50 protein-coding genes, 1 tRNA gene and 1 riboswitch (1 of these 52 only partly in view) are annotated in these 56,157 nt (G+C 66.2%); of the genes, 30 read left to right on the top strand and 21 right to left on the bottom strand.

Features of this window, described 5'->3' with window-relative positions; translation table 11 throughout:
• Positions 1–691, bottom strand: the 5' portion of a protein-coding gene (gene pncB, locus ABIE57_RS04825; RefSeq protein WP_354537878.1) for a nicotinate phosphoribosyltransferase. Its footprint begins 602 nt before the window's first position; 691 of the gene's 1,293 nt are visible here — the first part of the coding sequence; it begins with the start codon at positions 689–691; its stop codon lies off the left edge, out of view.
• 36 nt (positions 692–727) lie between these two features.
• Positions 728–1,618 (bottom strand): LysR family transcriptional regulator, encoded by an 891-nt coding sequence (locus ABIE57_RS04820; RefSeq protein WP_354537877.1) that lies wholly within the window; start codon positions 1,616–1,618, stop codon positions 728–730.
• Positions 1,619–1,712: 94 nt separating this feature from the next.
• Between ABIE57_RS04820 and cuyA the strand changes: the two genes are divergently transcribed.
• The 3 genes from cuyA (at position 1,713) to ABIE57_RS04805 (ending at position 5,704) form a co-directional block, all read left to right on the top strand.
• On the top strand, positions 1,713–2,729 hold the full coding sequence (gene cuyA / locus ABIE57_RS04815; RefSeq protein ID WP_354537876.1) for a D-cysteate sulfo-lyase: 1,017 nt from the start codon (positions 1,713–1,715) through the stop codon (positions 2,727–2,729).
• Between the two features lie 112 nt (positions 2,730–2,841).
• Positions 2,842–5,241: a phenylalanine--tRNA ligase subunit beta gene (gene pheT, locus ABIE57_RS04810; protein ID WP_354537875.1), complete on the top strand. Its 2,400-nt coding sequence runs from the start codon at positions 2,842–2,844 to the stop codon at positions 5,239–5,241.
• Between the two features lie 16 nt (positions 5,242–5,257).
• On the top strand, positions 5,258–5,704 hold the full coding sequence (locus tag ABIE57_RS04805; protein ID WP_354537874.1) for a YtoQ family protein: 447 nt from the start codon (positions 5,258–5,260) through the stop codon (positions 5,702–5,704).
• Here ABIE57_RS04805 and ABIE57_RS04800 read toward each other — a convergent pair.
• The 13 genes from ABIE57_RS04800 to ABIE57_RS04740 form a co-directional block, all read right to left on the bottom strand.
• On the bottom strand, positions 5,693–6,115 hold the full coding sequence (locus ABIE57_RS04800) for a universal stress protein (RefSeq protein WP_354537873.1): 423 nt from the start codon (positions 6,113–6,115) through the stop codon (positions 5,693–5,695). The two genes, ABIE57_RS04805 and ABIE57_RS04800, sit on opposite strands and share 12 nt — an antisense overlap.
• Positions 6,116–6,209: 94 nt before the next feature.
• Positions 6,210–7,724, bottom strand: coding sequence for an Asp-tRNA(Asn)/Glu-tRNA(Gln) amidotransferase subunit GatB (gatB, locus tag ABIE57_RS04795; protein ID WP_354537872.1), 1,515 nt, complete (start codon positions 7,722–7,724; stop codon positions 6,210–6,212).
• Between the two features lie 33 nt (positions 7,725–7,757).
• On the bottom strand, positions 7,758–8,468 hold the full coding sequence (gene tenA / locus ABIE57_RS04790) for a thiaminase II (RefSeq protein WP_354537871.1): 711 nt from the start codon (positions 8,466–8,468) through the stop codon (positions 7,758–7,760).
• Positions 8,465–9,397 carry an ABC transporter substrate-binding protein gene (locus ABIE57_RS04785; protein WP_354537870.1) on the bottom strand — a complete coding sequence of 311 codons (933 nt, stop codon included), beginning with the start codon at positions 9,395–9,397 and terminating at the stop codon, positions 8,465–8,467. Before ABIE57_RS04785 ends, tenA begins: the two co-directional genes overlap by 4 nt.
• A complete protein-coding gene (locus tag ABIE57_RS04780; protein ID WP_354537869.1) occupies positions 9,394–10,365 on the bottom strand; it encodes a ThiF family adenylyltransferase in 972 nt (323 codons plus the stop codon). The genes ABIE57_RS04785 and ABIE57_RS04780 overlap by 4 nt, the downstream gene beginning before the upstream one ends.
• Positions 10,362–10,958, bottom strand: coding sequence for a thiamine phosphate synthase (locus tag ABIE57_RS04775; RefSeq protein ID WP_354537868.1), 597 nt, complete (start codon positions 10,956–10,958; stop codon positions 10,362–10,364). The genes ABIE57_RS04780 and ABIE57_RS04775 overlap by 4 nt, the downstream gene beginning before the upstream one ends.
• On the bottom strand, positions 10,955–11,725 hold the full coding sequence (locus tag ABIE57_RS04770) for a thiazole synthase (RefSeq protein ID WP_354537867.1): 771 nt from the start codon (positions 11,723–11,725) through the stop codon (positions 10,955–10,957). Before ABIE57_RS04770 ends, ABIE57_RS04775 begins: the two co-directional genes overlap by 4 nt.
• Position 11,726: 1 nt before the next feature.
• The gene (gene thiS / locus ABIE57_RS04765) at positions 11,727–11,924 is read right to left on the bottom strand and encodes a sulfur carrier protein ThiS (protein ID WP_354537866.1); all 198 of its coding nucleotides are present in this window, start codon (positions 11,922–11,924) and stop codon (positions 11,727–11,729) included.
• On the bottom strand, positions 11,908–12,894 hold the full coding sequence (locus tag ABIE57_RS04760; protein ID WP_354537865.1) for an FAD-dependent oxidoreductase: 987 nt from the start codon (positions 12,892–12,894) through the stop codon (positions 11,908–11,910). The genes thiS and ABIE57_RS04760 overlap by 17 nt, the downstream gene beginning before the upstream one ends.
• Positions 12,891–13,685 (bottom strand): bifunctional hydroxymethylpyrimidine kinase/phosphomethylpyrimidine kinase, encoded by a 795-nt coding sequence (gene thiD / locus ABIE57_RS04755; protein ID WP_354537864.1) that lies wholly within the window; start codon positions 13,683–13,685, stop codon positions 12,891–12,893. The genes ABIE57_RS04760 and thiD overlap by 4 nt, the downstream gene beginning before the upstream one ends.
• Positions 13,686–13,725: 40 nt before the next feature.
• A riboswitch (TPP riboswitch) is annotated at positions 13,726–13,827 on the bottom strand.
• 35 nt (positions 13,828–13,862) lie between these two features.
• Entirely contained in the window at positions 13,863–16,271 is a 2,409-nt protein-coding gene (locus ABIE57_RS04750; RefSeq protein ID WP_354537863.1) for a GcvT family protein, read from the bottom strand.
• A 175-nt stretch (positions 16,272–16,446) separates the two neighbouring features.
• Positions 16,447–16,782 carry a hypothetical protein gene (locus tag ABIE57_RS04745; RefSeq protein WP_354537862.1) on the bottom strand — a complete coding sequence of 112 codons (336 nt, stop codon included), beginning with the start codon at positions 16,780–16,782 and terminating at the stop codon, positions 16,447–16,449.
• Between the two features lie 784 nt (positions 16,783–17,566).
• Positions 17,567–17,641, bottom strand: a tRNA-Glu gene (locus ABIE57_RS04740).
• Between the two features lie 215 nt (positions 17,642–17,856).
• Between ABIE57_RS04740 and murJ the strand changes: the two genes are divergently transcribed.
• Positions 17,857–19,395 (top strand): murein biosynthesis integral membrane protein MurJ, encoded by a 1,539-nt coding sequence (gene murJ, locus ABIE57_RS04735; RefSeq protein ID WP_354537861.1) that lies wholly within the window; start codon positions 17,857–17,859, stop codon positions 19,393–19,395.
• 3 nt (positions 19,396–19,398) lie between these two features.
• On the opposite strand, the gene ABIE57_RS04730 is transcribed toward murJ, so the two are convergent.
• On the bottom strand, positions 19,399–22,257 hold the full coding sequence (locus ABIE57_RS04730; protein WP_354537860.1) for a calcium-binding protein: 2,859 nt from the start codon (positions 22,255–22,257) through the stop codon (positions 19,399–19,401).
• A gap of 212 nt (positions 22,258–22,469) precedes the next feature.
• On the opposite strand from ABIE57_RS04730, the gene ABIE57_RS04725 reads away from it, so the two are divergent.
• Positions 22,470–23,648 (top strand): aminotransferase class I/II-fold pyridoxal phosphate-dependent enzyme, encoded by a 1,179-nt coding sequence (locus tag ABIE57_RS04725; RefSeq protein WP_354537859.1) that lies wholly within the window; start codon positions 22,470–22,472, stop codon positions 23,646–23,648.
• 18 nt (positions 23,649–23,666) lie between these two features.
• Positions 23,667–26,537: a DNA translocase FtsK gene (locus ABIE57_RS04720; RefSeq protein WP_354537858.1), complete on the top strand. Its 2,871-nt coding sequence runs from the start codon at positions 23,667–23,669 to the stop codon at positions 26,535–26,537.
• A gap of 9 nt (positions 26,538–26,546) precedes the next feature.
• Here the strand turns inward: ABIE57_RS04720 and ABIE57_RS04715 are convergent, their stop codons facing one another.
• The gene (locus ABIE57_RS04715; protein WP_354537857.1) at positions 26,547–27,134 is read right to left on the bottom strand and encodes a TetR/AcrR family transcriptional regulator; all 588 of its coding nucleotides are present in this window, start codon (positions 27,132–27,134) and stop codon (positions 26,547–26,549) included.
• 103 nt (positions 27,135–27,237) lie between these two features.
• On the opposite strand from ABIE57_RS04715, the gene ABIE57_RS04710 reads away from it, so the two are divergent.
• The 7 genes from ABIE57_RS04710 to ABIE57_RS04680 all read left to right on the top strand — a co-directional run bounded on the left by ABIE57_RS04710 (position 27,238) and on the right by ABIE57_RS04680 (position 34,395).
• Positions 27,238–27,519 (top strand): hypothetical protein, encoded by a 282-nt coding sequence (locus ABIE57_RS04710; protein ID WP_354537856.1) that lies wholly within the window; start codon positions 27,238–27,240, stop codon positions 27,517–27,519.
• 97 nt (positions 27,520–27,616) lie between these two features.
• Positions 27,617–28,903 carry a homoserine dehydrogenase gene (locus ABIE57_RS04705; protein ID WP_354537855.1) on the top strand — a complete coding sequence of 429 codons (1,287 nt, stop codon included), beginning with the start codon at positions 27,617–27,619 and terminating at the stop codon, positions 28,901–28,903.
• Positions 28,904–28,970: 67 nt separating this feature from the next.
• Positions 28,971–29,936, top strand: coding sequence for a class II fructose-bisphosphatase (gene glpX, locus ABIE57_RS04700; protein WP_354537854.1), 966 nt, complete (start codon positions 28,971–28,973; stop codon positions 29,934–29,936).
• Positions 29,937–30,026: 90 nt separating this feature from the next.
• Positions 30,027–31,781, top strand: coding sequence for a single-stranded-DNA-specific exonuclease RecJ (gene recJ / locus ABIE57_RS04695; protein WP_354537853.1), 1,755 nt, complete (start codon positions 30,027–30,029; stop codon positions 31,779–31,781).
• Between the two features lie 87 nt (positions 31,782–31,868).
• Positions 31,869–32,249, top strand: a complete 381-nt coding sequence (locus ABIE57_RS04690) for a TlpA disulfide reductase family protein (RefSeq protein WP_354537852.1) — start codon at positions 31,869–31,871, stop codon at positions 32,247–32,249.
• 70 nt (positions 32,250–32,319) lie between these two features.
• Positions 32,320–33,348 carry a LacI family DNA-binding transcriptional regulator gene (locus ABIE57_RS04685; RefSeq protein ID WP_354537851.1) on the top strand — a complete coding sequence of 343 codons (1,029 nt, stop codon included), beginning with the start codon at positions 32,320–32,322 and terminating at the stop codon, positions 33,346–33,348.
• Between the two features lie 96 nt (positions 33,349–33,444).
• On the top strand, positions 33,445–34,395 hold the full coding sequence (locus ABIE57_RS04680) for an NAD(P)-dependent oxidoreductase (RefSeq protein WP_354537850.1): 951 nt from the start codon (positions 33,445–33,447) through the stop codon (positions 34,393–34,395).
• An 82-nt stretch (positions 34,396–34,477) separates the two neighbouring features.
• On the opposite strand, the gene ABIE57_RS04675 is transcribed toward ABIE57_RS04680, so the two are convergent.
• Positions 34,478–36,076 (bottom strand): phosphoenolpyruvate carboxykinase, encoded by a 1,599-nt coding sequence (locus ABIE57_RS04675; protein ID WP_354537849.1) that lies wholly within the window; start codon positions 36,074–36,076, stop codon positions 34,478–34,480.
• Between the two features lie 368 nt (positions 36,077–36,444).
• Between ABIE57_RS04675 and ABIE57_RS04670 the strand changes: the two genes are divergently transcribed.
• The 7 genes from ABIE57_RS04670 to ABIE57_RS04640 are packed head-to-tail and all read left to right on the top strand — an operon-like array spanning position 36,445 to position 41,822.
• On the top strand, positions 36,445–37,146 hold the full coding sequence (locus tag ABIE57_RS04670; RefSeq protein ID WP_354537848.1) for a response regulator transcription factor: 702 nt from the start codon (positions 36,445–36,447) through the stop codon (positions 37,144–37,146).
• Positions 37,146–38,858 carry an ATP-binding protein gene (locus ABIE57_RS04665; RefSeq protein ID WP_354537847.1) on the top strand — a complete coding sequence of 571 codons (1,713 nt, stop codon included), beginning with the start codon at positions 37,146–37,148 and terminating at the stop codon, positions 38,856–38,858. Before ABIE57_RS04670 ends, ABIE57_RS04665 begins: the two co-directional genes overlap by 1 nt.
• 3 nt (positions 38,859–38,861) lie before the next feature.
• Positions 38,862–39,296: an HPr kinase/phosphorylase gene (locus ABIE57_RS04660; RefSeq protein ID WP_354537846.1), complete on the top strand. Its 435-nt coding sequence runs from the start codon at positions 38,862–38,864 to the stop codon at positions 39,294–39,296.
• Between the two features lie 17 nt (positions 39,297–39,313).
• Positions 39,314–40,216: an RNase adapter RapZ gene (gene rapZ / locus ABIE57_RS04655; protein ID WP_354537845.1), complete on the top strand. Its 903-nt coding sequence runs from the start codon at positions 39,314–39,316 to the stop codon at positions 40,214–40,216.
• Positions 40,213–40,605, top strand: coding sequence for a PTS sugar transporter subunit IIA (locus ABIE57_RS04650; RefSeq protein ID WP_354537844.1), 393 nt, complete (start codon positions 40,213–40,215; stop codon positions 40,603–40,605). The genes rapZ and ABIE57_RS04650 overlap by 4 nt, the downstream gene beginning before the upstream one ends.
• Before the next feature lie 11 nt (positions 40,606–40,616).
• A complete protein-coding gene (locus tag ABIE57_RS04645; RefSeq protein WP_354537843.1) occupies positions 40,617–40,895 on the top strand; it encodes an HPr family phosphocarrier protein in 279 nt (92 codons plus the stop codon).
• A 39-nt stretch (positions 40,896–40,934) separates the two neighbouring features.
• Positions 40,935–41,822 (top strand): lysophospholipid acyltransferase family protein, encoded by an 888-nt coding sequence (locus ABIE57_RS04640; RefSeq protein ID WP_354537842.1) that lies wholly within the window; start codon positions 40,935–40,937, stop codon positions 41,820–41,822.
• Positions 41,823–41,970: 148 nt separating this feature from the next.
• On the opposite strand, the gene ABIE57_RS04635 is transcribed toward ABIE57_RS04640, so the two are convergent.
• Entirely contained in the window at positions 41,971–44,277 is a 2,307-nt protein-coding gene (locus ABIE57_RS04635) for a DNA topoisomerase IV subunit A (RefSeq protein ID WP_354537841.1), read from the bottom strand.
• Between the two features lie 194 nt (positions 44,278–44,471).
• Here ABIE57_RS04635 and ABIE57_RS04630 point away from each other — a divergent pair, with 194 nt between their 5' ends.
• From ABIE57_RS04630 to ABIE57_RS04605, 6 genes are all read left to right on the top strand, one after another.
• Complete coding sequence (locus ABIE57_RS04630; RefSeq protein WP_354537840.1) at positions 44,472–45,017, top strand: SH3 domain-containing protein; 546 nt, start codon at positions 44,472–44,474, stop codon at positions 45,015–45,017.
• Between the two features lie 39 nt (positions 45,018–45,056).
• Positions 45,057–45,887 carry an SDR family NAD(P)-dependent oxidoreductase gene (locus tag ABIE57_RS04625; protein WP_354537839.1) on the top strand — a complete coding sequence of 277 codons (831 nt, stop codon included), beginning with the start codon at positions 45,057–45,059 and terminating at the stop codon, positions 45,885–45,887.
• 86 nt (positions 45,888–45,973) lie between these two features.
• Positions 45,974–46,180, top strand: coding sequence for a twin transmembrane helix small protein (locus ABIE57_RS04620; RefSeq protein ID WP_354537838.1), 207 nt, complete (start codon positions 45,974–45,976; stop codon positions 46,178–46,180).
• 4 nt (positions 46,181–46,184) lie between these two features.
• Complete coding sequence (locus ABIE57_RS04615; protein ID WP_354537837.1) at positions 46,185–46,757, top strand: cob(I)yrinic acid a,c-diamide adenosyltransferase; 573 nt, start codon at positions 46,185–46,187, stop codon at positions 46,755–46,757.
• Between the two features lie 168 nt (positions 46,758–46,925).
• Positions 46,926–47,684 (top strand): electron transfer flavoprotein subunit beta/FixA family protein, encoded by a 759-nt coding sequence (locus tag ABIE57_RS04610; RefSeq protein ID WP_354537836.1) that lies wholly within the window; start codon positions 46,926–46,928, stop codon positions 47,682–47,684.
• A complete protein-coding gene (locus ABIE57_RS04605; RefSeq protein WP_354537835.1) occupies positions 47,684–48,610 on the top strand; it encodes an electron transfer flavoprotein subunit alpha/FixB family protein in 927 nt (308 codons plus the stop codon). The genes ABIE57_RS04610 and ABIE57_RS04605 overlap by 1 nt, the downstream gene beginning before the upstream one ends.
• 13 nt (positions 48,611–48,623) lie before the next feature.
• Here the strand turns inward: ABIE57_RS04605 and ABIE57_RS04600 are convergent, their stop codons facing one another.
• A complete protein-coding gene (locus tag ABIE57_RS04600; protein WP_354537834.1) occupies positions 48,624–49,487 on the bottom strand; it encodes a DUF6473 family protein in 864 nt (287 codons plus the stop codon).
• 161 nt (positions 49,488–49,648) lie between these two features.
• Here ABIE57_RS04600 and ABIE57_RS04595 point away from each other — a divergent pair, with 161 nt between their 5' ends.
• Positions 49,649–50,524 carry a 3-hydroxybutyryl-CoA dehydrogenase gene (locus tag ABIE57_RS04595; RefSeq protein ID WP_354537833.1) on the top strand — a complete coding sequence of 292 codons (876 nt, stop codon included), beginning with the start codon at positions 49,649–49,651 and terminating at the stop codon, positions 50,522–50,524.
• A gap of 140 nt (positions 50,525–50,664) precedes the next feature.
• On the opposite strand, the gene ABIE57_RS04590 is transcribed toward ABIE57_RS04595, so the two are convergent.
• Positions 50,665–52,029, bottom strand: coding sequence for a cytochrome P450 (locus tag ABIE57_RS04590; RefSeq protein ID WP_354537832.1), 1,365 nt, complete (start codon positions 52,027–52,029; stop codon positions 50,665–50,667).
• A gap of 115 nt (positions 52,030–52,144) precedes the next feature.
• Here ABIE57_RS04590 and ABIE57_RS04585 point away from each other — a divergent pair, with 115 nt between their 5' ends.
• From ABIE57_RS04585 to ABIE57_RS04575, 3 genes are all read left to right on the top strand, one after another.
• Positions 52,145–52,774: a hypothetical protein gene (locus tag ABIE57_RS04585; protein ID WP_354537831.1), complete on the top strand. Its 630-nt coding sequence runs from the start codon at positions 52,145–52,147 to the stop codon at positions 52,772–52,774.
• A 102-nt stretch (positions 52,775–52,876) separates the two neighbouring features.
• On the top strand, positions 52,877–54,052 hold the full coding sequence (tuf, locus tag ABIE57_RS04580; RefSeq protein WP_354537830.1) for an elongation factor Tu: 1,176 nt from the start codon (positions 52,877–52,879) through the stop codon (positions 54,050–54,052).
• A 70-nt stretch (positions 54,053–54,122) separates the two neighbouring features.
• A complete protein-coding gene (locus tag ABIE57_RS04575; protein WP_354537829.1) occupies positions 54,123–55,970 on the top strand; it encodes an ABC transporter ATP-binding protein in 1,848 nt (615 codons plus the stop codon).
• Positions 55,971–56,157 lie beyond the last annotated feature (187 nt).

Below are 56,157 nucleotides of genomic sequence, written 5' to 3'. Positions count from 1 at the left end.
CGCGGTTCTTGGCGATAAGACAATTGGAGGTGCCCACAAAGCGCTCGCCCAGACCCTCGCGCATGGCTTGCACGCACCAGTCCTGCCAGAGAAAGGAATGCCGCCGCCTTGTGCCGAAATCGGCAATGCGCAGGCCCTCGAGAGGGCGCAGCCGCTCGACCTTTTCCCAAAGCTTGGTCATGGCGCGCGCATAGAGCACCTGAAGCTCGAATTTCTTCATGCCCCCCAGCACGGCGCGCGCGCGCAATTCCATCAGCACGGCGAGCGCGGGGATCTCCCAGAGCATCACCTCGGGCCAGGAGCCCTCGAAGGTCAGCTCGTATTGCCCGTCGCGCCGCTCGAGATGATAGGGCGGCAGGCGCAAGCCCTCGAACCAGTCCATGAATTCGGGCGTGAACATCTGCCGCTTGCCGTAGAAGGTGTTGCCGCGCATCCAGGTGCTCTCGCCGCGCGACAGCGACAGCGTGCGGATATGGTCAAGCTGCTCGCGCAACTCGCCCTCGTCCACGAGATCGGCCAGCCGCACCGCCGTGCTCCGGTTGATCAGTGAAAACGTCACCTGCGTGTCGGGCCGGTTGCGCAACACCGACTGGCACATCAGCAGTTTGTAGAAATCCGTGTCGATCAGCGACCGCACGATCGGATCCATCTTCCAGCGGTGATTGTAGACGCGGGTGGCGATATCGACCATGGCGCGGCCTCCGGGCAGGGCAATGGCGCGGTTAAATCAAAGCGGCGCGGCGCGCGCAAGGCCACCCAGGCCGGCAAGGCGCTGCCAGTCCTCTTCCCAGCCCGCGCCCTGACCGGCCAGACGCAGCATCCAGAGCGCCATGTCGAGCGCGGGAAGGCGGGGGGCAAGGCTGATCAGACGGCCCGCGTCCAGATCGGGCTGCGCCATTGCCTCGGGCAGCCAGGCAAGGCCGATGCCCCGCCGCGCATATTCATGCGCGGCCAGTGTGAGCGCGGTCTCGGCACAGCGCCGCAACCGCAGCCCCGGGGCAATCCGGGGCAGGAGTGCGCGATCCATCACCTGGCCCAGGAAGACGTCGCCGGGATAGCCGACATAGGGCATGTCATCTGCGGTCATGAGCGCGGGCGCGGCCACCGGCAAGAGCCGCTCGAGGCCAAGTGGGGCGCGCTCGAACGCAGCCCCCATGGCCAGCGGCGCGACCTCGGGCACGTCATAGACCACCGCCAGATCGGCCTCGCGCGCGAGCAGGCGCAGGAGGCATTCCTCGCGGTTTTCCGAGCGCACCCGCACCGGGCGGCTCTGGCCCTGTGTCAGCACCGCGACGATGGCGGGCGAATGGGTGGTGGTGATCGCGTGCTGACAGGCCAGCGTCAGGCCGCGCGCACCGCCGCTTTGCACCAGCCCCTCGCGCAATTGCCGCAACTGCGCGGCAAGGCTGCGCATGGCGGGCAGGTGCTGTGTCACCTCGGGCAAGAGCGTGAGCGGCTTGCGCCGCCGCTCGAAGAGCGGCTGCCCGAGTGCTGCCTCGATCGCCCGCAGCCGCCGGGTAAAGGCCGATTGGCTGACATGACGCAGGGTGGCGGCACGCGCCAACGATCCGGCATCGGCCACGGCAAGGATATCGTCGAGCCATTCAAGGCGCATCATGCAGACCTTGCATTATTTTCAGCCAGATTAGCATTGGACAGGGCGTTTGTCGCGCCTTAGCGTGCTGAAATCGCATATTTTCGGAGTGACCCCCATGCATCTCGCCCGCTTCCCCCGCACTTTTCTTGCCCATCTGCCGACCCCGCTGGAACGGCTCGACCGGCTGACCAAGGAGCTTGGTGGCCCCGAAATCTGGATCAAGCGCGATGATTGCACCGGGCTCAGCACCGGCGGCAACAAGACCCGCAAGCTCGAATTCCTGATGGCCGAGGCCGAGGCAGAGGGCGCCGACATGGTGATGACCCAAGGCGCCACGCAGTCGAACCATGCCCGCCAGACTGCGGCCTTCGCCGCCAAGCTGGGGATGGACTGCCATATCCTGCTCGAGGACCGGACCGGCTCGAACAACGCGAATTACAACAATAACGGCAACGTGCTGCTCGATCATCTGCACGGGGCCACGACCGAAAAGCGCCCCGGCGGCGGTGACATGAACGCCGAGATGGAGCAGGTGGCCGAGCGTTTCCGCGCCGAGGGCCGCAAGGTTTACACCATCCCCGGTGGCGGCTCGAACCCCACGGGCGCGCTCGGTTATGTCAATTGCGCCTTCGAGATGCTGGGCCAGTTCAACGACCGGGGCCTCAAGGTGGATCACATCGTCCACGCCACCGGAAGTGCCGGCACGCAGGCGGGCCTCATCACGGGCCTGAAGGCGATGAATGCGCAGATCCCGCTTCTGGGCATCGGCGTGCGCGCGCCGAAGGTCAAGCAGGAGGAAAACGTCTACAACCTCGCCTGTGCGACCGCCGAAAAGCTGGGCTGTGCGGGCGTGGTGGCGCGCGAGGATGTGGTCGCCAATACCGATTACGTGGGCGAGGGTTACGGCATCCCCACCCAAAGCGGCCTGGAGGCGATCAGGATGTTCGCCGAGTTGGAGGCGATCCTGCTCGATCCGGTCTATTCGGCCAAGGGGGCGGCGGGGTTCATCGACCTGATCCGCAAGGGCCATTTCAAGAAGGGCGAGCGGGTGGTGTTCCTGCATACCGGCGGGGCCGTGGCGCTTTTTGGCTATGATGCCGCGTTCGATTTCTCGGGCCGCTGGAAGGGCTGACAAACCGGGCGATATGACTGCGATGAAAGCCCCGCCGCGAAGCGGGGTTTTCCCTTGCGCCCATATCCGCTAAAGCGCAGGGAAACGCGGGCTTGCAGGCGGAAAACACCCCATGAAATTCACCCTCTCCTGGCTGAAAGACCATCTCGACACGAAGGCCACGGTCGATGAGATCGCCGAGGCGCTGACCGATCTGGGCCTCGAGGTCGAAGGCGTTGCCGATCCGGCGGCGCGGCTTGCGGCGTTTACCATCGGCAAGGTGCTCAGCGCCGAGCAACACCCCGATGCCGACCGGCTACGCGTCTGCCGGGTGGCCACCGATGAGGGCGAGGTGCAGATCGTCTGCGGCGCGCCCAATGCGCGGGAGGGCATCACCGTGGTGATCGCAAAGCCGGGCGTTTATGTGCCCGGCATCGACACCACCATCGGCGTTGGCAAGATACGCGGCATCGAGAGCGCGGGCATGATGTGCTCGGAGCGCGAGATGGAACTCAGCGAAGAGCATGACGGCATCATCGAACTGCCCTCGGGCGAGGTGGGCGAACGGTTTACCGACTGGCTGGCGGTGCATCATCCCTCCAGGGTGGATCCGGTGATCGAGATCGCGATCACGCCGAACCGGCCCGACGCGCTTGGCGTGCGCGGCATTGCGCGTGACCTTGCCGCGCGTGGCCTGGGGACGCTGCGCCCCGAAAGCCCCGCGCACATGGAGGGGCAATTCACCTGCCCGATCACCGTGAGCATCGACGAGGATGCGGCGACCGGCGGTTGTGAGGTCTTTGCCGGACGGCTCATCCGGGGCGTGCAGAACGGCCCCTCGCCCGAGTGGCTGCAAACGCGCCTGCGCGCCATCGGGCTGCGGCCCATATCGGCGCTGGTCGATATCACCAATTTCTTCACCTATGACCGCAACCGCCCGCTGCATGTCTTTGACGCCGACAAGGTGACTGGGAACCTGCGGGTGCATCGCACGGCGGGCGGCGAGGTGCTGACCGGTCTGGATGAGAAAGACTACACCTTCGGCCCCGGCCAGGTGGTGATTTCCGATGACAATGGCATCGAGAGCATCGGCGGCATCATGGGGGGGCTGGCCACCGGCTGCACCCATGAGACCGTCAACGTGTTTCTGGAGGCCGCCGTCTGGGACCGGGTGCAGATTGCCACGACGGGGCGCGCGCTGCGGATCAATTCGGATGCGCGCTATCGCAACGAGCGCGGGATCGACCCGGCCTTCAACATGGAGGCGCTCGACCTGGCGACGCAAATGATCCTCGATCTCTGCGGTGGCGAGCCGTCCAACCGCGTCGTGGCAGGCCGCGTGCCGGACGTGGCGCGCGCCTACCGGCTCGATCCGGCGCGGGTGCAGTCGCTGGTGGGTATGGACATTCCCGAAAGCGAGCAGCGCCAGACGCTGACCGCGCTCGGTTTCCGGCTCGAAGGCAACATGGCGCATGTGCCAAGCTGGCGACCCGATATTCTGGGCGAGGCCGATCTGGTTGAAGAGGTGGCGCGCATTGCCTCGCTCACGAGGCTCATGGGCCGCCCGATGGCGCGCGCCTTGCCGGGTGTGCCCAAGCCCATTCTCAGCCCCGCGCAAAAGCGCGAGCAGATCGCGCGCCGCACCATGGCGAGCCTTGGCTACAACGAATGCGTCACCTACAGCTTCATCGACCACGCGGCCGCCACGCTTTTCGGCGGCGGCGATGACGCCACCATGCTGGCCAACCCGATCAGCAGCGACCTGAGCCACATGCGCCCCGATCTTCTGCCGGGCCTGTTGCGCGCGGCTGCGCGCAACCAGGCGCGCGGGATCATGGATCTGGCGCTCTTCGAGGTGGGCCACGCCTTTCACGGCGGCGAGCCGGGTGAGCAACACATGCAGGTTGCGGGCCTGCTCATCGGGCGGACCGGCCCGCGAGAGGCCCATGGCAGCACGCGCGCGGTCGATCTCTTCGACGCCAAGGCCGATGCCGAGGCGGTGCTGGGTGCCATCGGTGCGCCCTCGAAGGTGCAGATCCTGCGCGACGGGCCGGGCTGGTTCCATCCGGGGCGGCACGGGCGGATCTGTCTGGGGCCGAAAAAGGTGTTGGGTATTTTCGGCGAGGTGCATCCGCGCGTCCTTGCCGCGCTCGACGTGAAAGGGCCTGCCGTGGCCTTCACGCTTTATCCAGAGGAAGTGCCCTTGCCGCGCAAGGCAGGCGCCACGCGCGGCGCGCTCGACATCAGCGACCTGCAAGCGGTCGAGCGCGATTTCGCCGTTGTCGTCGATGCGGGCACAGAGGCGCTCAGCCTTGTCAACGCCGCGGCCGGGGCCGACAAGACGCTCATCGAAGAGGTGCGCGTCTTTGACCAGTTCATCGGCGGCAACCTTGGTGCGGGCAAGAAATCGCTGGCTGTGACGGTGCGGCTCCAGCCGCGCGACAAGACACTCACCGAAGCCGATATCGAGGCGGTGTCCGCGAAGATCATCGAGAAAGTCACCAAGGCCACCGGCGGCACGCTGCGCGGCTAGGGATCAGGAGGCATCCATGCTCAACGTTTATCTTTCGGGCGAGATTCACACCGACTGGCGCGAGCGGATCACCGAGGGGGCGGCGGGGCTCGACGTGACCTTCTTTGGTCCCGTGACCGATCACGCGGCCAGCGATGATTGCGGGGTGGCGATCCTGGGCGCGGAGCCGGACAAGTATTGGCACGACCACAAGGGCGCGATGCTCAACGCGATCCGCACCCGCAAGGGGATTTCCGACGCCGATATCGTGGTGGTCCGCTTTGGTGACAAATACAAGCAGTGGAATGCCGCCTTTGATGCGGGCTATGCCGCAGCACTTGGCAAGTCGCTGATCATCCTGCAACCGCCCGAGCATGACCACGCCCTCAAGGAAGTGGATGCAGCCGCGCTTGCCGTGGCGCGCACGCCCGAAGAGGTGGTGGCGATCCTGCGCTACGTTCTCGAGGGCAGGCTACCCGCCTGACCCCCGCACCACGTAGACCGAACATTCCGCGTGGGTGACGACGTGGCTCGCCGTGGTGCCAAGCAGGTAATCCTGCACCTTGGGGTTGGCGGCCTCCATCACGATCAGGTCCACCTTGCGCTCGTGTGCGAGCTTGACGATCTGGCGATGCACCGCGCCCTTGCGGACGATCTGTTCGACCTCGACCCCCTCGGCGGGGTTGGCGGCAACGAACTTGCTCAATTCCCCGGACCAATAAGCCGCGGAATCGCGGATGTTGAGATTGCGCTCCATCTCTGGCGCGACAGTGGCGACGATGAGTTTCGCGCCGCGCCTCTGCGCCATCTCGACGGCCTCGGTATAGGCGAGATGCTCGATTTTCACATGGCGCAGGTTGACGGGGCAGAGGATAAGGCGGGTCTGGCGGGGCATGGCGGCTCCGTTACGAAAGAGGACAGCCCCTTTTTAACCGCTGCCCCCCGCCGTGACAGCCCCCATGCGCCGCCTGCGCGACAGAAGCGACCGCTCAGAGACCGAGCCTCGCCGCCACGATATCGTTGACGGCCTTGGGATTGGCGCGGCCGCCGGTGGCCTTCATCACTTGCCCCACGAACCAGCCCGCAAGCTTGGGATTGGCTTGCGCCTTTTCCACTTGCGCGGGGTTGGCGGCGATGATCTCGTCCACTGCCCGCTCGATGGCGCCGGTGTCGGTGACCTGTTTCATGCCGCGCTCTTCGACGATCTGCTCGGGATCGCCCCCTTCCGTATAGACGATCTCGAAGAGGTCCTTGGCGATCTTGCCGGAAATGGCGTCGGACTTGATGAGCCGCACGATGGCCCCGAGTTGCGCCGGGCTGACCGGGCTTTCTTCGATGCTGTGATCCTCTTTCTTCAACCGCCCGAAAAGCTCGTTGATGACCCAGTTCGCGGCCAGCTTGCCATCGCCCGCATCCGCCGCCACCGCCTCGAAATAATCGGCATTCGCGACCTCTGCGGTCAGCACCGAGGCGTCATATTCCGAGAGGCCGAATTCCAGCACGAAGCGCGCCTTCTTGGCGTCGGGCAGTTCCGGCAGGCCGGCCTTGATGCTGTCCACCCATGCCTGCTCGATCTCGAGCGGCAAAAGGTCGGGATCGGGGAAATAGCGGTAATCATGCGCCTCCTCCTTGGAGCGCATGGAGCGGGTTTCGCCCTTGTCGGGATCGTAAAGGCGGGTTTCCTGCACCACCGCGCCGCCCCCCTCGACAATGGCAATCTGGCGGCGGGCCTCATAGTCGATGGCTGCCTGGATAAAGCGCATGGAGTTCATGTTCTTGATCTCGCAGCGGGTGCCGAGATGCGCGAAATCCTGCGTCTCCATGTATTTCTCATACTGCCCCGGACGGCAGATCGAGACGTTCACATCGGCGCGCAGGTTGCCGTTCTGCATGTTACCGTCGCAGGTGCCAAGATAGCGCAGGATCTGGCGCAGCTTGGCGATATAGGCGGCGGCCTCTTCAGGGCCGCGAATGTCGGGGCGGCTGACGATTTCCATCAGGCAGACGCCGGTGCGGTTCAGGTCCACGAAGGACATCGCCGGGTCCATGTCATGAATGCTCTTGCCGGCGTCCTGCTCCATGTGGATGCGTTCGATGCGCACAAGGCGGGCCACGCCGGGGGCCATGTCCACAAGGATTTCCCCCTCGCCCACCAGCGGGTGATAAAGCTGGCTGATCTGGTAGCCCTGCGGCAGGTCGGGATAGAAATAGTTCTTGCGGTCGAACGCCGACCAGAGATTGATCTGTGCGTTGAGGCCAAGACCGGTGCGCACCGCCTGCTCGACGCAGAAATCGTTGATGACCGGCAGCATCCCCGGCATGGCGGCATCGACGAAGGCGACGTTGGAATTGGGTTCGGCCCCGAATCGTGTCGAGGCCCCGGAAAAGAGCTTGGCATTCGAGGCCACCTGCGCATGCACCTCCATCCCGATCACCAGTTCCCAATCATGCGTCGCCCCGGCGATTACCTTGGGTTTGGGGGCGTCATAGGTGAGGTCCAGCATGGCGCGGCTCCGTTCATTGGCTCGGAGCGCGTTCTACGCGGCGGGGTCTGCGGGGGCAAGAGGGCGCGCACCCATCCCCATCTCCCAGAACCCCACTTCAAGCCGGGTCGCGGTGGTGAAGCGATGGACCAGCCGCGCCCATCCGGGGGTGGCGCGCGGATCGGGGCCAAGGCGGCGGGTCATGGCCCCATCAAGCAGCGCGCCCGTGTCGCGGCACACCTGTTGGTAGTCTGCCGCGCCATAGGTGGTGATCCAGTCGGCATAGGGATGGCCCGCGCCCGCCTCGGGCAAGAGCCGCGCGCCGATTTCGCCATAGCCCATGACGCAGGGCGCAAGGGCGGCGAGCAGGTCGAGGAAATCGCCCGAATGGCCCGCATCGAGCACATAGCGCGTATAGGCGAGGTTGGCGGGGTGCTCCTCTGCCGCGAAGAGGTCCGCCTCCGACAGACCGGCTTTGGCGCAGGTGCGGACATGCAGCGCGATCTCGCCATTCACCAGCGCATTCACCGTGGCGGCGCAGGCGCGCATCTCCTCGACCGTATCGGCCTTGGTCACGGCAAGCGCCCAGGCGCGCGAGAAGTGGATCAGAAAGATGTAATCCTGCACCAGATAGCCAAGGAAGGCCGCGCGCGGCAGGCTACCGTCGCGCAGCCCCTCGACAAAGGCGTGATGGGTATAGTCCCGCCAGACGGCCCCCGCCGCATCGCGCAGGGCAGGGAAGGTCACGCCGTAATCGCCGCTCATTGTGCGTTCACATCGAGCGCCAGGCCCGAAACGGGCGTTGGCTCGGCAATGAGGCCGCTGTCGAGCAGGAACGCCTCGAAGCGCGCATAGCGCCCATGGTCGAGCGCGGCCGGCCTTGTGGCAAAGCGCGGATATGTATCGGCCCAGGCCATGCTGTTCAGGCGGTCCTGCAATTCCTTCGAGGTGCCGGAAAAGATTTCCCAGGCTTTTTCGGGATAGTTCATGATGTATTGCGTCGCGCGTTCGGTGGCGTGCAGGAAGCGGCGGATCACGTCCGTGTCCATTCGCGCAGGGTTGGCCACGTAAATCAGCTCGTCATAAGCGGGCACACCCTCGTCCTCGACAAAAAAGCAGCGGCCCGGCACGCCCTCGATCTCCATCTGATTGAGTTCGAAATTGCGGTAGGCCCCGATCACTGCATCCACCTGTCCGGCCATGAGAGCGGGTGAGAGCGACCAGTTGACATTGACCAGATCCACCTCCGAGAGCGCGATGCCGTGCTGCCCGAGGATGGCCGAAAGCAGCGCCTCCTCGACACCGGCCACGGAGAACCCGATCTTGCGCCCGCGCAGGTCGGCGGTGGATTTGATGGGGCCGTCCTCGAGCACGAGCAGGCAATTGAGCGGCGTGGCGATGAGCGTGCCGACGCGGATCAGGGGCAGGCCCTCCTCGATCTGCAAATGAAGCTGCGGTTGATAGGCGATCGCGAGATCCGCGCGCCCGGCGGCCACCATCTTGGGCGGGTCCGAGGGATCGGCTGGGGCGATCACCTCCACCTCAAGCCCGGCCTCCCTGAAGTAGCCCAGTTCCTCGGCAAGGATGACGGGGCCATGATCGGGGTTCACGAACCAGTCGAGCAGCAGGGTCATCTTGTCCTGTGCCATGGCCGGGCCGGTCGAGAGGGCGAGGATAAAGGCAAGGTATTTCATTCAGTTGTCTCCTTTTGGTCGGTGCCGAGGGCGATCAATGCAATCTCTCCGTCCCAATGCGCGCGCAATCGCGCCGCCGCCTGCCATGACCGAAGGCCGGACCGGCAGGCGAGCACGGCGCGCGTGCCCTGTGGGTGGAGCGTGTCGAAATCCGGCACGCCGTGGCGCGTGGCGCGGGGCAGGGCGGGGCCGGGCTCGTCAACCCCGCGCAGATCGGCCAGCCAGTCGGTCGGCGCGACCTCTTCGGGTGCGATGAAGCGAAAACCGCCCCCCGGCTCCGGCGCGCCTTCAAAACGGAAACCGCCGAAACGGTGGCCCGCGGCGTCGAAGGTGACGAGTTGACCCAGCGGCGACGGTGCCAGCCCCACCAGAACGGCCATCGCCATCTGTGCCTGAAGCGCGCCGAGAATGCCCACCGACGGCCCCAAGACGCCATCGGCCTCGCAACTGCCCAATCTCTCGGGCAGGTCGGGGAAGACCGCGCGCAAGCTTGGTGCCCCGCCGCAGAACCCGCCGACATAGCCCGACAGCCCCACGACCGAGGCGCTGATGAGCGGTATTCCTTGCGCAAGGCAGGTATCCGAGAGCACATAGCTTGCCGCGAAACTGTCGGCGCAGTCGAGTACCAGATCGGTGGCGGCGACGCGCGCGGGGGCGTTCAGCGGGGTGACCGGCTCTGTCATGGCGGAAATCGCGCAATCGGGGTTGAGCGCGGCCATATGCCGGGCCGCAACCTCGACCTTGGGTTGCCCGATATCCTCCATGCGAAAGAGGGTCTGCCGGTGCAGGTTGCTCAAGCTGACCCGGTCGCGATCCATCAGCGTGATCCGCCCCACGCCCGCGCCGACAAGGTAGGGCAGGACCGGCGCGGTGAGGCCTCCCGCGCCGACGATCAGCACATGCGCCTGCGCGAGTCGATCCTGCCCTTCGGTGCCGAGAAGGGCGATCTGACGCGCGTAGCGGGTCATGCCGTCACCTCGATCCAGTCCCGCACCCGCGCTTCGGGATCGGGGTTGAGCGTGATATCCGTGACCGCCGAGACTACATCGGCGCCCGCGTCAAAGGCACCCTGCGCGCGCTCGACCGACATGCCGCCAATGGCGACAAGGGGGATATCGCCGATCAGCCGCTTCCATTCGCCGAGCCGGTCAAGCCCCTGTTCACGCCATTTCATCTTTTTCAGAATGGTCGGGTAGACCGGGCCAAGCGCCACGTAATCGGGATCGTGCGACAGCGCGCGGTCAAGTTCGGCATGATCATGCGTGCTGAGGCCCAGCCTGATCCCGGCGCGGCGGATCGCGGCAATATCGGCGGTATCGAGATCCTCCTGCCCCAGATGCACCCAGTCGCAGCCCAGATCCATCGCCACCTGCCAGTGATCATTGACCACCAGCGCCGCGCCATGGGTGCGGGCAAGGTCGCGCGCCGCCGCGATCTCTGTGCGCAGGGCCTCCCCTTCCATGTCCTTGATGCGCAGTTGCGCCAGTTTCACGCCCAAGGGCAGCATCCGGCGCAGCCAGTCGGCGCGCTCGAAAATCGGGTAGAAGCGGGGCAGGCTCATAGCAGCGCCTTTCCGAACACGGGGGTGGAGGGCGCGGCCATGTCGCGCGGGGCCATCGGGTCGGCCTCATAGGCCAGCCGCCCGGCCTCGACCGCGCGGGCGAAGCCCTCGGCCATCGCCGCCGGATCGCCCGCCTTGGCCACCGCCGTGTTCAACAGCACCGCGTCATAGCCCAGTTCCATCGCGTGCGCGGCCTGCGAGGGCAGGCCCAATCCGGCGTCGATCACCAGCGGCAGGTCGGGGAAATGCGCGCGCAAGGACCGCAGCCCGTAGATATTGTTGAGCCCCAGCCCGGTGCCGATCGGCGCGCCCCAGGGCATCAGCACCCGACACCCGGCCTCGACCAGCCGTTCGCACAGCACCAGATCCTCGGTGCAATAGGGAAACACCTGAAATCCGTCATCGGTCAGGATGCGCGCAGCCTCCACCAGCCCGAAGGGATCGGGCTGCAATGTGTCGGCATGGCCAATCACCTCCAGCTTGATCCAGTTGGTGTCAAACAGTTCGCGCGCCATCTGCGCCGTGGTCACCGCCTCGCGCACCGAATGGCAGCCCGCCGTATTGGGCAGGACATGAACGCCAAGCGCGCGGATCATGTCCCAGAACGCCTGTCCAGCGCGTGCGCCCCCCGCTTCGCGGCGCACGGAGACCGTGGCGATGCCCGCACCCGAGCGGCGGAAGGCCTGCGCCAGGATCGCGGGCGAGGGATATTGCGCGGTGCCCAGCATCAGGCGCGATGTCACTTCGGTGTCGTAGTAGATCGGCATCTCAACCCCCTTGCCGAGGGGCGACGATTTCCACACGATCCCCTTCATTCAATCTCTGTTCCGGCCTGAGAGCGGCGGGCACGAAAGTCTCGTTCACCGCCGTTGCCACCTTGGCCCCGCCGTGGCCCAGCTCGATCAGCAGCGCGTCGAGGGTCGGCGCGGCTGTATCCTGTGCGGTGCCGTTAACCGTGATCTTCATGGGCAAACTCCGGGGTTGTTTCGCCGCCCGTCACCACATCGGCGGCCATTCGCGCAAGCGCGGGCGCCAGAAGAAAGCCGTGGCGAAAGAGGCCGTTGGCATGGAGCACGTCGCCCTTGGCCGTGAGGCGCGGCAGGTTGTCGGGAAAGGCGGGGCGGGCATCAACGCCGATCTCCAGCAGTTCCGCATCGGCGAAGGCGGGGTGCAGCGCGTAGGCGGCGGAGAGCAGTTCCATCACCGAACGGGCCGTGGCGCGGTGGCGTTCCTCGCTTTCGATCTGCGTCGCGCCCAGCATGTAAATGCCATCGCCGCGCGGCACGATATAGAGCGGAAAGCGCGGGTGCAGCAGGCGGACGGGGCGGCGCAGCGTCACATCGGTTGTGCGCAACACCACCATCTCACCCTTGACGCCGCGCAAGTCGGGCAGGCTGTCTTGCGCAGCCAGACCGCGACAGTCGATCACCGGCCCTTGGGGCGCGTCCGTGCCTTGCACAAAGCGCGCGCCACCCTCCTGCAAACGGCGGTGCAGATGGAGCAGCGCCGCGCGCGGGTCGATATGCGCCTCAGCCTCGAAGAACAGGGCGCGGTCATGGCGCTCGGCCAGGTCCGGCTCGAGCGCGGCGAGCTCCTCGGCCTTGACCAGCCGGTGCCCGTTGGTGCGTCGGGCGAACACATCAAGCTCGCGCCGGTCGCGCTCCAGCGTGATCACGAGCGAGCCGCGCCGTGTGACCGTCACGCCCTGCGCGTCCCACCAGTCGGCGGCCTCTTGCCCCAACCGCACCACCGGTTCCTCGGCGGTGAACCCTTCGCAGAAGGGCGCGAGCATCCCGCCCGCCCACCACGAACAGGCCGCTTCACCGGGCAAGGGGGCCGGGTCGATCAGAGTGACGGCCACGCCGCGCGCCCTCAACTCGGTGGCCACGCAAAGCCCGACGACGCCCGCGCCACGGATCGTGACGGCGCGGGTCATGGCCAGACCTCGTGGAAATGATGCACCGGCCCGTGCCCGCGGCCGATATCGAGACGGTCAGCGGCGCGGATCGCGGCGTGGAGCCAGCCATGGGCGCGGGTGACGGCCTCGGACAGGCCAAGCCCCTGCGCCAGCCCCGCCGCGATGGCCGAGGAATAGCTGCACCCGGTGCCATGGGTGTTGCGCGTGGCAATGCGGGGGGCGTCAAGGCGGTGGGGGTCGACGGCCATCAGCCAGTCGGTGCAGGTCTCGCCCGCCGCGTGACCGCCCTTCATCAGAACCGCCTTTGCCCCCAGATCGCGCAGCCGCGCGCCCTGGTCCCGCATCCCGGCGTCGCTCACGGCCTCCGGCAGACCCAACAGCGCCGCCGCCTCGGGCAGGTTGGGCGTGAGCAGATCGGCGCGCGGCAGCAGATGCACGATCAGCGCCGCGCGCGCCGTCTCGGGCAAAAGCCGCGCGCCGGATTTGGCGATCATGACCGGATCGAGCACGACCGGGCCGCGATACCCGGCCAGGGCCTCCGCCACCGTCTCGATCAGCGCGGCATCGCCCAGCATCCCGATCTTGATGGCATCGACGCGGATATCATCCAGAACGGTGGCGATCTGTGCTGCCACCACCTCGGGCGGGACCGCGTGAACCGCTGTCACCGCGACGGTATTCTGTGCCGTGACGGCGGTCAGCACGCTTGCGCCATAGACGCCAAGCGCGGAAAACGTCTTGAGGTCGGCCTGAATGCCCGCGCCGCCGCCGCTGTCAGAACCCGCGATTGTCAGTGCGCACGCCACCATGCCCGCCTCCTCATGTTCGCGGAACGGCCTTCGGGCACCATCGGGGCGGAGGTCCGTTCCCTACGCCGGCATCACCCGGATCAGGTTCGATGGGTTGGCTTGGCACCTCTCAGCCCCTTGCGGGGCACCCCAACGGAATAATGGAGACGTAACACCGCGAACCGGCACCTTCAAGGGTCAGCCGCGCAGACGCAGCCCCTCGGGATCAAACGGCGGATGCTCCAGCACCCGCGCATCATCCGCGCGGCCCAGAAGCGAAACGTGAAGCGCGGTGCCGGGGGTGGCGTGTTCGGCCTTGAGATAGGCCAGAGCGAGGGATTTGCCGACCGCGTGGCCATAGCCGCCCGAACTCACCTGACCCGCGGCCGTGCCACCCGGCAGAAAGATCGGCTCGCCGCCCGAGGCATCGGCCTCGGTCGCGTCGATCTCGAGCAGGACCATGCGGTCGCGCGGCGCGTTATCGGAAATGGCGCGCCAGCTCTCGTGGTTGAGGAAGGGCTTGTCGGGGCGGATGAGGCCCGCCAACCCGCATTCCTGCGGCCAGTATTCGGGCGAATAGTCGCGCCCCCAACTGCCATACCCTTTCTCGAGCCGCAGCGACATGAGCGCGCGGCTGCCCACGGGGCCCGCGCCGATGGCTTTGCCCGCCTCGATCAGGGCCGAATAAAGCCGTGTCTGATCGGCCTCGGCGATGTGCAGTTCCCAACCCAGATCGCCGGTGAAGCTGACGCGCAGCGCGACGGCCTCGACGCCCGCCACGGTCATGCGCTGCGAGCGGAAGAACGGAAAGGCGGCGTTGGAGAGGTCCGCGTCGGTGAGGCCTTGCAGCAGGGCGCGCGATTGTGGCCCCGCGACACTGACCCCGCAGACGGCCCCGGTCAGGCTTTCGAAACGGGTGCCCTCGGGCAGCGGCACCTGCGCGAAGAAGCGCCGGTGATAGCGTTCCGCCGCGCCGCCACCGAGCACCCAGAATTCTTCCTCCCCGAGCCGCGTCACGGTGAAATCCCCCGCGATCCCGCCCCGCTTGCCGATGAGCGGCGTGAGGCAGGCGCGGCCCACCTCCCGCGGCATCCGGTTGGCGAAGAGCGCGTTGAGCCAGTCCTCCGCCCCCGGCCCGGTGACGCGGTATTTGGCAAAATTGGAGATGTCGATGATCCCGGCACGATCACGCAAGCCGCGCGCCTCGCGGCCCACGGCCTCCCACCAGGGCTGTCGGGTGAACCCGGCGCTGTCGGGAATGGCGGCGTCGAAATAGAGCGGATGCTCCCAGCCGAAGTTGAGGCCGAAGCGCGCGCCCATCCCGGCCTGCATGGCATGGATTGGGCGGGTGCGCACTGGGCGGCCCGCGGCGCGCTCCTCGCCGGGGAAATGGATCTTGAAGCGGTGCGCATATTGGTCGGCCACGCGCGCGCGGGTGAAATCGCGCCCGGCCCAGTCGCCGAACCGCGCCAGATCCCAGGCGAACATGTCAAGCGACGGCTCGCCCTCGACCATCCATTCGGCGGAAAGCTTGCCCAGACCGCCCGATTGCGAAAACCCCGGAATGATGCCGCAGCAGCAGAAATAGCCCCGCAGTTCCGGCACCGGGCCAAAGAGCGCCGCCGCGTCGGGCGACCAGATCATCGGCCCGTTGATCACCCGCTTGATCCCCGCGCGCCCCACCGCCGGGACACGGTCGATGGCGCGCAGCATGTTCTCCTCGATCCGCTCCAGGTCGTCGGGGAAAAGTTCGTGGCCAAAGCCCTGCGGCGTGCCGTCCTCGGCCCAGAAGCGCATGTCGCGCTCATAGGCGCCGACAAGCAGGCCCTGACCCTCCTGGCGCAGGTAATATTCGCCGTCGCGGTCGGCGACCGAGGGCAGGCGGCGGTCCATGGCGGCGATCTCGGGAATGGTCTCGGTCACGAAATACTGGTGCTCGGTCGGGATGAGCGGCAGCGTGATGCCCGCCATCGCGGCCACTTCGCGCGCCCAGAGACCGGCGGCATTGACCACCCATGGCGTGCGGATCTCGCCCGACCCGGTGCGCACGATCCAGCTTCCGTCGGGCTGCGGCTCGGTGGCGATGACCGGCGTGTTGCGGTGGATCTCGGCCCCGCCCGCGCGGGCACCCGCCGCATAGGCCATGGTCACGCCCGAGGGATCGACATTGCCGCCATCGGGCTCGAACATGATGCAGCGGATGCCGGTGAAATCCACCAGCGGATGAAGCCGCTCGGCCTCGTCGCGGGACACCTCGTGGAAGGCCATGCCATAGCGCCGCGCCTTGGCCTCCTGCAGGCGCAGTTGCTGCACGCGCTCCGTCGTTTGGGCAAGGTAGAGGGAGCCGGGCTGGAACACGCCGCAACCCTGCCCGGTTTCGGCCTCGAGCTGGCGGTAGAGCTGCATCGTGTAATGCTGCATCCGGCTGATATTGGTGCTGTCATGCAGCCCGTGGATATTGGCCGCCGCGTGCCAGGTGGAGCCGGAGGTCAGTTCCGAGCGTTCCAGCAGCACCACATCCGACCAGCCCGCCCGCGTGAGGTAATACAGGATCGAACAGCCGACAAGGCCGCCACCGATCACGACGGCCTGGGCATGGGTGCGCATGGGGATGCCTTTCGAAAAGAGCGCGCGCGCGGCGCGGCATGGATTGCGTCGATGCTAGGCGCGCGCCCGGCCATGCTCGCGTGGATTAGCGACAGGGGAGAGGCAGGATGCGGCGTCCGGGGGCCGGGGGCACCAGTGTGCGGGGGGGGGGGGATGACGACGCACCGCCTGTTTTTCAGGCGACTTCCTCTAATGCTGCTTTCTTGGCCTCTGCCTTGGTCGGATACCACTCGCCAAACTCGGGGGCTTCTTCCACACCATCTGCAATATCTTCTTCATCGAGGATTTCGGCGATGCAGTAATTCCAGCCGTCATCTTGCTTGAAAATGGTTACTCGAAACCCGTCAATTTCCGCAGTGTCATTTCCTTTCTCAGACTTTTGCCATTGCACCTTCGGCGCGGTCGCTTTCGGCGCTGGTGTCACCTTCGGTTGAATAGCCGATGCGGCCTTCTGCACCTTCTTGATTGTCTTCGCGTTTCCCTTGCCGAAAATTAAGTCTAGCCACCCCATGTATCGCCCCCCTGCAAAAGCTGATTCCAATCGTCAAAGGCTACAACACTTCATGGAGGGGACCAAGGCGCGGTTGAAGGCCGGACTCCAGGCGGCGATCTTCTTCAGATTTGTGCCAAAGCTGATGTTGACTTCGTGTTCCATATGTCTGCAACTGTAGCACCTCAAATCCAAAGGAATAAAATGAAAAAATTCATAGCGCTAGTCGGACTTGTGGCTGTGTCCGCATGTGCAACCGGACCGACGATGCAGGAAACGCGAGCAGAACCGGTCGCTGCGGAGATGAGTAGAATCACGGTTTATCGACCATCGGTATTCGGAACCGCCATACAGCCTATGGTATACGTGAATGGTGCTCCGACGCAGCGATGCAAGCCTCGAGGAGCATTCTCTGTGGATGTTCCAAGTGGAGTGTATCGCATCAGCGCAAGCACTGAGGTCGAGAAGGGTATTCCTGTAGATACCACTAATGCAAGTCAGGCTTACGTTAAGTGTAGCATCGGCATAGGGCTTATCGCTGGAACACCTCATTTCGAGGTTGTTGACTCTAAAGTTGGTCTGGAAGAGAGTTCAGGCTTGGCGCGTGTGACCGAGTAGCCACCTCCACCAGAGCTACAAGGGCCGGGCGGGATTCGCCGGGCTTTTTTTCGCCAGCACCGGGCCGCCTGATAACAGCCCTTTCAATGTGTTGCATTGCAGTAACTATATAAGGGCAGGTTAAAGCGGCGGGAAGCTAGGCAGCATCTTAAAAATTTTTTTAAAAACAAAGATTTAATTGATAAAATGGCAGCCCGTAGGGGAGTCGAACCCCTCTTTCCAGGTTGAAAACCTGGCGTCCTAACCGATAGACGAACGGGCCACGCGTGGTGTGGAGGGTGATTATGAAAATCCGCATGGGGACGCAAGAGGGATTCTGAAGAATCTTTCGAAGGATGCGGCCCCGCGGTCGTGCATGGGTGCGGAGCCGGGGGAAGGTGCCGCGATCCGCCCGGTGAGAGGGGGGCAGGCGCGCGCCCTCTTCCAGCGTCGGGGGGGATGGGCTAGAGGTGCCTGACCCAAGCGAGAAGGCCCGCCATGAGACCCGTCCGCCTGCTTTCCGGCATCCTGACCGTCAGCGGCTGGACGCTTCTGAGCCGCGTCCTCGGTTTTGGCCGCGACGTCATGCTGGCAAGCCTTGTCGGCCCCGGCGTGCTGATGGATGCCTTTGTCGCGGCGTTCCGCCTGCCCAACATGTTTCGCCGCTTCTTTGCCGAGGGCGCGTTCAACGCCGCTTTCGTGCCGATGTTCTCCAAGCGTCTGGAGGGGGAGGGCGACGCGATCGGCTTTGCCAGCCGGGCGCTGTCGGGGCTGGGCTTTGTCCTTCTGATCCTGACCGGGCTGGGCATGGTGTTCATGCCGGGGCTCGTATGGCTGACGGCGGAGGGGTTCGCAGGCGACGCGCGGTTCGCCCTGACGGTCGATTACGGGCGCATCGCCTTTCCCTACATCTTCTTCATCTCGCTGGTGGCGCTGTTTTCGGGCGTGCTCAACGCGTCGGGGCGGTTTGCGGCGGCGGCGGCGGCACCGGTCATCCTCAACACGATCATGATGGGCGCGATGGCGCTGGCGGCGTGGAAGGGCGGGCCGGTGGTCGAGGCGCTGGTCTGGTCGGTGCCTATGGCGGGGGCGGCGCAACTGGTGCTTGTCTGGTTCGCCGCGCGGCGGGCGGGGCTGGGGCTGGGGCTGGTGCGCCCGCGCTGGACGCCCGAGATGGCGCAGCTTGTGCGCATCGCCGTGCCTGCCGCGCTGGCGGGCGGCGTGGTGCAGATCAACCTCGTGGTCGGGCAGTTGGTCGCCTCGCAATATGACAAGGCGGTAAGCTGGCTTTATTCCGCCGACCGGCTCTATCAATTGCCTCTGGGCGTGGTGGGCATCGCGGTGGGGATCGTGCTTTTGCCCGATCTCTCGCGGCGGCTCAAGACCGGGGACGACACGGGCGCGCGCATGGCGCTGTCGCGCGGAGGCGAGGTGGCGCTGGCGCTGACGGTGCCCTGTGCGGTGGCGTTGATGGTCATTCCGCTGCCGCTGGTGTCGGTGCTCTTCGAGCGCGGCAATTTCGGTGCCGATGACACGGTGGCAACGGCGCTCGCGGTGGCGGTCTATGGTCTCGGCCTGCCGGCCTTTGTCATGCAGAAGATCCTGCAACCCGTCTATTTCGCGCGCGAGGACACGAAAAGCCCGTTCCGCTACGCGGTGGTGGCGATGGTGGTGAACGCGGTGCTGGCCTTTGGTCTGGCCGGGGCCGTGGGCTGGATCGCGGCGGCGCTGGCCACGACGGTGGCGGCCTGGGTGATGGTGGCGCAACTGGTCTGGGGCGCGCGCGGCTATGGCGATGTGGTGCGCTTTGACGCACAGTTTCACCGGCGGCTGTGGCGGATCGTGCTGGCCTCGGCCATCATGGGCGCGGTTCTGTGGGGTGCCGGCGTGGCGCTCGGGCCGTTGCTGGCGCTGGGGGGCTGGCGGTGGCTGGCGCTCTTGGCGCTCATTGGTGCGGGCGCGGCGAGCTATGGCATTGTCGGGCAGGGTCTGGGTGCGTTCAGCATGGCAGAGATCCGGCGGCAGATGCGGCGCTGAGCGTCACATCAGGTCACGGAGCGCGACAGGGGTGCCCGCCGTGTCGGCAAATTCCACGGCCTCGATATCGGTCAGCGTGACGGTGCCCGCCAGCCCCTGAAGGATAACGCGCGCCCCCTCGCGCCCGAAGCCGTATTCGGCGCGCACCCCCGGCAGGATCACCAGATCGCGCCCGCCGCCGCCATGGATCAGATCGTCGCCGCCGGGGCTGACGAACACATCGTCGCCCGCGCCCCCGATCATGATGTCGGATTTCGCCGTGCCCTCGATCCTCTCGCCATTGTCGCCCGCGCGCAGATAGGCCCCGTGCAAAAAGGTGCCGGGCGGGCGCGGATCGTCCCATGACGGGGCCTCGGCATTGGCCTGCATCAGGGCCTGCCAGCGCGGCGTGGCATCGTCAAGATGCCGCAGCGCGCCCCAGCTTCCCCATTTCGAGGGCTTGGCCACATCGACAAAGCCATTGAAGAGCGTGCCACCCGCCGCGCGCCACCCGCTCAGCAATTCCTCGTAGAGCGTGCCCATTTGGGGGGAGTAGTTGAATGCGGTGAAAAAGCGGGTGATCGCGTCATTCTCGACGGTCGGGCCGTGGCCCACCACATGCGTGCCGCCCTCATACATCACAAGGCTCAGGCCGTGACGCGCGGCGACCTGCGCGTGATAGGGCAGGGTGTCGCGGAGGAACTCGCCAAGCGAACCTTGCCGCAACGCCTCGGCGGCGAGATCGAAGGCCAGGTCGTCGCCATGGGCGGCGAGATAGGCCGTCTCGTCGGTCCCGGCCTCGGCGGCGCGGGCGCGGGCCACGGCGCGGCTGGCGTTCATCCAGCCCTCGATTTTGGGGATCATCGCCTCCTCGCCGAATTCGTGCCCGAAATAGCCGGTGACGGCATAGGCGTCGAACTGCTCCACCGGCGGCGCTTCAAGTTGACCGTGCTCAAGCGCCAGCGGGGCCAGAAGCATCGCCTCTTCCAGGCCCGGCCAGCCGGTATGCGTGCCCGCGACCACCACAAGCCGCTCGGGCGCATCAGCAAAGACCTCGCGCCAGATCGCGGCCATCTGCGCCGCGCGCAGCCCTGCGAACTGCATCCAGGCGCCGTCATCCTCGGTATTCCAGAGCGCCAGCGCCGCGTCGCGGGCAAAGACGGCCTGCGGGAAGATGAAATTCCACACCTCGTTGGAATATTCCACATGCACCTTGAGGCCCGGATCGAGATGGTCGCGCACATAGGTTGCAAAGGCCCGCATATAGGCGTCGTCGGCGGCGTGGGGCATGTTGACCCACGGGTCGGCCCCGATCCGGTTGGCAAGCCGCACCATGATTTCCACCGGCGCGCCGCGCCAGACCCAGGTGGCATCCTGCGGTAGGGGGCGGTCCTTCCATACGGTCTGGTCCGACCCGTTGGTGAACTGCCAGTCCATGAAGCGGATGAGCCGCAAATCCGAGATTCGCGCCAGCCAGAGCGGGTTGAAGACCGCGCCCGCGGCATGGAGCGTCTCATGCTCTTCACGCACGATGGTGATGTCGCGCAGCGGATTGTCCCGATCGGTCCGGGTCAGTTGCAGCACCACCGGCCCGTCACCGGGGCGCGTGTCGAAGCGGATTTCGCGGGTGTCGTAGTTGTAGCGCAGATTGTCGGCGCGCCCCGTCACGCGCAGCACGCCCTCGCCCTCGTAGCGCAGCAGGTAGCGACCGCGCAGATGCACCGCCTCTTCGGGTTGATCGGTGAGGATCATGGCCTCCAGCGCGCGCGCGCCGTCGGGCAGGGCAAGCGGCCAGCCATGCGCGTCAAGATAGCCGCCCGCGCGCAGCGCCTCGGTGGAGAAGGCCCCCCAGTCCGAGGCGGTATGGCCGATCCAGGGCCGCGCGGTCTTCATCACGTCGATGAACGGATGCTGCGTGGACCAGTCCGAAAGCCCGTTGAGCCCGATGCCGAGGCTTGGATTGTCCAGCCCGATCCCCGCCTGCCGCGTCTGTGAGGCGGGCGCGCGCGCCTCGTCTTGCAGGCCAAGCGCCTGCGCGATCTCGTCTGTGATCTGCGCGTAGCGCGCGCGCACCAGCGGGTGCAGGCTGTCGGGCAGGGCAAAATCGGCGGGGGCCGGGGTCTGGTAGAGGGCGGTGTAGGTCACAAGCGCGGCAAGGAAATATTGCGTCGCCGTGCCATGGGGGGAATCGTCGGAATAGAGCGCCTCGACCGGCACATCCTCCAGAAGGCCCGTTTGCAGGCCGGAAAGCACCGAGGAAACCGGCAAGAGGGCGATCTCTGCGCCCGGGCGTTCGGCCTGCAATGTGGTGATGAAATCGCGATACCAGTCGTGATAGTCCGAAAGCGCAAAGCCGTGCCAGCGCCGCAGATTGCGGGTGGAGGGCGGAAAGCGGCGGGTAAAGCCGTCCATGTCGGGCCAGCCCTCGTAGATCAGGATGGGCGCGTCGGGCCATGTCGCGCGCGCGGCGTCGATGGCGGCGAGCGTCGCCCCGAGCGGCGTGGCGCGGTCGGGATTGTCACCGTCAAAGGGCCGGTCGGGGGCCTGATACTGGATGAAATTCGTGGGCGTCAGTATCACCGCATCCACCGGGCCGCGCGCGCGCTCCACGCCGTCGAGCGCCCATTGATCGGCCACGCCGTCGCGGGCGAAGTCGCGCAGAAAGCCCCATTGCCCCGACAGCGCGAAGTCCTTGCCGCCCGCACGCGCCAGCTCTGCCAGCCACCACTGCACCGCCGTCTCGGGGCTGTCGGTGACATGGTGAAAGAGGCTGTTGCCAAAGACGTGCACGGCGCGCGCCGCGGCTTCGGCCCGCACGGCACCGGGCGCAAGCCCCGCCAGAAGGACAAGCGCGGCGATCACCTGTTGAAATCCCGGTCTCATGGTGTCTCCTCGGGCAAAAGGCGGGCTTTGGGGCAGTATAGGGCGCGCCCGCACGGCTGCAAACAACCCTTCAACGGCCCGGTTTCGCCAAAATGCCACAATTGCGCTGTCAATCCCTTGGTTTTGCTGGACCTGAAGGCCGGGCTTGGGGTAGATTCCAATCAAACGGGGCGACAACGACCCCGACCCCGAGGCAGTAAAGCAGAGATACCATGTTCCCCGAGCGGTTTTCGAACCTACCGGCCTATGCCTTTCCGCGCCTTCGCGCGCTTCTCGACGCGCACGCGCCGGGGGGCGAGGTCGTTCATATGACCATCGGCGAGCCGAAACACGCCTTTCCCGAGTGGATCGTCGATATCATTGCCGAAAACGCCAGCGGCTTTGGCCAATACCCGGTCAATGAGGGGATGCCGGCGCTCTTGTCGGCGATCACCGGTTGGGTGGGCCGCCGCTACGGCCTGACGCTCGATCCCGACACCCGCGTGATGGCCCTCAATGGCACGCGCGAGGGGCTTTACAACGCGATGATGGCGCTTTGCCCCGAAGAAAAGCGTGGCAAGCGGCCTGTGGTGCTGCTTCCGAACCCGTTCTATCAGGTTTACATGGTGGCCGCGCTCAGCGTGGGGGCGGAGCCCCTGTTTCTCAACGCCACGCGGCAAACGGGCTATCTGCCGGATTTTGCAGCGCTTTCAGCGGAGGTGCTCGACCGGGTCACGGTGGCGTATCTCTGCTCGCCGTCCAACCCGCAAGGGGCGGTCGCGTCGCGGGACTATTGGGCGGGTCTCATCGCGCTGGCGGAAAAGCACGATTTCCGCATCTTCGCCGATGAATGCTATGCCGAGATATACCGCGACAGCCCGCCCGTGGGCGTGTTGCAGGTGGCTCACGAAATGGGCGCGGACCCCGAGCGGATCGTGGCCTTTCACAGCCTCTCGAAACGCTCGAACCTGCCGGGGCTGCGTTCGGGCTTCGTGGTCGCAGGGTCGCAGAGCATCGCGCAGATGAAGCAGTTGCGCAATTATGCAGGAAGCCCCCTGCCGATGCCCTTGCAGCACGCCGCAGCACGGCTCTGGGCGGACGAGGCGCATGTGGTGGAGAACCGCGCGCTTTACGGGCGCAAATACGCCCGCGCCGACGAGATCATGGGCAACCTGCCCGGTTACCGCAGCCCCGAGGCGGGATTTTTCCTCTGGCTGCCGGTCACGGATGGCGAGGCGGCGGCGCTCAGGCTCTGGCAGGAGACCGGCGTGCGGGTCCTGCCGGGGGCCTATCTGGGACAGGAGGCCGGGGGCGCGAACCCCGGTCACGGATATATCCGGGTGGCTCTGGTGGCCCCCGAAGACGAGATGGCGCAAGGGCTGATCCGCCTGCGCGACTGTCTTTACGGTTGAGCGAGGGTGAGCAGGAAAATGGCATATCAGACACGCGGGCGCGAGCCGCTCTTTGACAGCACCACCGCCGAGGCGCTTGGAAAGCGCGGCAAGGAATTGCTGGGTCTGGCGCTTCTGGCGCTGGCGCTCGTGGTGGCCGCTGTGGTCTGGTCCTACAGCCCGACCGACCCAAGCTGGATGGCCGCGACCGATGGGCCGGTCAGGAACTGGCTGGGGGCCGCCGGGGCCGGGGTCGCCGCGCCGCTTTTCATGATCATCGGCTGGGGAGCCTGGGGCTTTGCGCTGGTGCCGGGGGCGTGGGGCCTGCGGCTGGTGCTGCATCGCGGCGAGGAGCGGGCGACCGGGCGGCTGATCTTCGCGCCGGTCTGGCTGGCGCTTTTGTCGATTTATGCCGCGACGCTGATCCCCGGTGCGGAATGGGCCACGCATCACAGTTTCGGACTGGGGGGGCTCTTTGGCGATACCATCCTCGGCGCGCTTCTGGGGCTTTTGCCGTTCGAGGCCGGTCTTGGCCTGCGGCTCTCGTCGCTGGTGCTGGGGGCGGTGGTTCTGGTGGTCGGGGTCTTCGTGCTGGGCTTCAGCGGCGCGGAACTGCGCCGGACGGGGCGGTTCCTGCTGATCGGGGTCGTGATGAGCTATGCCGCGTTGCGCGCGGGGCTTGGCCGGGGTGCGGGTGGTCTGGCGCGGGCGGGGCAGGGGATGCAGGCGCGGCTGGCCGAGCGGCGCGCAATGGCGGCGGTGGCACCGTCCGTTCGTGTGGCAACCGACCGGCCCGACGCGCGGCCCGAGCCCATGCTGAGCGGGGCGCGCGTGCGCCGCGCTGACGCCCTGCCCGTAGCCGCCCCGGTGGCCGAGAAGCAAGGCGGGCTGCTCGCGCGGATGCCGTCGCTTCTGCGCAAGCCCGAGGCGATGCCCGCACCGGAACTGGTGGAACGCGAGGCGCATGATGCCGAAGCCCCCACCGATGACCGTATCCGCGCGCGTATCACCGACGCGATCCGCACCCGCGTGCGGCAGAACCCCGCTGTGCAGGTCGAGAGCGTGGCCCCCCTGACCAAGGGGCGCGGGCGCGGTCCCGATCCGCTGATCTTCAAGCCCGTGCCGCGCGCGCCCTTGCCGCCCGAGCCGCCGCTGACCGCGCGGCAGGTCCCGCTTGCCGTGCCGCCCGCGCCCGAGGTCCATGACGAGCCGTTGATCGAGGACGATTTCGACGAGGAATATGATTTCGCGCCCGAGACTGCCCCGCCGCTGCGCATCCCCGTCCCGGAGACGCGCAAGGTGGTGCAGCACACACCGCCGAAACCGATGGCCCCCTCGGCGCGCGCCATGGCCGAGGCACAGCCCGCGCTGCCCTTTGCACCCGAAACGCCGGATTATGAACTGCCGCCGCTCTCGCTTCTGTCTGACCCCTCCAACGTCACGCGCCATCACCTCAGCGACGAGGCGCTGGAGGAAAACGCGCGGATGCTGGAAAACGTGCTCGACGATTACGGCGTCAAGGGCGAGATCGTGAGCGTCCGCCCCGGCCCCGTCGTGACCATGTATGAGCTGGAACCGGCGCCGGGCCTCAAGGCGAGCCGGGTGATCGGCCTCTCGGACGATATCGCGCGGTCGATGTCGGCGCTTTCGGCGCGGGTCTCGACGGTGCCGGGGCGGTCGGTGATCGGGATCGAACTGCCCAATGACAACCGCGAGATGGTAAGTTTCCGCGAGATCCTGTCGAGCCGCGCCTATGGCGACGGCAATCAGAAGCTGCCGCTTGCCCTGGGCAAGGATATCGGCGGCGATCCGATGGTCGCCAACCTCGCCAAGATGCCCCACCTGCTGATCGCCGGGACCACCGGTTCGGGGAAATCCGTGGCGATCAACACCATGATCCTGAGCCTGCTCTACAAGCTCAGCCCCGAGGATTGCCGCCTCATCATGATCGACCCCAAGATGCTGGAACTCAGCGTCTATGACGGTATCCCGCATCTGCTGTCGCCTGTTGTGACCGACCCCAAGAAGGCGGTCGTGGCGCTCAAATGGGTGGTGGCCGAGATGGAGGACCGCTATCGCAAGATGTCCAAGATGGGTGTGCGCAATATCGACGGCTATAACGGGCGCGTCGCGGATGCGCTGAAGAAAGGCGAGATGTTCTCGCGCACGGTGCAGACCGGCTTTGACGACGAGACCGGCGAGCCGGTGTTCGAGACCGATGAATTCGCCCCCGAGAAGATGCCCTATATCGTGGTCATCGTCGACGAGATGGCGGACCTCATGATGGTCGCGGGCAAGGAGATCGAGGCCTGCATCCAGCGTCTGGCGCAGATGGCGCGGGCGTCTGGCATTCACCTCATCATGGCCACGCAGCGCCCCTCGGTCGATGTCATCACCGGCACGATCAAGGCCAACTTTCCGACGCGGATCAGCTTTCAGGTCACCTCCAAGATCGACAGCCGCACCATTCTGGGAGAGCAGGGGGCCGAGCAGCTTCTGGGGATGGGCGACATGCTCTATATGGCCGGGGGCGGCAAGATCACCCGCTGCCACGCGCCTTTCGTGTCGGATGAGGAGGTGGAGGAGGTCGTCACCCATCTCAAGGCTTTCGGGCCGCCGGAATACGTGGGCACCGTGCTGCAAGGCCCGGACGAGGACCGCGCCGAGAGCATCGACGCCGTGCTTGGCCTCGGCTCCGGTGGCGGGGCCGAGGGCGATGACGCGCTCTACGATCAGGCGGTGGCGATCGTGGCGAAGGACCGCAAATGCTCGACCTCCTATATCCAGCGCAAGCTGGCCATCGGCTACAACAAGGCCGCGCGTCTGGTGGAGCAGATGGAGGATGAGGGCGTGGTCAGTTCCGCCAACCACGTGGGCAAGCGCGAGGTGCTGGTTCCCGAGCCGCAATAGCGGCGGGCCTCACACCGCCACCGCCTTGCGCACCATGTCCCAATAAAGCGCCTCGACTTCGGCGAGGCTCAGCCGCCCGCGCGCGCGGAACCAGGTGTTGACACCTGTCAACATGGCAATGAGCGCCATCGCCGCGATGCGCGGCTCGGCCGTGGCAAAGACACCCTCGGCCACGCCCCGCCGCAGGATCGTCTCCAGCCGGGTCTCATAGTCGCGGCGCAGCCCTTCGATCACCGCGAAATTGTCGGGCTCCAGATTGCGCAACTCCATGTAGGAGACAAAGACCGCATCGGCGCGGCTTGTGTTGAAGCGGATGTGGAAGCGGGTGAAGGTTTCCAACGCATCGCGCGCCGTGCCATTCGGCGCGCAGTCATCCCAGGCCGCCAGCAGATCCTCCATATGCGCGCGCATCAGGTCGAAAAGCAGCGTCTGCTTGTCGGGCGTGTAATTGTAGAGCGCGCCCGCCTGCACGCCGACCGCGCCCGCGATCTGGCGCATCGACACCGCCGCATAGCCGTGGCGCGCGAAAAGCTGCAAGGCCTCCTCGCGCACACGCGGGCCGGTGATGTCGGAATGTGAGCCTTGGGTGCGTGCCATGCCTCCGGTTTAACTGAACGCGCGTTCAGATCAAAGCCCAAGCTTGCCCCCGGCCGCGCAGGGTGGCAAGAAAGGGCGTTGCCGCGCCGCGAAGGGTCCGTTCATGCGCCTTGCCCCTGCCGTTCTGTTCCTGAGCCTGCTTGCCGCCTGCGCCGACCCCTATCCGCACGCCGATCCGGCCACGATGGACAAATCCGCGCCCTTTCCCAACCTCGTGCCCGCCGAGACGATCCGCGCCCGCGTGCCCGAGGCGCGCACCACGCCCGAGGCGCAGGCCGATCTTGACGCCCGCGCCGAGCGGTTGCGCGCGCGCGCCGCCGCCTTGCGCCGCCCCGCCATAGACGGCGAGACGCGCACGCGCATGCAGGCTGGTGTCGGCGGCTGAAACCTTGGCCTCGGGTGCCCAAGCCGCGTTGCATGGCCGCCGCGAACCCGTTACATCGCGCCGCAAGTGACGCATGAACGAGGATCGGAGCGCCCCCATGACCACCCCCCTGCGCCTTGGCATTGCCGGGCTTGGCACTGTCGGCACCGGCGTGGTGCGCATCGTGCGGCAGAAGGCAGAGCTGTTGCAGGCGCGCACGGGTCGCCCGATCACCATCAGCGCGGTCTCGGCGCGCACCCGCGACAAGGATCGCGGCGTGAGCCTTGCGGGCTACGCCTGGGAGGATGACCCCGTGGCGTTGGCGCGGCGCGAGGATGTGGACGTGTTCGTGGAACTGATGGGCGGCTCTGACGGACCCGCCAAGGCCGCGACCGAAGCCGCCATTGCAACCGGCAAGGACGTGGTCACCGCCAACAAGGCGATGCTCGCGCATCACGGGCAGGCGCTGGCGATGGCCGCCGAAGAGGCTGGCCGCGTGATCCGCTTCGAGGCCGCCGTGGCGGGCGGCATCCCGGTGGTGAAGGCCCTGACCGAAGGGCTGGCGGGCAACGCGATCACCCGCGTGATGGGGGTGATGAACGGCACCTGCAACTATATCCTGACGCGGATGCAGGCCACCGGTCAGGGCTATAACGCGCTCTTCGAGGAGGCCGACCGGCTGGGCTATCTCGAGGCCGATCCCACTCTCGACGTGGGCGGCATCGACGCGGGTCACAAGCTGGCGCTGCTTGCCGCCATCGCCTTTGGCTGCCAGGTGGATTTCGACGCGGTGGCGCTGGAGGGGATCCAGTCGATCACGCTCGACGATATCCGCCGCGCCGCCGATATGGGCTACCGGATCAAGCTTCTGGGCGTGGCGCAGATGACGGGGCGCGGGCTGGAACAGCGCATGTCCCCCTGTCTTGTCCCGGCCGCCAGCCCGCTGGGACAGTTGGAAGGCGGCACCAACATGGTCGTGCTCGAGGGCGACGCGGTGGAGCAGATCGTGCTGCGCGGTCCGGGTGCCGGCATGGGGCCGACCGCAAGCGCGGTCATGGCCGACGTGATCGACATCGCGCGCGGCACGCGCCTCTCGACCTTCGGGCAGCCCGCCGCGACGCTTGCCCGCTGCACGCCGGCAAGCTGTGCCACGCCCGCGCCCTATTACCTGCGCATGGCGCTGGTGGACAAGCCGGGCGCGCTGGCCAAGGTGGCGACCTGCCTTGGCGAGGCCGGTGTGTCCATCGACCGGATGCGGCAATACCGCCACGACGATGCCGCCGCCCCGGTGCTTATCGTCACCCACAAGACCAACCGCGAAGCGCTCGACACCGCGCTCACCGCCATTCGCCGTCTCGACGTGCTGGCCGCGGCCCCTGTCGCGCTCCGGATCGAGCATGTCTGAGGCGCGGCTTGTGCGCCCGCCCGCCGCTCTCTAGTTTTTTCACAGCCCATTCAGCAAGGATCGCCCCATGAGTTCCGACATCGCTTTCAACGACCGTATGCTTTCGCTGGGCCTTGCCCGCGTGGCCGAACAGGCGGCGCTTGCCTGCGCCGATCTGATCGGGCGCGGCGACGAGAAGGCCGCCGACCAGGCCGCCGTCAACGCCATGCGCGAACAGCTCAACATGCTCAATATCAAGGGCGTGGTGGTGATCGGCGAGGGCGAGCGTGACGAGGCACCGATGCTCTTCATCGGCGAGGAGGTGGGCACCGGCGACGGACCCGGCGTCGATATCGCGCTCGACCCGCTCGAGGGCACGACGCTGACCGCCAAGGCCATGCCCAATGCGCTGACCGTCATCGCCATGGCCCCGCGCGGCACGCTGCTGCACGCGCCCGACACCTATATGGACAAGCTGGCCATCGGGCCGGGATACCCCGAGGGCGTCGTGTCGCTGGAGATGGGGCCGCGCGAACGGGTGGAGGCGCTGGCCGCCGCGCGCGGCTGTCGTGCGTCCGAAATCACCGTCTGCGTGCTGGAGCGCCCGCGCCACGAGGCGATGATCGCCGAATTGCGCGAGACGGGGGCGGCGGTTTATCTCATCACCGACGGCGATGTGGCGGGCGTGATCCATTGCGCGGAATCCGAGCGCACCGGCATCGACATGTATATGGGCACGGGCGGCGCGCCCGAGGGGGTGCTGGCGGCCTCGGCTCTCAAATGCATGGGCGGGCAGATGTGGGGGCGGCTGGTCTTTCGCAACGAGGACGAGCGCGCGCGCGCGGCGAAGGCGGGCATTACCGATTTCGACCGCATCTATGCCCGCGACGAGATGGTGACGGGCGACGTGATCTTTGCCGCCACCGGCGTCACCGATGGCTCGATCCTCAAGGGCGTGCATCGCCGTCCCGGATTTGTCGAGACCGAAACGCTGCTGATGCGCTCGCGCACCGGATCGGTGCGGCGCATGATCTATCGCAGCGCGCGTGACTGAGCCCGCGACAAGGCAGGGGGCGCTGCCCCCGTCGCCGCAAGCGGCGACTCCCCCGGGATATTTCGGGCCAGAAGAAACCCGGGCGCGGACATGACGGCCTATCTCGGCGTCGAGACCTCGCTGACCGGGCGGCGCTGGATCGGGCCGGGGATCGAGGTCGAGCGGCAGGCCGAAGCGATGGCGCAGGCGACCGGGCTGCCGCGCGCGCTATGTCGGACGCTGGCGCGGCTGGGCGTGCCGGTGGACGGGGCCGAGGCCTATCTCAGCCCCACCCTGCGCGACCTCTTGCCCGATCCGCGATCCTTGCGCGACATGGAGGCGGCGGCGGCGCGGGTCCTGCGCGCGGTGGCGGGTGCCGAGCGGATCGCCGTGTTTGCCGATTACGACGTGGATGGCGGGGCCTCGGCGGCGCTTCTGATCGACTGGCTGCGGCGGATGGGGGCGGCGCGGCCCACGCTTTATATCCCGGACCGGATCGACGAGGGCTATGGTCCGAACCCGCCCGCGATGCGCGATCTGGCGTCGGGTCATGACCTGATTATCTGCGTTGATTGCGGCACGCTGAGCCATGAGGCGCTGGCGGCGGCAAAGGGCGCGGATGTGGTGGTGCTCGATCACCATCTGGGGGGCGAGACACTGCCGCCCGCGCTCGCCGTCGTCAACCCGAACCGGCAGGACGAATCGGGCGATCTGGGGCATCTGTGCGCCGCCGGCGTGGTCTTTCTGATGCTGGTCGAGGCGGGGCGGCAATTGCGCGCGACAGGACGGACGGGGCCGGACCTGATGGCGCTCCTCGATCTGGTGGCGCTGGCGACGGTGGCGGATGTGGCCCCGCTGGTGGGGGTCAACCGCGCCTTCGTGCGGCAGGGGCTGCGCGTGATGGCGCGGCGGGCGCGGCCCGGGCTGGTGGCGCTTGGCGATGTGGCCCGGCTCGACAGCGCGCCCGCCGCCTACCATCTGGGTTTCGTGCTCGGGCCGCGCATCAATGCGGGCGGGCGGATCGGGCAGGCCGATCTGGGCGCGCGCCTGCTGGCCACCGACGACCCGGACGAGGCGCGCGCGCTTGCCCTTCGGCTCGAGGCGCTCAACGAGGAGCGCCGCGCGGTCGAGGCCGAGGTGCGCGCCGCCGCATTGGCGCAGGCCGAGGCGCGGGGGTTCGACGCGCCGCTGGTCTGGGCCGCGGGCGAGGGCTGGCATCCGGGCGTGGTGGGGATCGTGGCGAGCCGTCTCAAGGAGGCGGCGAACCGCCCCGCCGTGGTGATCGGGCTGGAGGGGGCCGAAGGCAAGGGCTCGGGTCGTTCCATTTCGGGGGTCGATCTTGGTCATGCGGTGCAACGTCTGGCGCGTGAGGGGGTGCTGCTGAAGGGGGGCGGGCACCGGATGGCGGCCGGGCTGACCGTGGCGCGCGACCGGCTGGAGGAGGCGATGGCGCAGCTCTCGGATCTGCTGGCACGACAGGGCGCGGGCACGGGCGGGCCGTCCGATCTGCGCCTTGACGGGGTGCTGATGCCGGGGGCGGCAACGGTGGAACTCATCGAGCAGATCGAGGCCGCGGGGCCGTTCGGGGCGGGCGCGCCGGGGCCGCGCCATGTGTTGCCCGATTGCCGGATCGGCTTTGCCAAGGTTCTGGGGGCTGCGCATCTCAAGCTTCGTCTCGATGACGGGATGGGGGCCACGCTTGACGCCATCGCCTTCGGGGCCGCCGAGGGGCCGCTCGGGGCGGCACTTCTGAACCACGGCGGCGCTCGGTTCCATCTCGCGGGGCGGGTGGAGATCAACCATTGGGGCGGGCGGCAGGTGGTGCAGCTTCGCCTCGAGGATGCAGCACCCGCCGCGATGCCCTGAGCATATCCGCCAGAGCGACGACCGTGCGGCGCGGGTGCGCGGCGGATCGTGACAGGTCTTGCCATGTTAGTTGGGATTCCTGTTTAAATGGAGTCCCCGTTCCAGATCCTGTGCCCCGGTTGCGTGAGCCATGGCCTGCCCCAGGCCATGCGCATCGCTGCGGGATTCGACCCCGGTGACGTTGCGGTTATCGGCCTGCACACGGTTTTCGAGCATCACGCCGCCATGCCGCCGGTGGCGCTTGAGGCGTTCCTGCACGAATATCGCATCCGGTTTCCGGTGGCGGTGGATGCGCCCGGCGATGGGGCGCTGCCGCGCACAATGACGGCATGGGGGCTGCAAGGGACGCCGGCGCTGGTGCTGTTTGACCGGGCAGGGCGGATGCGCGCGCGGCATTTCGGACAGATCTCCGGCCTCGCACTTGGCGCGCAGGTCATGCAACGCGTGCTGGAGGTGCCCGCGCCGTGATACGCGCGCTTGATCGTCGTGGCGGGTTTGGCTACCACTTCGGAACGGTTTCCAATCTGGATCGCCTCTTTTGTCACCCAACGATCACCACCCGCTGACCCTGCGCGACGTCTCCGAGGCGGCGGGCGTGTCGGAAATGACGGTGAGCCGGGTGCTGCGCAACAAGCGCGACGTATCCGAGGCCACACGCGCGCGTGTGCTCGAGGCGGCGCGGCGGCTGGGCTACGTGCCCAACAAGATCGCCGGTGCGCTGGCCAGCCAGAGGGTCAATCTGGTGGCGGTGATCATCCCGTCCATGTCCAACATGGTGTTCCCCGAGGTGATGACCGGGATCAGCCAGGTGCTTGACGAGACAGGGCTTCAGCCGGTGGTGGGGCTGACCGGATATCGCCCGGAGAAGGAGGAAAAGGTCCTCTACGAAATGCTGTCCTGGCGGCCCACCGGGGTGATCATCGCGGGGCTGGAACATTCCGAGGCAAGCCGCGCGATGCTGGCCGCGTCGGGCATCCCGGTGGTCGAGATCATGGATGTGGACGGCACGCCGGTCGATTCGGTCGTGGGCATCTCGCACCGCCGCGCCGGACAGCAGATGGCGCAGGCGATCATCCGGGCGGGCTATCGACGGATCGGCTTCATGGGCACGAAAATGCCGCTCGATCACCGGGCGCGCAAACGCTTCGAGGGGTTCACCGAGGCGCTGGCCAAGGCCGGGATCGAGGTGGCGGACCAGGAGTTCTATTCCGGCGGATCGGCGCTGGCCAAGGGGCGCGAGATGACCGCCGAGATGCTGGCGCGCACGTCCGATCTGGATTTCCTCTATTATTCCAATGATATGATCGGGGCGGGGGGGCTGCTTTACCTGCTCGAGCAGGGCGCGGATATCCCCGGCAGCATCGGGCTTGCCGGGTTCAACGGGGTGGAATTGCTCGATGGCCTGCCGCGCAGGCTGGCCACGATGGATGCCTGTCGGCTGGAGATCGGGCGCAAAGCGGCCGAGATCATCGCCGCCCATGCCGCCCATCCCGAGGCCGCGCGCGCGCCCGTGCGCATCGCGCTGGAGCCGCGCCTCACGCTTGGTGATACGCTGCGAAATCCCTGAAAAACGGCTGTTAATCGGGTCTCGTGAAAAATAGCCTTTGATTTTCATCCGCGAATCGCCAAAGGCTGCGGCAGGCTTGGCGCAGGGAGGATGTGCATGAAAATCGGGTTTATCGGGCTTGGAAATGTCGGCGGCAAGCTGGCGGGGAGCCTCTTGCGCAACGGCCATGACCTTGTGGTTCACGACCTCGATGCCGGGGCGTGCGACCGCTTTGCCGCGCGCGGGGCCGGGGTGGCGGATGGCCCCGCCGAATTGATGCGCGCCTGTGACGTGGTCATCACCTGCCTGCCTTCTCCGGCGGCAAGTGCGGCGGTGATGGACCGGATGCTCCCCGAGGTGGCCCCCGGCAAGATCTGGCTGGAGATGTCGACCACCGACGAGGCGGAAATCCGCAGGCTCGGGGCGGAGGTGATCGCGCGCGGCGGGGCTGCGGTGGATTGCCCCGTCTCGGGCGGCTGTCACCGCGCCGATACCGGCAATATCTCGATCTTCGCGGGCTGTGACCGGGCCACGTTCGAGCGCATCCTGCCGCTGCTCAGGACCATGGGGCGGCGCATCCTGCACACGGGCGAATTGGGCAGCGCCTCGGTGCTCAAGGTGATGACCAACTACCTTGCCACGGCGAACCTGCTCACGCTCTGCGAGGCGATGGTGACGATGAAGGCGGCGGGCATGGATCTGGCCACCACCTATGAGGCCATCCGCATCAGTTCGGGCACGTCCTTTGTCCACGAGACCGAAAGCCAGGTGATCCTCAATGGCTCGCGCGATATCAATTTCACCATGGATCTCGTGCAGAAGGATATCGGTCTCTTCCAGTCGATCGCCGAGCGCCATGGCGTGCCGCTGGAAATCTCGCCGCTGATGATCGAGATCTTCAGGGACGGCGCGGCGCGATATGGCGCGCGGGCGCAGTCCGACGACATCATAAGACGGCTGGAAGAGGCCACCGGCCTCGACATCACCGCGCCCGGATTCCCGGCGGACATGGTCGATGATGAACCCGAAGAGCCGGGCTATGAGGTGCGGCCAAAGGGACGGGACTGAGCTTTGCGTTCGGGGCAATGAGAAACGGCAGGTCGAGGCGCTCGACCTGCCGCAAAACCGAAAGCGTTTTGACCCGAACCGGTCAGCCTATGGCCGCCGCCTTCACGTCCTCGTCGATGAAGGGGACGTATTGGGCGAAGTTGTCGGCGAACATCCGCACCAGTTTGGCCGCCTGTGCGTCATAGGCTTGCGCGTCGTCCCAGGTGCGGCGCGGATCGAGCAGGACCTCGGCCACGCCCGGCACCGAGACAGGCACCTCGAAGCCGAAATTCGGGTCCTTGCGGAAATCCACCTCGCCGAGCGAGCCGTCGAGTGCTGCGGTCAGAAGCGCGCGGGTGGCCTTGATCGGCATCCGCGACCCGGTGCCATAAGCCCCGCCCGTCCAGCCGGTATTCACCAGCCAGCAGGTCGCGCCGTGCTTGGCGATCTTGGCCTTGAGCAGGTTGCCATAGACCTCGGGGCGGCGCGGCATGAAGGGCGCGCCGAAGCAGGTGGAGAACACCGGCTGCGGCTCGGTCACGCCACGCTCGGTCCCGGCCATCTTGGAGGTGAAGCCCGACAGGAAGTGATACATCGCCTGCGCGGGCGTCAGCCGCGAGATCGGCGGCAGCACGCCGAAGGCGTCGCAGGTCAGCATGATGATGTTCTTGGGATGCCCGCCAAGCGCTGTCTCGGAGGCGTTCGAGATATAATGCAGAGGATAGGCGCAGCGCATGTTCGCCGTCAGGCTGTCATCCTCGAAATCAAGCTCCAGCGTGTCCGGATCGAACACCATGTTTTCCACCACGGTGCCGAACTTCGAGGTTGTGGCGTAAATCTCGGGCTCTGCCTCGGGGTCGAGGTTGATCGTCTTGGCATAGCAGCCGCCCTCGAAATTGAAGGTGCCGCGATCCGACCAGCCATGTTCATCGTCGCCGATGAGCGTGCGCGCCGGATCGGCCGAGAGCGTGGTCTTGCCGGTGCCCGAAAGGCCGAAGAAAATGGCCGCATCCACCGGATTGCCGTCGGCGTGGTTGGCCGAGCAGTGCATCGGCATGACGCCTTTTTCGGGCAGAAGGTAATTGAGCAGGGTGAAGATGGATTTCTTGTTTTCGCCAGCGTATTCGGTATTGCCGACGAGGATCAGCTTGCGGTCGAAATTCATCGCGATCACGGTGTCGGAGCGGCAGTCGTGTTTCGCCGGGTCGGCCTTGAAGCCGGGGCAGTTGATCACCGTGAAATCGGCGGTGAAGCTGGCGAGGGACTCGCGGTCGGGACGGCGCAGCATGGTGCGGTTGAACACGCTGTGCCAGGCAAGTTCCGAGATCATCCGCACGTTGATCGCGTATTTGGGATCAGCGCCGCCGACGAGGTCCTGAACGAAATATTCACCGTCCTTCATGTAGGCCAGCATGTCGGCATAAAGCGCGTCGAACCCCTCGGGCGACATGGCGGCGTTGTTCTCCCACCAGATCGTGTGTTCAACCGACGGCGTGCGCACGACATGCTTGTCCTTGGGCGAGCGCCCGGTGAAGGTGCCGGTCGAGACGAGCAACGCACCGCCAAGGCCCAGGGTGCCCTCGCCCCGCCGGATCGCGGCCTCGATGAGCGCCGGTTCGAGCAGGTTGTAATGCACGCGGCCGAGCCCGGTGATGCCCTGATCCTCAAGCCGGAAACCCGGATTGACCCGTTCGATTGTCATTCTGTCATGCTCCTTGCTGTCAAAGCGCGCCCGTGCGCGTTTGTCATGAAAGAGGGGCCGGTTCCGGTCCCGGTCGGGCGCAATGTCCCGGCTGCGGCGGTCATAACATGACGGTTTCAAGAAATAACAGCGCGGTTTCACGCAGTTAGCGCAACCAGTGGCAAGTTAGCGCAACCACCGGGGGGCAGGGGCGCGCCGTGACCGCGCGAAACGGGAAAACTGAGTCAATTTAGCCATTGGAAAGATATTTCTGTCTCAATGGAGGTCGCTACTGCGGGCTGATTCGCAGTTTTGGATTGCGAAGTGAGGGAGAAAAGTAGCATAGTGAAGAAAAAAACAGGCAACACGAGCAGCATAAGGATCAATCAATGTCCAGGATCGCCCTTGTGGACGATGACAGGAATATTCTGACATCCGTCTCCATGACGCTCGAGGCCGAGGGCTTCGAGGTGGAAACCTATAACGACGGTCAACAGGCGTTTGAAGCGTTTTCAAAGAAGTTGCCGGATATGGCGGTGCTTGACATCAAGATGCCGCGCATGGACGGGATGGACCTGTTGCAGCGGTTGCGGCAGAAATCGCAGATGCCGGTGATTTTCCTCACCTCCAAGGATGACGAAATCGACGAGGTGCTCGGCCTGCGGATGGGGGCCGACGACTACGTGAAAAAGCCGTTTTCCCAACGGCTTCTGGTGGAGCGCATCCGCGCGCTGCTGCGCAGGCAGGATGCCGCGGTGGGCGGGATCGTGCCCGAAGGCGACGAGCACAAGGTGATCGAGCGGGGCGAGTTGCGGATGGACCCGCTGCGCCATTCGGTGACGTGGAAGGGGCAGGATGTTTCGCTCACCGTGACCGAATTCCTGCTGTTGCAGGCTCTCGCGCAGCGGCCCGGCTTTGTCAAAAGCCGCGATCAGCTCATGGATGTGGCCTATGACGATCAGGTTTATGTGGACGATCGCACCATCGACAGCCACATCAAGCGCCTGCGCAAGAAACTGCGGATGGTCGATCCCGAATTCTCGGCTATCGAAACGCTCTACGGGATCGGGTATCGTTACAACGAGGAATGATGGCCCTTGCCGAGGGAATTGATGTGCGCGACATGCCGCCGCGAAAGGACGGGGACCTTGTCCTCGGGGATGACTTTGTCGCCCCCGACCGGGTAGAGGACAGCGAGATCACGGCGCGGCGTGCGCAGCGTGGCTGGCTGTCGCTGCGCGCCTCGCCGCTGATGCGCAAGATCGTCACCTTCAATCTGATCGCGCTCAACATACTCGTGATCGGCATTCTTTATCTCAACGGATCGCAGGCATCCCTTGTCGATCAGACCATCGAGGGCTTGCGCGAGCGCGCGGCGCTCACTGCCGATGTCGTGGCCGCGCGTCTGCCCCAAAGCGCGCCCGTGAACCTTGCCACAGGCGACGGCGTGGATGTCGCCGATACGCTCGAGCGGCTCGCTGTGCGCGCGGGAACGGAGTTGTTCCTGTTTGACACCGAGGGCAACCTGATCGGTCGGAAAACCGGCGATCTTCCGGGTGCCCGCGGCCTCGAAACCCTGCCCGACACGCCGCTCACGGATCTGATTTCGTGGGTCTGGGGGTCGGTTTCACGCCACTTTGCCACAGGTGCCGACCGCGATCCGGAGGAGGCGCTTGCCAACACGTTGCGCGCCATGGCCGATATCTCGTTGCGCCAGGGCGGACAGGTCCGCATCGAAGAGGGCGCGGGCAGCGTGATCCTTGCGGCCAGCGCCCCGGTCATGCGCGCGGGCGGGCCCGTGGCCGTGATCGCGCTGGCCGACACCTCGGGCGAGATCGAGCGTCTGGCGGCGGGCGAGCGAGAGCGCGTGTTGCAGATGTTTCTCATCGCCACGCTGATTTCGGTGGGGCTGAGCCTCGTTCTGGCCTCGACCATCTCGAATCCGCTGGCCGATCTGGCGGCGGCGGCCGAGATCGGGCGCGAGCGCAACCGGGGCAAGGGGGCGAGCGGACGCATCCGCATCCCCGACCTTACGGCGCGCCCCGACGAGATCGGGCGTCTCTCTGGGGCGTTGCGCGGCATGGTCGGTGCCCTCTACAGCCGGATCGAGAGCAACGAGCAATTCGCCGCCGATGTGGCCCATGAGATCAAGAACCCGCTCGCGAGCCTGCGCTCGGCCGTGGGCACCATGCGCATCGCCAAGCGTGAAGATCAGCGCGAGCGCCTGCTCGAGGTGATCGAGCACGATGTGCGAAGGCTCGACCGGCTGGTGAGCGATATTTCCAACGCCTCGCGGCTTGACAGCGAGCTTGTCCGCGAAACGCAGGAAGCCTTTGACCTTCTTGGCCTCTTGCGCAATCTCGGCACCTATCTGGGCGAGGAGGCCGAGAAGAAGGGGATCGAGTTCATCACCGATTTCCCCAAGGAACCGGTGGTGATCACCGGACTGGAGGCGCGTCTGGCACAGGTCTTTGTCAACCTGATCACCAACGCCATCAGTTTCTGCGACGAGGGCGATGCGATCCGCGTCTGGGCACGCCGCCGCGCCAATCGCGTGCTGGTGGTGGTCGAGGATACCGGGCCGGGTATCCCGCCCGAGGCGCTGGAAAAGGTGTTCCTGCGGTTTTATTCGGAACGGCCCGAGGGCGACTTCGGCAACAATTCCGGTCTTGGACTGGCGATCTCGAAGCAGATCGTGGACGCCCATGAGGGTGTGATCTGGGCCGAGAACATCCACCCGACGCAGGCCGATGCCACCTCGGAACCGCTTGGCGCGCGGTTTGTGGTGGGCCTGCCGGTCTGACCGATGACACAAGGTCCGCTGCCCGGCGAGGTGATCCACGGCAGTTGCGTGGCGCTGGCGGGCCGGGCCGTGCTTATCCGGGGGGCGTCGGGGGCGGGCAAGTCCGCGCTGGCGCTGCGGCTGATCGCGCTGGGCGCGGGGCTGGTGGCGGATGACCGCACGCGGATCTGGCGCGCGGGCGCGCAGGTGATGGCGGACGCGCCCGACACGATCCGGGGCCTGATCGAGGCGCGGGGGGTCGGCATCCTGCACCTCGACGCCACGGGGCCTGCGCCGCTGGCGCTGGTGGTCGATCTCGACGCAAGGGCCGAGGGACGGTTGCCGGTGCAAAAAACGACGGTTTTGGCCGGACTTCGCGTGCCGCTCGTCGAAAACGCGCCCTCTGCTCATTTTTCGGCCTCGATTCTGCTCTATCTCAAGGGAAATGGTCCAATCTGAGGAAACGAACAAAAGCCATGGTGTCCCCCGTTTCATCTGCGGAGCAACCCCATCCGCTCGTTCTGGTGACCGGCCCCTCGGGTGCGGGGCGCAGCACGGCCATTCATGTGCTCGAGGATCTGGGCTTCGAGGCGATCGACAATCTGCCGCTCTCGCTCTTGCCACGCCTTCTTGACGGGCACGAACCCGACAAGCCGCTGGCGCTTGGCATCGACGTGCGCAATCGGGATTTCTCGACGCAGGCGCTCATCGAGGTGATCGACAGCGGCGCATTCGTGCCGCCCGGCGTGATGCAGGTGCTCTATCTCGATTGCCGGCCCGAAATCCTGCTGCGGCGATTTTCCGAGACAAGACGGCGCCATCCGCTTGCCCCCGACGATAGCCCCGAAGTGGGCATTGCGCAGGAAATGGACCTGCTTGGTCCGGTCCGCGCGCGCGCCGATATCGTCGTGGACACCTCCGAGATGTCGCCGCATGATCTGCGCGCGGAGCTTGCCCGCTGGTTCGCACCCCAAGGTGCCGGACGGCTGGCGATCTCGGTGCAGTCGTTTTCCTACAAGCGCGGGATGCCGCGCGGCCTCGATCTTGTGTTCGACTGCCGGTTTCTCAGAAACCCGCACTGGCACGAGGCCTTGCGCGCCCTTGACGGACGCAGCGCCGATGTCCGCGCCCATGTGACGGGCGATCCGCGTTTCGCGGAGTTCTTCGAGCGCCTTTGCGCGCTTCTCGATCTGGTGCTGCCGGCGCATGAGGCCGAGGGCAAGGCCTATCTGGCCATCGGGTTCGGCTGCACCGGGGGACAACACCGCAGTGTTGCCGTGGCCGAAATGCTGACGGCAAGGCTTGCAGAGCAAGGCTGGCCGGTGTCAATAAGACACAGGGAAATAGAGCGGCGTGAGCCGGGGAGCGGGCGGTCATGATCGGAATCGTGATCGTGGCACATGGCGGGCTGGCCCGCGAATACCTGAGGGCGGTCGAACATGTGGTCGGCGCGCAGGGGAGTGTTGTGGCCGTGAGCGTCGAGGGCGATCATGACCGCGCGGGCAAGCAGGACGAGATTTGCGCCGCCGCCGATGCGGTCGATACAGGGGGCGGGGTGGTGATCGTCACGGATATGTTCGGCGGCTCGCCCTCGAACCTGTCGCTGCGCGCCTGCCGCCCTGACAACCGGCGGATCCTTTACGGGGCGAATCTGCCGATGTTGATCAAACTGGCCAAAAGCCGCCACATGCCGGTGCCCGATGCGGTCAGGGCTGCGCTCGAGGCGGGGCGCAAGTATATCGACAGCCACAATGTCTCGGTCGAATGAAGGAATGCAACATGGGTGAGAGCACGCGGCGGGCCCTCGAGATCGTCAATGAAAAGGGGCTTCACGCGCGCGCGGCCGCCAAGTTTGTCGAGGTGGTCGAGGGCTTTGACGCAACGGTCGAGGTGCGTCATGGCGGCCTATCGGCCTCGGGCGACAGCATCATGGGGCTTTTGATGTTGGCAGCGGCGCGGGGAAGCACTATTGACGTCGAAATCGCGGGGGCCGATGCAGAACCGCTGGCCGAGGCTTTGGCGGTGCTGATCGCCGACCGTTTCGGCGAGGAAATGTAGGCCACGCGGCCCCTGACAGAACGGAACGGGACGGACCGAGTGAGCATCAAGGCGCAGCCACAGGCCGGCGAGGAGGCGGGCGGTGAGATCCTCTTCACCAAGTATGACCGCCGCAGCCTGACCTATGCCAACAGTTTCGACAGCCCGGTCACCGCGACGATCATCCGCACGATGGAGTGGTTTACCGGCAAGCTGACCATCATCCGCATGATCCGCGCCTTCGAGAAACGCGGCGCGCCCACGGGGCAGGCGTTCTGGCGCGCGGCGCTCGACACGATGGGGATTCCGCTGCTCACGCCTGATGACGAGGTGGCCAATATTCCGCTCGACGGGCCGGTCGTGGTGGTGGCGAACCATCCGCACGGGCTTGTGGACGGGATGATCCTGGCCGATCTGATCGGGCGGCGGCGCACCGATTACAAGATCCTGACGCGCGCGCTGCTGACCGGCATCGACGAGGTGGCGGCCTCCTACATGATTTCGGTGCCGTTTCCGCATGAGCCCGACGCGCAGCGCAAATCGGTCGATATGCGCGCGCAAGCGATGGCGCATCTCAAGGATGGGGGTGTCATCAGCGTGTTTCCCTCCGGTGTCGTGGCGTCGTCGGACACGCTGTTCGGTCCGGTGATCGAGCGCGAGTGGAACGTGTTCACCGCGCAGATGATCCGGCGCTCGGGTGCGCAGGTGGTGCCGATCTATTTTCCGGGATCGAATTCGCGCCTGTATCAGATGGCCAACCGGATTTCGGCGACGATGCGTCAGGGGCTTTTGCTGCACGAGGTGGTCAAGAGCTGCAACCACCCGCAAAAGCCGGTGGTCGGCGCGCCGATCCCGCCCGAGCGCATGGCGATGCTCGAAAGCGATCCGCGCGGCTTCATGCAATGGCTGCGCGCGCATACGCTCTCGCTGGGAGAGCGGCGGGGCTGACGGGTTGCGCTGACGCAGTGGTCGGACGCCGCGTGCCCTGATCTCTCATGCCGGGCCACGCGCCAGGAAAGTTCACAACTTTCCTGGCCGGAATTTTTTGAAAATTCCGGCGTGAATCAGCTGATCCGGGCCATGATCGCCCGTGGTGTCAGTTGAACCGGTTGTCACGGGGAAAGCCGCGCGGGGCCATGCGGCCCGAACTTGCGCGCTTCGCCAGCCATTCGGTGAGGTCCGTCTCGGTGCGGGTGCGCCCTGCCGGATCGCGCCAGCTCAGGCCCTCGGCAAGCGCGAAGGTGGTGGCGTCCGACAGGCCGCCATCCTTGAATTTCTGGAGCCGCACGCCCTTGCCCCGGCCCAGTTCGGGCAGGTCGGCAAGCGGGAAAACCAGCACCTTGCGGTTTTCGCCGACGCAGGCGACGTGATCGCCGGTGACGGGGCGACAGACCTGCGCGCGGGCGGGCGCGCGAAGGTTGAGAACCTGCTTGCCCGCGCGGGTCTGGGCCAGCACCTCCTCTTCGGGGACGACAAAGCCATCGCCGGTGGAGGACGCCACCAGAAGCCTGCCGCCCGGACGGTGGATGAAAAGCGTCACGATCTCGGCCTCGTTGGGCAGATCGACCATCAGGCGCAAGGGCTCGCCCATGCCGCGCCCGCCGGGCAGGTTCGCGGCCGAGAGGGTATAGAAGCGCCCGTTCGAGCCGAAAACAAGCAGCCGGTCGGTGGTCTCGGCATGGAACAGGAAGCGCGGGCCGTCGCCATCCTTGAATTTCAACTCGCGATTGAGGTCGATATGGCCGGTCATGGCGCGGATCCAGCCCATGCGCGAGCAGACCACCGTGATCGGCTCGCGTTCGATCATCGCCTCGAGCGGCACCTCCTCGATGCTGCCCGCCTCGGCGAAGGTGGTGCGGCGCGCGCCGATGGCGTGGCTCTTGCCGAAGGTCTTTTTCACCTCGCGCAGTTGATCGGCGATGGCGGCCCATTGCAGGGCGGCATCGTCGAGCAGATCCTCGAGCCCGGCGCGCTCGGCCATCAGCGCGTCGCGCTCGGCGCGCAGCTCCATTTCCTCGAGACGGCGCAGGCTGCGCAGGCGCATGTTGAGGATGGCCTCGGCCTGCACCTCCGAAAGCCCGTCCTCGCCCTCGGGGGCGGGGGGCACGTAATCGGCCTCGGAGGTGGCGCGCACGAATCTGCGGCCCCAGTCCTCGCGCATCAGCGCGGCTTTGGGTTCGTCGTCATAGCGGATGATGTCGATCACGCGGTCGAGGTTGAGAAAGGCCACGATCAGCCCTTCGAGCACCTCGAGCCGGTGGTCGATCTTGTCCATCCGGTGCCGCGACCGACGCAAGAGCACCTCTTGCCGGAAATCGAGGAAGGCGCGCAGCACCTCGCGCAGCGAGCAGACGCGCGGCGTCACCCCGTCGATCAGCACGTTCATGTTGAGCGAGAACCGCACCTCGAGATCGGAATTGCGGAACATCATCCCCATGAGCATGTCCGCATCGACATTGCGCGAACGCGGTTCGAGAACAAGGCGGATATCCTCGGCGCTCTCGTCGCGGACATCGGCGAGGATCGGCACCTTGCGGGTCTGAATGAGTTCGGCGATGCGCTCGATCAGGCGCGATTTCTGGACCTGATAGGGGATCTCGGTGATGACGATCTGCCAGCCGCCGCGCCCCAGATCCTCGATATGCCAGCGCGCGCGGAGCCGGAAACTGCCGCGCCCGGTCAGGTAGGCCTGCGCGATGCTCTCGCGCGGCTCGACGATGACGCCGCCGGTGGGAAAATCGGGGCCGGGGATATGGCCCAGCAGGGTCTCGTCGCGGGCCTCGGGGGATTTGATCAGGTGCAGGCAGGCGTCGATCAACTCGGCGATATTGTGGGGCGGGATGTTGGTGGCCATGCCGACCGCGATCCCCGACGATCCGTTGGCCAGAAGGTTGGGAAAGGACGCGGGCAGCACGACCGGCTCGCGCAGGGTGCCGTCGTAATTGTCGCGGTAATCGACGGCATCCTCGGCCAGCCCGTCAAGCAGCGCCTCGGCGAAGACCGTGAGGCGGGCCTCGGTATAGCGCGCGGCGGCGGGGTTGTCGCCGTCGATATTGCCGAAATTGCCCTGCCCGTCCACGAGCGGGTAGCGCACCGCGAAATCCTGCGCGAGCCGCGCCATCGCGTCATAGATCGCGGCATCGCCATGGGGGTGGTAGTTGCCCATGACATCGCCCGAGATCTTGGCCGATTTGCGAAACCCCCCGGTGGAGGACAGCCGGAGTTCGCGCATGGCATAGAGGATGCGGCGATGCACCGGCTTCAGCCCGTCGCGCGCATCGGGCAGGGCGCGGTGCATGATGGTCGAGAGCGCATAGGTCAGATACCGCTCGCCGATGGCACGGCGGAGCGGTTCGGCCACTGCTTCGGGCCGCATGTTGGGGTCGTTCAGCAAATCACTCATGGATGTTGTGATACCGCCGGGGGGCGGGCGCGTAAAGCACAGAGGCGCGGGCAAGCGGCTGTGGGCTGGAATTTCCCCTCACGTAATCGCGGCGAATCGGGTATCGATACGTTCGCTGCCAAGCAAATGATTTTACCGTGTGGTGATGTGGGGGACGCGCGATGTGGCGCTTTGTGTTGATTTCTTTCGTATTCATGGGATGGGCGTTTTACGAGATGAGCGGCGGGGCCGAGTATGTGCCCGCGCCGAACTCCATTCAGGCGCGGGCGCTGTTGGCGGCGCACCGCCCCAAGGCGCGGCCGCTGCGCGAAAACGTGATCCAGATCGCACAGGCCCCGGCAGAGGTGAGCCGCGCGGCCGCCTCGCTCGAAGAGGTTGGCACGGGGCGCGCGCGGGTTGTGCTTGCCTCGGCGGAGGTGCCCGCAGTCGATCCGCGCATCGTCGTGCCGACAACGGTTGCGCGCCGGGGCGTGCCGGTCGAGGTGGCGACGCCCACCCCTGCCGTCGCCCCCGCCGTCGCCGACGAGCCTGAGCGGGCCGAGGATCGGCGGCGCATCGTGGGCCAGTCGGTCAACCTGCGCAGCGGGCCGGGCACGGAATTCGCGCGCATCGGCGGCCTTGCGCGCGACACCGAGGTGATCGTGCTGCGCGACGATGGCGCAGGCTGGGTCAAGCTGCGGGTGATCGAGACAGGGCACATCGGCTGGATGGCGGCGCAGCTTCTGGTCGCGGCCAACTGAGCCTTGCAACCCGCGCCCGCCCGCGCCAAGAAGGCGGGCATGGATCAGAAAACAATCCTCATCACCGGCTGTTCGTCGGGGATCGGCCTTGACGCGGCGCGGACCTTGCGCGCGCGCGGCTGGCGGGTTTTCGCGACCTGCCGCAAGCAGGCCGATTGCGACCGGCTGCGCGCCGAGGGGTTCGAAAGCCCACGCCTTGATTATGCCGACGAGGTCAGCATCAACGCGACGGTGGCGGAGATGCTGGACGCCACGGGCGGGCGGATCGACGCGCTTTTCAACAATGGGGCCTATGCCTGTCCGGCGCTGGTCGAGGATCTGCCGCGCGGCGCGCTGCGCGAGATATTCGAGGCCAATGTCTTTGGCTGGCACGACCTCACGCGGCAGGTGATCCCCGCAATGCGGGCCCAGGGGCAGGGGCGGATCGTGCAATGCTCGTCGGTGCTGGGTCTGGTCGCGATCGGCTGGCGCGGCGCCTATGTTAGCACGAAATTCGCGCTTGAGGGGCTTTCGGACGCGCTGCGCATCGAGATGCGCGGCACCGGCATCGAGGTCAGCCTGATCGAGCCGGGACCGGTCACGACGAGAATCCGCGAGAACGCGCGCGCGCCCTTCGAGCGGTGGATCGACTGGGAGGGCGCGGCGCGGGCCGAGGAGTATCGCACGAAACTGCGGCCCCGGCTTTATGGCGACTACAGCCGAGACCGGTTCGAACTGCCGCCTTCGGCGGTGACGACGAAGCTGATCCATGCGCTCGAGTCGGCGCGCCCGAGGGCACGCTATTATGTCACGACGCCGACCTACCTCATGGGGGTTCTGAGGCGGATTTTGCCGACGCGGGCGCTCGATTGGGTGATCGCCAAAGGGTGAGCGGGACGGTCGCGGATTTTACGGTTCGCTTTTGCTGCGCGCTGGCCTAGATATCGGCCTCGGGCGCGATGAGGACGGGAGACGACATGCTCAGCGATCCATTCTTTCTTCTCGTGGCGGCGGCCTGTGTGGTGACGGCGCTTATCCTTATCCGGGGCATATCGACCTTCGGCAAGGAGGGGGTCGAAAACGCCAAGCGCGCCAACAAATACATGTGGTGGCGGATCATCGCACAATTCGTGGCTGTGCTGTTGATCCTGCTGTTCGTCTATGTCCGCAGGCAGGGAGGCTAAGACCATGGTGGTGCTCAACAAGATTTACACGCGCACGGGCGATGCGGGCGAGACCGCGCTTGGCAACGGTGCGCGGGTGGCGAAACACTCCGCGCGCGTCACCGCCTATGGCACGGTGGACGAGGTCAACGCGACGCTTGGGCTGGCGCGGCTTCATGCGACGGGCGAGACCGACGCGGCGCTGGCGCGGATCCAGAACGACCTGTTCGATCTGGGGGCCGATCTGTGCCTGCCGGACATGGAAAAGGACGCCGAGGCCGAATACACGCCCTTGCGCATGGTGGCGGCGCAGGTGGACCGGCTCGAGGCCGAGATCGACGCGATGAACGCGCATCTGGAGCCCTTGCGCAGCTTCATCCTGCCGGGCGGCAGCCCGCTTGCCGCGCATCTGCATCTCTGCCGGACCGTGTCGCGGCGCGCCGAGCGTCTGGTGGTGGAACTGGCCGCGCTCGAGCAGGTCAACGAGGCGGCAATCCGCTATCTCAACCGGCTCAGCGACTGGATGTTCGTGGCCGCAAGAATGGCCAATGACGGCGGCAAGGCAGATGTGCTCTGGATACCCGGCGCGAACCGCTGACACATTTCTGTAACGGTGCGGGGGCAGAAACCGCGAAAACGTGGCGTCCCCGGATCATGACGTGACGATTTTGCCCTGTTTTCCCCGCGCCCGAGCCGGTATCAACGCGCGGAAGAGCCAAGCCGGGGGGCGTCGCCGTCCCCCATCACTGTAAGGGAGACCGTGCCGATGAAGGTGCTCGTGCCTGTCAAGCGCGTGATCGATTATAACGTGAAAGTCCGTGTCAAGGCGGATGGCAGCGGGGTCGATCTTGCGAATGTGAAGATGTCGATGAACCCGTTCGACGAGATTGCCGTGGAAGAGGCGATCCGTCTGAAGGAGGCGGGCAAGGCCAGCGAGGTGATCGCGGTCTCCATCGGCGTGAAGCAGGCGCAGGAGACGCTGCGCACGGCGCTGGCGATGGGGGCGGACCGGGCGATTCTGGTCGTTGCCGCCGATGACGTGCATCAGGACATCGAACCTCTCAGCGTGGCCAAGATCCTTGCGAAAATCGTCGAGGAAGAGGCCCCCGGCCTCGTGCTCTGCGGCAAGCAGGCGATCGACAACGACATGAACGCCACCGGGCAGATGCTGTCGGCGCTCCTGGGCTGGAGCCAGGCGACCTTTGCCTCCAAGCTCGAGGTCGAGGGCGACAGCGCCTTGGTGACACGTGAGGTCGATGGCGGGTTGCAGACCATCAAGGTGGCGATGCCCGCCATCGTGACGGTCGATCTGCGGCTCAACGAGCCGCGCTATGCGAGCCTGCCCAACATCATGAAGGCCAAGAAAAAGCCGCTCGATGAAAAGACGGCGGCCGATTACGGCGTCGATGTGAGCCCGCGCCTCGAGATCGTGAAAACCACCGAGCCCGAGACGCGCAAGGCCGGTGTCATCGTCGGTTCGGTCGATGAGCTGGTGGCGAAACTGAAAGAAGCGGGGGTGGTGTGATGGCGGTTCTTCTTCTGGCCGAGGTGACCGATGGTCAGCTCAATGTGGACGCGACCGCCAAGGCGGTGACGGCGGCGGCAAAACTGGGCGACGTGACGGCGCTTTGTGCCGGGGCCTCTGCGGCGGCGGCGGGGGCTGCGGCCGCGAAGATCGCGGGCGTGACAAAGGTGCTGGTGGCCGAGGATGCCACGCTCGGGCACCGTCTGGCGGAACCCACGGCGGCGCTGATCGTAAGCCTCGCGGGCGATTATTCGCATATCGTCGCCCCGGCCACCACGGATGCCAAGAACGTTCTGCCGCGGGTGGCGGCGCTGCTGGATGCGATGGTGATTTCGGATGTGTCGGGCGTGGTTGACGCGGACACGTTCGAGCGGCCGATCTACGCGGGCAACGCGATCCAGACGGTGAAATCGCGCGATGCCAAGAAGGTCGTGAGCTTTCGCACCTCGACCTTTGACGCGGCGGGCGAGCAGGCGGCCTGCGCCATTGAAAGCATCGGCGCGGCGTCCAATCCGGGCCTCAGCGAGTGGGTCGAGGACAAGGTTGCGGCGTCTGACCGGCCCGAACTCACCTCGGCGGGCGTCGTGGTCTCGGGCGGGCGCGGCGTGGGGTCGAAGGACGATTTCGCCCTGATCGAGAGCCTTGCCGACAAGCTTGGGGCCGCTGTTGGTGCCAGCCGCGCGGCGGTCGATTCGGGCTATGCGCCGAATGATTGGCAGGTGGGGCAGACCGGCAAGGTGGTGGCACCCGATCTCTATGTCGCGGTGGGTATCTCGGGCGCGATCCAGCACCTTGCGGGGATGAAGGACAGCAAGATCATCGTTGCCATCAACAAGGACGAGGAGGCCCCGATTTTCCAGGTGGCCGATTTCGGCCTTGTGGCGGACCTCTTCACCGCTGTGCCGGAGCTGGTCGAAAAGCTCTGATTTATCAGGAATTTCACGAAGGGCCTGCGCGCGGCGCGGGCCCTTTTTCGTTGAGCATCGCCGTAAGCGTCGGGCGCAGCGCCTCGGCCACCTCCCGATGGGCGAGCGGTCCGGGCAGGGCTGTGGCGACGCTTTCCTCCATCAGGTCGAAATACATCCCGCGCGTGCCCTGTGCGCGGGCCGTGTGGGAAATGACCGAGGTCACGACGCGCTGCGCGCGTGGTGCGATCGTGTCGAGCATGGCGCGGCTGACAAAGGCCGGGTCGGTGTCGATGCCGCCGCAATCCGCGCCTGAACCCGGCGCATGGTTCGAGAGCCACAGCAGGATCACGGGCGGCCCGATCCGGTCCAGAAGCTGCGCCATGCGCCGTGTCCATGCCGCCTGAACGGCTGCGCGCATCTGCGCGAACCGCTCGGGCGAGAGCGCGTGCAGTCGGCGCATCATATGGCGCGTGAAGTGGAATTCGGTGAAGTCCACCTCGGGGTAGAGCCGCTCAAGCGGGGGTGCCGGGCGCAGGAAACGGTCGTTGCGGCGCGGATGAACGGCATAGAACGGATTGCTGAGGTTCATCCCGCAGGGGATTTGCAGCACGACGGCGCGGGCCGTTTGGACAAGCGGCAGCGGCCCGCCGGACGCCAGCCACAGATCCGGTCCGGCATTGGGCACGCCGAGATTGAGGCAAGCCGCGCCGTCGATCGAGTCCAGCAACGCAGGCCAGGGCCGCTCCACAAAGGTGCCGTATGTTTCGGTCCCGCCCAGGCAGGCCACATAGCCCCGTCGCAGATCGCGTGCCGGGCCGCGAAAGGACAGCCGCACGCCGCGATAGCGCACAGGCCGATAGTCAAGAGGCCGCCGCCCCAAGCGTTCAAACGCCATGGTTCCCACCCTTTTTCAGTCACCCGGAGACAAGCCTCGCCGATTCGTCTTACCAATCCGCTAAAGCGCGCATTTGAGGCATATTTTCGCGGAAACCGGCCCTTGCGGCGCATCCCCGCCGGGGCCTATGTTGCGCGCGACAGATGATTAAGGGGCGGGCCATGGATATCCGGACGGTGGGCGTTGTGGGCGCGGGACAGATGGGCAACGGCATCGCGCATGTGATGGCGCTGGCAGGCTATGACGTGCTGCTCAACGATATCAGCGCGGAGGCGCTGGAAAAGGCGGTGGCCACGATCCGCAAGAACCTCGAGCGGCAGGTGAGCCGCGAGAAGATCACCGCCGACAAGATGGAGGCCACGCTTGCGCGGATCACCACGACGGTGGATCTGCCCGCGGTCGGCAAGGCCGACCTGATCATCGAGAGCGCGACCGAGCGCGAGGACATCAAGCAGAAGATTTTCGACGCGCTGCTGCCGCATCTGGCAGAGCACACGATCCTGACCTCGAACACCTCGTCGATCTCGATCACGCGGCTGGCCTCCCGCACCGACCGGCCCGAGAAATTCATGGGGTTTCATTTCATGAACCCGGTGCCGGTGATGCAACTGGTGGAACTGATCCGGGGCATCGCCACCGACAAGCCCACTTTTGATACCTGCCTTGGCGTGGTTGAACGCCTCGGCAAGACGGCGGCGAGCGCCGAGGATTTTCCCGCCTTCATCGTCAACCGCATCCTGATGCCGATGATCAACGAGGCGGTCTATACGCTCTATGAGGGGGTGGGGAATGTGCGCTCCATCGACCGCTCGCTCAAGCTTGGGGCCAATCACCCGATGGGACCGCTTGAACTGGCGGATTTCATCGGACTGGATACCTGCCTTGCGATCATGAACGTGCTGCATGACGGATTGGCGGACACGAAATACCGGCCCTGTCCGCTGCTGACGAAATATGTCGAGGCGGGCTGGCTCGGGCGCAAGACGGGGCGGGGGTTCTACGACTATCGCGGCGAGGAGCCGGTGCCGACGCGCTGACGACGGCAGGCCCCCGGCGCCGAAGTGGCGACGCGGAATTTTGAAAAAATTCCGATCAAGAAAGTTTTCAACTTTCTTGGCGCTGATCCCGGACAAGGGGCTTCAAGGTCGCGGTGTCGAGCGACCGTTGCACTCCCGCCTCACACCGCCTCGGCCATCAGCCACACGCCACCCTGAGGGCGCAGCGTGAGGATCATCACCGGGTCGGGGTCGCGTCCCGGCACGGGCGTGAAGCGGAAGCGCGACAAAAGCGTGGCGAGGATGATCACCGCCTCTTGCAGCGCAAAGCTGGCCCCGATGCAGATGCGCGGCCCGTCTCCGAACGGCAGGTAGCTGTAGCGCTCGATGGCCTTGCGATCCGCGAAACGGTCGGGGCGAAAGGCGTCGGGATCCTGCCACAGCCTGTGATGCCGGTGCAGCGCATAGATCGGTATGATCACGGTGTCATTGGGCCGGATCTCGCGCCCGCAGAGTGTATCGCATTTCAGTGCCGTGCGCGAGACGATGCCCGCAGGCGGGTAGAGGCGCAGCGCTTCGTCGATGATCTGGCGAATATAGGGCAGACGTGCCACATCCTCGCCGGTGGCGGCACGGCCCTGCAAGAGGTCCTGCGCCTCGGCGCGCGCGCGGTCCTGGACACCCTGATCAAAGGCGCAGAGATAAAGCGACCAGCCAAGCGCGAGCGCGGTCGTCTCGTGGCCCGCAACGATGAAGGTCAAGAGGTTGTCGCGCAATTCGGGCGTGCTCATCCGGCGTTTGGTCTCGGGGTCCTCGCCGTCGAGCAAGAGGTCGAGCAGGTCGGGCACGCCGGGCTGCGCCCCCCGCGCGCGGCGCGCCTCGACCGCCGCATCGGCCACGCGCTTCATCTCGGCCACCGAGCCGCCCGCCATGATCCGCCCCGGACGCGGCACCCAGTCGGGCAGGCCCAGAATGTCGAACAGCGAGATGCGCCCGGCCTCCGCGATATAGGCGTCGATGCCGCGATGCACGCCCTCGGCGTCAAAGCTGCCATCGCCGGAAAAGGTCACATCGGCGATCACGTCGAAGGTGGTGCGCACCATCTCGGCGGCCATGTCCACCGCGCGCGGCCCCGCGCCTGTGATACGCGCGGCGCTTCGCTCGGCCGCCGCTGTCATCACGGGGGCGAGGTTCATCACGTTGCGATGCGAAAACACCGGCGCCGCCGCGCGCCGCTGCCAACGCCAATGCGCGCCTTCGGCAATGAAGAGCGACTCGCCTATCGCGGGGCGCAAGAGGTTCTTGGTGACCAGAGACTTGGGGTAATTGTCCAGCTCCTCCAGCAGCATCCGCCGGATTGCGCCCGGATCCGTCACCATATGCCAGCGCTTGCCGGTGCGGCCAGAGACCATGGGCTGTCGCGTGGCAATATCGGGAATGATCGAAAGCACGTTCTCGCGCGCCGCGCGCAGCGAGCCAAGAATGCCGAGCGGTTCCGTGACGAGCGGCACGCGCACGGGCGTCGGGGCTGTGTCTGTCGCGGTCATGGCGTTCCCCTTCCGGATAGGGGGCATATAGGCTTCGGACGTGGGCGGGGCAAATCATTGCGCTCGTGGCCCGGCTGGGATATTGCGGCGCGAGTTTGTGACAGGGATGAACTGCATGATCCGTCTCTTTGCCCTTTTGGGGGTTCTGTTTCTGGCCGCTTGTGCCGGGTCGAACGATCTGGACGAGGAAGTGCCTTACATGGGCAATTTCCAGCTTGGACATAACGTCGTGGTGGCCCCCAACCTGACCAGGGGACCGGCCTCGCGCGCGGCCACCAAGGAAGAGTGGATCGAGGCCATGACGCAGGCCATCACCGACCGGATGGGGCGTCACGAGGGCACCAGGCTCTATCACCTGGGGGTGAGCGTCGAGGGCTATGTTCTGGCGATTCCCGGCGTGCCACTGGTGGCCTCGCCAAAATCGGCGCTCATTCTCAACGTGACGGTCTGGGATGATGCAGCGGGCAAAAAACTCAACGACAAGCCGCATCTGGTCACGGTGATGGAGACGATATCGGGCAACACGATCTTCGGATCGGGGCTGACGCAGAGCAAGGAGGTTCAGATGGCGAACCTCAGCCGCAACGCGGCCAAGCTGATCGAGACCTGGCTCAACCGGCAGAACGACGAGTTCGGCTGGTTCGAGGATGACGGGCGGCCTGCGAACGAAAAGATCGGGCTGATTTCGGGGCGGCCCGAGGCGGCGGCGGAGGTGGCGGCAATCGAGGTTACCCCCGGCACATGAGTGCGCCAAGACGCGCTTGATTTTCCCGCCGTAACCCCCTAAACGGCGCGCGGAGCAAGAACCGGGCCGGGCGGCCCCCCAACTGACAAGGTGCCCCGAGAGATGGCAAAGGAAAAGTTTGCACGTAACAAGCCGCATGTGAACATCGGCACGATCGGCCACGTTGACCACGGCAAGACGACGCTGACGGCGGCGATCACGAAGTATTTCGGCGAGTTCCGTGCCTATGACCAGATCGACGGTGCGCCCGAGGAGAAGGCCCGCGGGATCACGATCTCGACGGCGCATGTGGAGTATGAGACCGAGGCGCGCCATTACGCCCACGTCGACTGCCCGGGCCACGCCGACTACGTGAAGAACATGATCACCGGTGCGGCGCAGATGGACGGCGCGATCCTGGTGGTGAACGCGGCCGACGGCCCGATGCCGCAGACGCGCGAGCATATCCTTCTGGGCCGTCAGGTGGGCATTCCCTACATGGTGGTCTATCTCAACAAGGTCGATCAGGTCGATGACGAGGAACTGCTGGAGCTGGTGGAGATGGAGGTGCGCGAGCTGCTGACCTCCTACGAGTATCCCGGCGACGACATTCCGATCGTCAAGGGCTCGGCGCTGGCGGCGATGGAAGGGCGCGACCCGGAGATCGGCGAAAACTCGATCCGCGAGTTGATGGCCGCCGTCGACGCCTATATCCCGACGCCCGCGCGCGCCGTGGACCAGCCGTTCCTGATGCCGATCGAGGACGTGTTCTCGATCTCGGGCCGTGGCACCGTGGTGACGGGCCGCGTCGAGCGGGGCGTGGTGAATGTGGGCGACGAGCTCGAGATCGTGGGCATCCGCGACACCCGCAAGACGACCTGCACCGGCGTCGAGATGTTCCGCAAGCTTCTGGATCGCGGTGAGGCGGGCGACAATATCGGCGCGCTCCTGCGCGGCATCGACCGTGAGGGCGTGGAGCGCGGGCAGGTCCTGTGCAAGCCCGGCTCGGTGAAGCCGCACACCAAGTTCGAGGCCGAGGCCTATATCCTGACCAAGGAAGAGGGTGGCCGTCACACGCCGTTCTTCGCCAACTACCGCCCGCAATTCTACTTCCGCACGACGGATGTGACCGGCACGGTGGAACTGCCCGAAGGCACGGAAATGGTGATGCCCGGCGACAACCTGAAATTCACGGTTGAACTCATTGCCCCCATCGCCATGGAAGACGGCCTGCGCTTCGCCATCCGCGAAGGCGGCCGCACCGTCGGCGCAGGCGTCGTGTCGAAAATCCTCGTCTGAGACTGATCCGCTTCGAGATTTCGGGGGCGCGCGGGTCATCTGCGCGCCCCCTTGCATTTCGGAGACGGAGATGAACCGACTGTTTGGCTATTTCGAAGCGCGCATCGCCCCCTATCCTGCGCCGCCACCGACGCAACCGCCCGCGCGGTTCTGGCCTTTCCTGTGGCATTATGCCGGCCCCGTCGCGCCGTGGCTCATCGCCATGGCGGTCATCTCGGCGCTGATTGCGGCAGTCGAGATCGTCCTGCTGGGCTATCTCGGCACGCTGGTCAATCGCATGGCGGAGCTGGGGCCGGAGCGGTTTCTGGCGGAAGAATCCGCGCGGCTGGGCGGCATGGCGGTGCTGCTGCTGGTGGTCTTGCCCGGGCTCAGCGTGATCGGCGCGCTGATCATGTATCAGACCCTGATGGGCAATTTCCCGCAGCGCATCCGCTGGCAGGGACATCGCTGGCTGCTGGGGCAGTCGCTGGGTTATTTCCAGGACGAATTCGCCGGCCGCATTGCCACGCGCCTGATGCAGACAGCACTTGCCGTGCGCGAGACGGTGATGAAGCTGATGGATGTGGCGGTCTATATCCTCGCCTATTTCGTCGGTGCGCTGGTGCTCGCCGGGGCGCAGGATATCCGGCTGGCGGCGCCTTTTGCCCTCTGGGCGCTGGCCTATGGCGGGATGCTGGCGGTGATCGTCCCCCGTCTGGGGCGGGTGTCGCAAGAGCAGGCCGATGCGCGCGCCGACATGACGGGCCGCATCGTGGACAGCTATACCAACATCGCCACGGTCAAGCTCTTCAGCCATGCCGCGCGCGAGGAGGCCCATGCGCGCGACGGACTCGACGGGTTCCTGCAAACCGTTTACCGGCAGATGCGGCTGGTGGCGGTGCAGGACATGACCGTGAACTTGCTCAATGCACTGCTGACCGGGGCGGTGACGGGCCTCGGCCTCTGGCTCTGGCTGCACGGGCGGATTGATCTGGGCGCGCTGGCGGTGGCGATCCCGCTGGCGCTGCGGCTGGGGAACATGTCGCACTGGATCATGTGGGAGTTTTCGGCGCTGTTCGAGAATATCGGCACCGCGCGCGACGGTCTTGCGACGCTGTCCATGCCGCGCAAGGTTCAGGATGCGCCCGCCGCGCGCCCGCTGACCGTGGAGCGGGGGGCAATCCGGTTCGACGCGGTGCGGTTCGACTACGACAGGTCGGTCGGTGCCAAACCGGCGGTGATCGACGGGCTCGACCTCGCGCTCGCCCCCGGCGAGAAGGTCGGGCTTGTGGGCCGGTCGGGGGCGGGCAAATCGACGCTGGTGAACCTGCTTTTGCGGTTCCATGACCTGAGCGGCGGGCGCATCGAGATCGACGGGCAGGATATCCGCGAGGTGACGCAAGACAGCCTGCGCGCCGCCATCGGCGTGGTGACGCAGGATACCGCGCTCCTGCACCGCTCGGTGCGCGACAACATCGCCTATGGCCGCCCCGATGCCACCGAGGCCGAAATCCTTGCCGCCGCCGACCTGGCCGAGGCGGGGGACTTCATCGCCGGGCTGGTGGATGCACGCGGCCGCCGCGGGCTGGAGGCGCATGTCGGCGAGCGCGGTGTCAAGCTCTCGGGCGGGCAGCGGCAGCGCATCGCGATCGCCCGCGCCGCCCTCAAGGATGCGCCGATCCTTGTGCTGGACGAGGCGACATCGGCGCTTGATTCCGAGGTGGAGGCGGCGATTCAGGCACAGCTTTACCGGCTGATGCAGGGCAAGACCGTGATCGCCATAGCGCACCGGCTCTCGACCATTGCCGCGATGGACCGGCTCATCGTGATGGAAGAGGGGCGCATTGTCGAAGAGGGCAGTCACACCGCGCTCTTGGCGCAAGGTGGGCTTTACGCGCGGCTCTGGTCGCGGCAATCGGGCGGGTTCCTGAGCGAGTAGTGTTCGACGCCTGCGCGATGTGACCCAATGATGATCCGGCCTGCCGTGCTGTGCAATGTGGTGCGGACGGTGTCGTGAATGGCCTTGAGGGCACGGTCGCCTCCTGTCCCCCGCGCGGAATCAAGGCGTGCTTGCACGCCGCCGCGCGAGCGCCCGACCGCCCCCCGGGCGGGCGCTTCTGCAACGT

Source organism: Roseovarius sp. MBR-6 (assembly GCF_040547525.1).
GTDB lineage: Bacteria > Pseudomonadota > Alphaproteobacteria > Rhodobacterales > Rhodobacteraceae > Roseovarius.
Note: the sequence above shows the minus strand (reverse complement) of the source record. Positions and strands in the feature narration are given on the sequence as shown.

Excerpts from the sequence above, each read along its gene's own strand:
- ABIE57_RS04590 (WP_354537832.1), bottom strand. The coding sequence starts at position 52,029 with ATGACCGCGACAGACACAGCCCCGACGCCCGTGCGCGTGCCGCTCGTC.
- ABIE57_RS04635 (WP_354537841.1), bottom strand. The coding sequence starts at position 44,277 with ATGAGTGATTTGCTGAACGACCCCAACATGCGGCCCGAAGCAGTGGCC.
- ABIE57_RS04710 (WP_354537856.1), top strand. The coding sequence starts at position 27,238 with ATGCGCCTTGCCCCTGCCGTTCTGTTCCTGAGCCTGCTTGCCGCCTGC.
- tenA (WP_354537871.1), bottom strand. The coding sequence starts at position 8,468 with ATGAGCGGCGATTACGGCGTGACCTTCCCTGCCCTGCGCGATGCGGCG.
- ABIE57_RS04780 (WP_354537869.1), bottom strand. The coding sequence starts at position 10,365 with ATGACCCGCTACGCGCGTCAGATCGCCCTTCTCGGCACCGAAGGGCAG.
- thiD (WP_354537864.1), bottom strand. The coding sequence starts at position 13,685 with ATGGTGGCGTGCGCACTGACAATCGCGGGTTCTGACAGCGGCGGCGGC.
- ABIE57_RS04680 (WP_354537850.1), top strand. The coding sequence starts at position 33,445 with ATGAAAATCGGGTTTATCGGGCTTGGAAATGTCGGCGGCAAGCTGGCG.
- ABIE57_RS04730 (WP_354537860.1), bottom strand. The coding sequence starts at position 22,257 with ATGAGACCGGGATTTCAACAGGTGATCGCCGCGCTTGTCCTTCTGGCG.
- ABIE57_RS04785 (WP_354537870.1), bottom strand. The coding sequence starts at position 9,397 with ATGAAATACCTTGCCTTTATCCTCGCCCTCTCGACCGGCCCGGCCATG.
- rapZ (WP_354537845.1), top strand. The coding sequence starts at position 39,314 with ATGGTGTCCCCCGTTTCATCTGCGGAGCAACCCCATCCGCTCGTTCTG.
- ABIE57_RS04615 (WP_354537837.1), top strand. The coding sequence starts at position 46,185 with ATGGTGGTGCTCAACAAGATTTACACGCGCACGGGCGATGCGGGCGAG.
- murJ (WP_354537861.1), top strand. The coding sequence starts at position 17,857 with ATGAGACCCGTCCGCCTGCTTTCCGGCATCCTGACCGTCAGCGGCTGG.
- ABIE57_RS04660 (WP_354537846.1), top strand. The coding sequence starts at position 38,862 with ATGACACAAGGTCCGCTGCCCGGCGAGGTGATCCACGGCAGTTGCGTG.
- ABIE57_RS04770 (WP_354537867.1), bottom strand. The coding sequence starts at position 11,725 with ATGCCGATCTACTACGACACCGAAGTGACATCGCGCCTGATGCTGGGC.
- ABIE57_RS04690 (WP_354537852.1), top strand. The coding sequence starts at position 31,869 with ATGGAGTCCCCGTTCCAGATCCTGTGCCCCGGTTGCGTGAGCCATGGC.
- ABIE57_RS04705 (WP_354537855.1), top strand. The coding sequence starts at position 27,617 with ATGACCACCCCCCTGCGCCTTGGCATTGCCGGGCTTGGCACTGTCGGC.
- ABIE57_RS04625 (WP_354537839.1), top strand. The coding sequence starts at position 45,057 with ATGGATCAGAAAACAATCCTCATCACCGGCTGTTCGTCGGGGATCGGC.
- ABIE57_RS04675 (WP_354537849.1), bottom strand. The coding sequence starts at position 36,076 with ATGACAATCGAACGGGTCAATCCGGGTTTCCGGCTTGAGGATCAGGGC.
- ABIE57_RS04820 (WP_354537877.1), bottom strand. The coding sequence starts at position 1,618 with ATGATGCGCCTTGAATGGCTCGACGATATCCTTGCCGTGGCCGATGCC.
- ABIE57_RS04630 (WP_354537840.1), top strand. The coding sequence starts at position 44,472 with ATGGGATGGGCGTTTTACGAGATGAGCGGCGGGGCCGAGTATGTGCCC.
- ABIE57_RS04760 (WP_354537865.1), bottom strand. The coding sequence starts at position 12,894 with ATGACCCGCGCCGTCACGATCCGTGGCGCGGGCGTCGTCGGGCTTTGC.
- ABIE57_RS04595 (WP_354537833.1), top strand. The coding sequence starts at position 49,649 with ATGGATATCCGGACGGTGGGCGTTGTGGGCGCGGGACAGATGGGCAAC.
- ABIE57_RS04610 (WP_354537836.1), top strand. The coding sequence starts at position 46,926 with ATGAAGGTGCTCGTGCCTGTCAAGCGCGTGATCGATTATAACGTGAAA.
- ABIE57_RS04605 (WP_354537835.1), top strand. The coding sequence starts at position 47,684 with ATGGCGGTTCTTCTTCTGGCCGAGGTGACCGATGGTCAGCTCAATGTG.
- ABIE57_RS04620 (WP_354537838.1), top strand. The coding sequence starts at position 45,974 with ATGCTCAGCGATCCATTCTTTCTTCTCGTGGCGGCGGCCTGTGTGGTG.
- recJ (WP_354537853.1), top strand. The coding sequence starts at position 30,027 with ATGACGGCCTATCTCGGCGTCGAGACCTCGCTGACCGGGCGGCGCTGG.
- ABIE57_RS04650 (WP_354537844.1), top strand. The coding sequence starts at position 40,213 with ATGATCGGAATCGTGATCGTGGCACATGGCGGGCTGGCCCGCGAATAC.
- ABIE57_RS04600 (WP_354537834.1), bottom strand. The coding sequence starts at position 49,487 with ATGGCGTTTGAACGCTTGGGGCGGCGGCCTCTTGACTATCGGCCTGTG.
- glpX (WP_354537854.1), top strand. The coding sequence starts at position 28,971 with ATGAGTTCCGACATCGCTTTCAACGACCGTATGCTTTCGCTGGGCCTT.
- ABIE57_RS04720 (WP_354537858.1), top strand. The coding sequence starts at position 23,667 with ATGGCATATCAGACACGCGGGCGCGAGCCGCTCTTTGACAGCACCACC.
- ABIE57_RS04805 (WP_354537874.1), top strand. The coding sequence starts at position 5,258 with ATGCTCAACGTTTATCTTTCGGGCGAGATTCACACCGACTGGCGCGAG.
- ABIE57_RS04665 (WP_354537847.1), top strand. The coding sequence starts at position 37,146 with ATGGCCCTTGCCGAGGGAATTGATGTGCGCGACATGCCGCCGCGAAAG.
- ABIE57_RS04575 (WP_354537829.1), top strand. The coding sequence starts at position 54,123 with ATGAACCGACTGTTTGGCTATTTCGAAGCGCGCATCGCCCCCTATCCT.
- gatB (WP_354537872.1), bottom strand. The coding sequence starts at position 7,724 with ATGCTGGACCTCACCTATGACGCCCCCAAACCCAAGGTAATCGCCGGG.
- ABIE57_RS04670 (WP_354537848.1), top strand. The coding sequence starts at position 36,445 with ATGTCCAGGATCGCCCTTGTGGACGATGACAGGAATATTCTGACATCC.
- ABIE57_RS04725 (WP_354537859.1), top strand. The coding sequence starts at position 22,470 with ATGTTCCCCGAGCGGTTTTCGAACCTACCGGCCTATGCCTTTCCGCGC.
- tuf (WP_354537830.1), top strand. The coding sequence starts at position 52,877 with ATGGCAAAGGAAAAGTTTGCACGTAACAAGCCGCATGTGAACATCGGC.
- ABIE57_RS04645 (WP_354537843.1), top strand. The coding sequence starts at position 40,617 with ATGGGTGAGAGCACGCGGCGGGCCCTCGAGATCGTCAATGAAAAGGGG.
- pheT (WP_354537875.1), top strand. The coding sequence starts at position 2,842 with ATGAAATTCACCCTCTCCTGGCTGAAAGACCATCTCGACACGAAGGCC.
- ABIE57_RS04745 (WP_354537862.1), bottom strand. The coding sequence starts at position 16,782 with ATGGGGTGGCTAGACTTAATTTTCGGCAAGGGAAACGCGAAGACAATC.
- ABIE57_RS04585 (WP_354537831.1), top strand. The coding sequence starts at position 52,145 with ATGATCCGTCTCTTTGCCCTTTTGGGGGTTCTGTTTCTGGCCGCTTGT.
- ABIE57_RS04750 (WP_354537863.1), bottom strand. The coding sequence starts at position 16,271 with ATGCGCACCCATGCCCAGGCCGTCGTGATCGGTGGCGGCCTTGTCGGC.
- cuyA (WP_354537876.1), top strand. The coding sequence starts at position 1,713 with ATGCATCTCGCCCGCTTCCCCCGCACTTTTCTTGCCCATCTGCCGACC.
- ABIE57_RS04715 (WP_354537857.1), bottom strand. The coding sequence starts at position 27,134 with ATGGCACGCACCCAAGGCTCACATTCCGACATCACCGGCCCGCGTGTG.
- ABIE57_RS04800 (WP_354537873.1), bottom strand. The coding sequence starts at position 6,115 with ATGCCCCGCCAGACCCGCCTTATCCTCTGCCCCGTCAACCTGCGCCAT.
- ABIE57_RS04775 (WP_354537868.1), bottom strand. The coding sequence starts at position 10,958 with ATGAGCCTGCCCCGCTTCTACCCGATTTTCGAGCGCGCCGACTGGCTG.
- thiS (WP_354537866.1), bottom strand. The coding sequence starts at position 11,924 with ATGAAGATCACGGTTAACGGCACCGCACAGGATACAGCCGCGCCGACC.